We start from the raw sequence: 57,671 nt of genomic DNA, 5'->3' as shown, positions 1-57,671 counted from the left end.
TGCTGTCTCTGCATCATTCCACTTATCATTTATTTCGTCACCAATTTGCGCTAATTTCTTTTCGGCCATTGCCTGATATGCCTGATACTCCAAGTATAATGTTCTTTTGCCTTTGGTAAACTCGCGAACTGTACCAATAAACGTATTAACTGCTCCTGCTTCGGCACGGACCACTTTCTCTATACAATTATTTATTTGAATCGGCTTATTGGTAATCCAAAAATTGTTATCCATCTTAACACCTTCTTACGTATTCAGCTAGTTGTTCTATGTTTGCATCAAGATTATTTATATTAAACGTGGGGAACTTATTATTATTCAATAATTTTTCATCCCATGTTCCTATTGCAATTATATTGGATAAATCACTTAAATGCGAAAAATCCTGCTCATTTTTGACCAAAACAATTTTGGGATAGGAAGCATTTTTATAACCTTCTATCAAAAGTAAATCAATCGGAAGGTTACTATATAGCTGAATGAGCTTATCCAAATTCATTTTTACTTCGAATGTCAATTGGGTTGTATTCTCACCCTGTACACCACTGACCAATGACCCGGATTCAATATGCGTCGTACTATCGGTATTATCCACTACCTCTGGCTCACCACCGTGTCCATGATGCTTCAGTGTACCAACTTTCATCTCACTTGATGAAAAGTAACGGATTAAGCTGTTCATTACCGTCGTCTTCCCCGAATTTTTATAACCAACTATCTGACAAATTTTCATACGTTACCTCATTTTATATAAATGACATTTTCGAAAGTATTGTTGCTATTTTAACCTTCGCAGTTGATGTAAACAGTCACGCAACTTCTTCTTGATTTCCTTCCACCCTTTATAGGGTGAGTGCTAATCCAACGCTGCGAGAAAACACTCACTGTCCATGGGAGTCGCGTATTTTTTCCGCAGCTTAGATTTACTCCACGAACTCATGGACCATAACTACACATTAATCAGAAAACCTCTTCCAGTGGAGGCATAATACGTAGACTCCTATGGGACCAGCACGTATCCGAAGACCCCGGAAGAAGCGTTCTTTGCGTCACGAGGAGGTTAGGCCGTGCCCATGGAAAGCGAAGTATTCTGCCGGAACGATTCAAACAACTCCACCATCATCAGAACGAGTGAAAACGTCATAAAAGAAAATTTTCTAAAAAGTAAGTATACTTTCATTCTGCATAAGTACAACTATATAAAAAAAGGCCGATTCATTTCATATGAACCAACCTTGTAATTAAAAATCAATCTGGAACTCCAAGTGCAATCTTTGCATAACGTGACATTTTATCTTTTCCCCATGGCGGATTCCATACGATATTAACATTAATCTCTTTAACCTCAGGAATATCTGATAGTGCATGTTTAACATCTTGTTCAATATGTGCAGCCAATGGACAACCCATAGCTGTTAATGTCATCGTAACATCACAGATACCTTCATCATTTAAGTCCACATCATATATTAGCCCAAGATTAACAATGTCAATGCCTAGCTCAGGGTCAATTACATTCTCAAGTGCGCCCATCATATTTTCCTTCAGAGCTTCGTCCATAACTAATAACCTCCTTCATTATACTACCTTTATTTAAACATATTTTCGGTAATTTTTAAATGATATAACTCACACTAGAGATGTTTTATAAACCATTTTACAGTTTCGAGTATTGCATAGCGACTTACTTTATGACCAGCGTTTGTCTCTTTTAGAAACTGAATATTCTCCTGGTTGGTATAATACTGCTTTGCATCCTCAAAAAATGTATATGAATGATCAAATGGTACGACAGAATCATTTTCCCCATGCCAGAATAGCAAAGGGCGCTCCTTGAGTTTCTCTGCATGATTCGATAAATCATAATGCTGCAACTGTTCGTAGAGCTTATCAATCATTTCGTCTGTTACTGGTAAATCACCCATTTTTTTAAAGCTGTTTACGAGCGTTTTTGCATAAGTTGTTATTTTGGGTGATCCCATTAATACCCCAGCAGCTTTAACCCATGGAAATTGTGTCAAAGCAGCGGCCGTTGTAATTCCGCCCATACTGGTGCCGGCAATACCAAACCGATTATCCAAAATTAAGTTTTCTTCATCTAATCCATCTTTTATAACTTTTAATTCATTTACATTTTGCATAACGATATCCCAAAAGGAGATTTGCTTTTTAATTGAGGAAATCTCTGCCTCGCGTTCCCCATGATACATACTGTCAGGAAGAATAACGCGGTAACCTTCTTCTGCCAACAGGTAAGCCAAAGGAAGATTATGCTCTTTAGCACTGGTAAATCCGTGGAAATATGTAAGTGTTGGTAATGGTTCCTTTTCCTTTATTGAATCAACAATAACTAAACATGGTATGGATTTAATTTCTTGGTGAAATATCCCAATCATTATCAGGACCCTCTCATTTAATATTATTTCATATATTGAACATCATATTATTAAATTTGTGTAAAATGCAAGCAACAAGCAATATTATCCTTTACATATTAGGAAATGACTTATAAACTAAATTAATATGAGGTGAAAACTTATGAAAAATAAACGACACTTAATTGCATTAGATTTAGATGGAACGCTCCTGTCCGATGATAAAGAAATTAGTACCCGCAATCAGCAAACACTTCAACAAGCAAAAAATGATGGGCATATTATCGTTATAGCAACCGGCAGACCACACCGTGCAAGTATTAATTATTATCATGCGCTCGGCATGGATACACCAATGGTTAATTTTAATGGTGCATTAATCCACCATCCAACAGATCATAAGTGGGACGCATTGCATAGCCCGATGCCAATCAGAACAGCTCATAAAATCATTGATGCATGCCATGATTTGAATGTTAATAACCTTTTAGCTGAAGTTATGGATACTGTCTATCTTGATCAATACGATGAAAAAATTATCGACATTTTTCAAACAACACAACAGGATCCACCTTTTACAATTGGAAGTATTAAAAATGAACTGAAAGAAGATCCAACATCCTTGCTAATTCACCCAAAGGAAGAACATATTCATGAATTAAGAAGCCATTTGGATGATTATCATGCTGAACTTATCGAGCATCGTAAATGGGGTGCGCCTTGGAACATCATTGAAATTGTCCGAAAAGGAATGAATAAAGCAGTAGGACTTCAAAAAATTGCTCATTATTATCATATCCCACAAGAGCAAATTATTGCTTTTGGTGATGAAGATAATGACTTGGAAATGCTTGACTATGCAGGTATAGGTGTTGCAATGGGAAATGCAATAGATGAATTAAAATCCATTGCAGGACATGTAACGGCAACTAATGAACAAGATGGCATTGGCGTTTTTCTTGAGGATTATTTGAAGCTTCAGCCACAGAAGCCCTCTAAAAATTTCCTATAATATATAGTAAGAAATGAACCATACTAGTAGTGAGCGCATCAAAGCGCTCACTACTTTTTTCTTAGTTGACTTCCAGACAGATAAACACCATTCACAGTTTGCTGGTGAATGAACATGTTTTTCTAAGGAGGAATCACCGATGGGAAAACGTAACAAATCAAGGCGATTCAGTCAACACAGTGCTGATTCTGTTAAAAAACATGATGAACGATTTCCTTACCGATCACGATTCAGCGATGTTGAACGGAAGCGTGAGGAAGCGGACAGCCACACAGTAGGAGGGTTTTAGATGGAAAACAACCTATTTCAACAAGCTAAAACTGCCGTTAACCGCATAACCAATGCTCAAGGAGGAGCAGCAAACCAACAGGATAAACAGGCTGCACAAAACGCCATACAATCAGCCAAAGCCGAAAGTTCTCCTGAAGAGCAACAGCAATTACAGCAACTTGAGCAGAAATTACGTCAACACAATCAGTTAAGTTAACCTCCATTAAGAAAGGCGAAGATGACCGATTATCCATTTGGTGTCTGAGCAATGCAACAAATATGTGCGTTACTGATTTTCAAATCATTTTTCTGATGATGAGGGATTATAACGTGCAAATAAAACATCCTTACCATTTTAAAATATGGTAAGGGTGTTTTCCTTTTTTCCAAATAAAATTTCTGCTAAAATATAAACATGTAGGTACTAACTAGGGAGGTAATTATCAATGGGAGTAAGAGCTGAAGCTACGCCAAATCCAAATGCACTGAAATTTACAACGGACAATCTTATATTTCAGGGAGACAGCAGTATTTCTGTAATGCCTGGAGATACTAGCGAGCATGAAATTTTAAATGATATGATGCAGCTTGAAGGTGTCGATAATGTTTTTGGATATCAAAACTTCATTACAATCAATAAAATGTTTGATGCAGAATGGGATCAACTGGAAGCAAGGGTTAAAGAAGTATTTGAAAAACATGGCTATTAAAATTACATAGGCGATATGTAAAACACAGAGGTACAAATCATAACTGATTTGTACCTCTGATTTTATTATTGATGATATTACAGATTTCTTAAATCGACAGGAAAATAATTTTTATTTACTATTGTTCCATCTTCTTTTTTATCATATAGCGTAATAACCGGCATTACTTGTGCTTCTCTCACCTTTTGGGTAAGTTCTAGTTCCAGCTGAAAACTCCCCCATCCTTGCTCATTTTTTTCAAGTTTAACAGAAGTTTCCTTTACAATTTTCGTATCCCCCTGTTCAAATTTATAGAAAAAAGTATCATCTTTAGCTTTTGCTTCACCCGAAAGCTGAATCGTACTTCCCTTAATTTCCATGCCAACATTCCTGAATTGAACCGCTGCACTTTCATCAGCTTCTTCAGTCTTATCACCTTTTGATTCGGTGTTTGATTCTTCTTCACTATTCTTATTAGCTGATTTGGAATCTGCTCCATCTTCACTGCTGCATGCTACCAAAATAAGTGCACAGAATAGCATGATGATTAATTTTTTCATTTAAAATTACCCCTTATATTAACTCGTTTTAGTTATCACGTCTGAAGAAGCCAAATATTCCTGTTGTCTGAACGATATTTGTAAATGCATTCGGATCTACTTCACCGATTATTCGTTCCAAATCATATAATTCATACCGTGTTATAACAAGGTACATCATGTTTTTGTCTTCTTTCGTGTACGCTCCTTTAGCTGGAATTATCGTAATTCCACGCACCATTGTATCATGAATTGCTTTTTGCAGTTCATCAGCTTTATGTGTAATAATCATTGCTGTCAATTTCTCGTGACGAGTATGGATTGCATCAATTACACGTGTTGTGACATACAGTGTCAACAATGTATACAGTGCGTTCTCAGGTTCATAAAGGAACCCAGCCATTGCGATAATTATTGAGTTTAACACCAGAAAGTAAGTCCCAATTGGTCTGTCTTTCATACGGGATAAAACCATTGCTACAATATCCATACCACCTGTTGAAGCACCAAGCTTCAATGTGATTCCAACACCAGTTCCGGCTATAACCCCACCAAAAACCGCATTAAGTATAATATCTTCTGAAAACGTCACTATAGGCAAGAGTTCTAAAAATAGTGTAGTGAAGACAACAGAAATACCACTATAAACAGTAAAACCTTTACCGACCTTATGCCAGCCTAATATGGCAACTGGAATATTTAATATGAATAATAGAATACCTGTACTTATGCCGATTCCCAGAAAATCATTAAACACACTGGAAATAAGCTGCGCAGCACCTGTAAAGCCACTTGCATAAACATTTGCTCCTATTAAGAAGAAGTTTAGTGACATTGCATTCAGCATGGCACCGAATATAACAATAATAATTCGTCTTGCTTCAAATAAAAACATAGCTAACCTCCCTGCTGCTATCAGCCTCGATTAATTTTATCATTATTTTTACATTTCATACAAATATACTTTGACTATCTTTCTATATAGCTTTAAACTTAAATAGATACAAGTACTTAACAATAATGAGGTGATTGAAATGAGTATTAAAATTTTAGCAGACTCAGCATGTGATCTCTCAAACGAACATTATAACGAATATGACATCGAAATGGTATCACTAACGGTTCACTTAGATGAGAAAGAATATGCAGATGGTAAAGAAATAAAGCCTAAAACAATCTATGATGCAATGCGAGAAGGAAAAAGTCCCAAGACATCTCAAGTTTCTCCACAAACCTTTAAAACTATTTTCACATCGTACGCTGAATCAAACCAAACATTAATTTACCCTGCATTATCTTCCGAGTTATCTGGTACATATCAGACAGCAAAAATGATGGAAAAGGAAGTTAAGGAAACATACCCTGATGCATCAATTCACGTTATTGATACAAAATGTGTATCAATCGGACTTGGACTAATCGTCCTCCGTGCCGCCCAGCTTGCTAGCGAAAGCACAAGTGTTGATGAAATCATCGATACTATTACATATCATGCAAAACATATGGAACATATTTTTACTGTTGATGATTTGGAATACCTTTATCGCGGTGGTCGTGTAAGCAAAACAGCAGCATTTGTTGGTACGCTCCTAAAAATCAAACCAATTCTGCATGTCGAGAATGGAAAGCTTGTCCCTCTCGAAAAAATAAGAGGTTCAAAAAAATTATTGAACCGTATGCTTGAAATTATGGAGGAACGCGGAACTGACTTCACAAACCAAACGATTGGCATCAGTCATGGCGACGACTTGGAGACAGCAGAAAAATATGCTGAAATGTTTAAAGAAAAATTCGGCGCTCGCAATATTGTAATTGAAATGGTCGGTTCAGCTATCGGATCTCACGCAGGTCCAGGAACAATCGCAATTTTCTTCTTAAATAATAACTATAAATACTGATCCAAAAGTGGGTCGGTATTTTTTTATCTAAAGATATAACGTATTAGTAGTTAAATCAATTGCGAACTAATATCAGCTTTCGTGAATGCGAAGTACTACTATCGTTGATTTTTACTGCGGACAGCGCTCATGACCTCGGAAAGCGTCCGCCTGCAGGGGAAATCAACAGGCCTAGCACATTTACTAATCGGTTTTATTTTTGAAGATGAAATTGGATCACATAAGAAACCTTTTCCATTTTCCTGTAATACATTTGTAACATTATTCCCCTTCTGTCGTCTAACAAATTAAAGACGAAATAATAATTTATGAGGTGACTTAATGATGAAAAAGAAAATCTGGTGGATAATTGGTTCAAGTCTGGTTGTTATTATTGCAGTAGCATTTATTTTCTTTTCCAACACAATAACTGCTAATATTCCTTCCAAATCAAGCTATGCACCTACGTTTAAGGATTGGACCATTCATTTTACTAAAAAAATGAATCCCGATACCTTTACAAGCGAAACAGTAACAGTTGTGAACAACAGCAATGAGCAGGTTGACGTTTCATTTAAATGGAATCCAGATAATACGGTGTTGACACTAGAAGCACCAAATGACGGGTATAACATTGACCATACGTACATGATAACCGTTTCAGATGATGTTGAAACAATTGCAGGCAGCAAATTGGACAATACATTTACACACTCTTTCACTGCTGTAGCAGAAGTACCAAACATAAAAGACAATGAACAACTCATGACATTACTTAACGAACGGATGGAACAACGAAAAGAAATGACCGTACAGCAAAATGATAGCGCAACAGAAGAAAGTTCCAGTGGAGATGCAGCAATGGATACAGCAAGTAGTGGTGAAAAGGCCTCTACTACAAATGTTCAAGTTGGTGGTATTGATGAAGGGGATCTTATCAAAACAGATGGTGAGTTTGTGTATTTTGCCAGAGAATCTGATGTTGTAATAACCAGCGCTAATAAAGATAATAGTAACGTATTAAGCACAATTTCCCAGAAAAATTTTCGTCCATCTGAACTTTATTTATACAATGAAAAACTGATTGTGATTGGACACAAATCAAAACCAATTAGGGAACAGCAATCCGCCAAATCTAGTAGCATCGAAAGCTTTCCGAGCCACCGTATGCAAACTTCCGTATTGATTTACGATGTTTCAGATAAAGGTAATCCAAAACAGGTTCGTGAAGTATCATTCGAAGGTTCCCTTACAGCCTCCAGGCTAATGGATGGACACATGTATTTAATTGCAAATCAGCATCCTCCTTACCGTATTCTTGAAGAAGGTGCTAAAGATACTGAGATGCGGCCATTTATTAAAGATACAGCCATTAGTAATAAAGCTAAGCCATTAAGTTTTGATTCCATGTACTTTTTCCCTGAAAGTCAGGATGAGAATTTTCTGCTGTTAGGGTCAATTGACTTAGACAATATGGATAAAGAAATAACTATGGAATCCTACCTTGGCGCTTCCAATCAAATGTATATGTCTAAAAAACATATCTATATTGCAGTAAATAAATACAACTACCAGAAAAATGATGCAAGTACTAGTAACAGTACAGCTGATATTGCTATCGCCAGACCACCAGCAAATACAGAAATCAATCAATTTAAAATTGATAGCGGGAAAATAACCTATAACGCCTCAACCATTGTTAATGGTACGCTAATTAACCAGTTTGCCATGGACGAACGTAACGAAACATTTCGTGTTGCAACAACAAAGGGAGATATGTGGAATGAAAAAGAACCTTCTACCAATAACCTGTATACGTTCGATTTGCAAATGAACTCGATAGGAAAATTGGAAGGATTAGCCGAGGGTGAGCGAATCTACAGCGTTCGATTCATGGATGAAGTTGCATATATGGTAACATTTAAACAAGTTGATCCGCTTTTTGTTATCGATTTAAAGAATCCCGAAAAACCAACCGTTCTAGGCAAATTGAAAATACCAGGATTCAGCAACTACTTGCATCCATTAGATGATAACCATGTAATTGGTTTCGGTCAAAATACGAAGTTAGTTGAAACAGAGGATGGACGTGAACCGCGAGTCAGAATTAACGGACTGAAAATATCAGTATTTGATGTAACTGACCCAACAGATCCTAAGGAAAAATATAGTGAGATTATTGGCCAGGGACACTCCTACACGGAGCTCAACCATAACCATAATGCATTATATAAGCATCCTAAGAAAAACATTTTCGGATTTCCAGCAACACTGTTTGAGACGAAAACAGTTCATAAAGGGGATGCAACCTATGAAGAGCAATCACTGGTTTATGAAGGAGCCTTTCTATACAACATAACACCTGAAAATGGCATCAAGGTTAAAGATAGTATTACACATCAAGAGAATATGAAACAAATGCAACACCCAAAATGGGAATCTGAGGTCAAACGGATGGTATCAGTCGGCGACACATTGTACACATTCTCACTAGACCAAATGAAAGTTTATGATATGACAGAAGACAATGTAACTCAGACAGTTACATTGCCAGAACTGAAAGAAAGGTATTAACAATGATATTGGGGCTCCCTTTAATTTTAGGGAGCCCCTTTTTTGTTAACCTCCCCCCTATCTTCAGCAATATCGTTTAAATTTTCCTATTTTGTAGTTGATATAAAATGCAAAGTAATGTGGAAAGGATTAAATGCTAAGATACCGCTTCGGAAATACACTTCGCGCACCTAGGGCAACGCTTCAGCTTCCTGCGGGATCTCAGCTGTTGCTTTTCCCCCAGGAGTCTTCGTGGATTTCCTCCGCTGGAATTGCTTTTACCTTAATCCTCTTAGCCATGGGGAACACATCAAGCTCTAATCAAGAAAGTCCCTACTAGTGTAGGCAGAATACGCAGCCTTGAACAGCACGTTCCGAAGACCCCGGAAGAAGCGTTCTGTGCTTCGCAGTTAAGAAAGTATAAATTCTTTCTTACTGCATAAGTGCAACTAAGGCATTTGCCATTACGGCCTGGCAAATACCAAGTTTTCTAATGAGGAGGTTGAGGTCGTGCCCATGGAAAGCGAAGTATTCTGCCTAAACGAATTTAAGCACTCAACCATCATTAGACAAAAGAAAATCTTCACTACTTTGAATTTTATATCAACTACATACCGTTGATCCAAAGTCAAATCAAGTAGTGTAGCTTCAGCCTTTGATATTTCTTCAAGGTTTATGCTTTCATTTTACGCTGCAAAAGTTGAACAATAACATTAGAAATCACATAAAAATCAGCATACATTCTCCCCTGTTATTGAAGAACCCATTTTTTAACGGAATGAGGATTCGCTTCAATTGCTTGGCGGATCCTCTTTCCGTTATTCCTTGAAAACGCTCGTTTTAGGCTTAGGTTCGGATCCTCATTCCGCTATTTGTCATTTTCGCCCACGAATTCGGCTGATTTTCTGCTATTAGCGGAACGAGGATCCGTCTCACCCTTCCTAGAGCACCTTTTCGGCTATTTAACGGAACGAGGATCCGCTTCGATAGTTTGGCGGATCCTCAGTTGCAATACTTCATCCTATCCTGCCAGTTTAAGTACAAACATACCATAAAACAGAAAAACTCATTTATTAGTACTATTTTTACCGCCCGTAGCGACCCCGGACGGCGGGACGAGAGTTTATAGAGTAGAGATCATTCTGGCAGTTACTTCGCAGTTTATATCAAATATGTACCGTTGATCTAAGTCAACTCAAGTAGTGTATCTACAGCTTTTCTTATTCCTTCAAAGGTTATGCGTTCATATTCCGCTCGAAAGTTGAATTAATTAGCATTATATAAATACCTCCAGCATATATTTCTAATAGGACAACCTTAAGCGAATTTTTTTATGGAGGGTTTATATGAGTATGAGTATTTTTGAACTAATAACGATTTTTGAAACGGACCGAAATCAGCCACCCGATTCCATTAACGCCCTTTTGGATTTCTACCAGCAAAAATACATCCACAGTGAAATTGACATAAATGAGTATCGAAAAATATATTACTATTTGCATAGACAAGGCGCTATCTCAGCTCATGAATACGCCTGAACAAAACAATTAGTCCTCCAATAGAGGGCTCTTTTTTAGCAGTTAAAAACCATAAATTCTTTCTTACTGTATAAGTGTAACTAAGGCTTATCTATATTAAGGTTTGGCGATAAGCCACGTTTTCTAATGATTTAAATTATAACTTCCGGGGAATGGATAAAACATCAATAATCATTCCAGGAGGAGATAAAATGGTTAAACAAAACGAAAGGCAAACACCACCACCCCAACATCAATCCAAGCAACCTGGCATAGAGTCGAAAATGCACCCCGAGCCGGAATATATAAGTAAAGACTATAAACCAAGCAACAAATTAAAAGGCAAAACTGCCATTGTTACCGGTGGTGACAGCGGAATCGGCCGTGCAATCAGTATACATTATGCAAAAGAAGGTGCAGACGTCGCGATTGTCTATCTTAATGAACATGAAGATGCAAAAGAAACACAGCGATTAGTTGAACAGGAAAATCATAAATGCTTGCTGATTAATGGTGATATTGGTAACCAGCCATTTTGTGAAGCAGCAGTTACAGAAGTACTTGAGACGTTTCCGAAGATAGATATCCTTGTAAACAATGCAGCTGAACAACATCCGCAAGATACATTCTCGGACATCTCAAGTGACCAGCTTGAACGAACATTTCGAACGAATGTTTACGGAACGTTTTTTATGACGAAAGCAGCATTACAAAATATGCACGAGGGCAGTGTAATTATCAATACTTCATCGATCACAGCCTATCAAGGAAATGAAAATCTAATTGATTATTCAGCTACAAAAGGGGCCATTACTTCCTTTACACGCTCATTGTCACAATCATTGGTGGATAAAGGGATACGTGTAAACGCAGTAGCACCAGGACCAATTTGGACTCCGTTGATTCCTTCTACTTTCAGCGCTGAAAAAGTTGATACTTTTGGCGGGAGTACGCCGATGAAGCGCCCTGGAGAGCCAAAGGAATTAGCACCAGCATATGTTTATCTCGCAAGTAATGATGCAAGCTATGTGACAGGACAAGTAATTCATATAAATGGCGGGATGATTGTTAACGGGTAAAGGTAAGAGCCGTTTGACCGTTAAATCACACAGAACCTTTATTTCAATAAAACAGTGCTTTTACATGGACAAGCGGACACAGAAGCCCTTATTATACATATATCATGGTTATTTAAATGTATTTGTGTATAATAAGGTCCTTGGTGTCCGCAAACACCACCATTTTCGTGAATTTTTGCTAAATAAGGTCCCTGGTGTCCGCTCCTCAAATTTGCTATTTTAAAAATAATTTTCGTTATAGATGGTGACTGCGCATTTAGCAGCCATGGTGGTTTCTTATCTGCTAAAAATGACCATCAATTATGTACAAAATTGATGGTCATTACACTTACGCTTCAGTTTCTTCTCTTTTTTTCTGCTTACTGCTTAATAGGATGACACCTAAGACGAATAATAGAAAAATGCCTATAACTGTTCCAATGAATGTCCAATTTAGTCCTGTATTATTCTGTTCAATGTAAACTTCGGCGGTTTCACGGGCAAGACCAATCTTGAATTCACCTTTTTCATTTTCCCTGACAAGGTTATCACCAAGCAGCCCTTTTAACTGTATGTTGGAGTCAATTCCATCAATAGATATAGCTTGTGATTCTGTATCATTGTTAATGGCGATATAGACCGTTTCACCTTGATACGAGCGCTTCATCAGACTCATAGCACCGCTTGAATCCAATAGCTCATAATCCCCTTTTTGGAGTACAGGAAATTGTGAACGAAGTGCTGCTATCCTATTAATAAACTTTTTTAAATCTTCATTTCCACTGTTAAATTGGACCATCTGTTGGCTATCCGGAAATTCACCACCACTCATCGGAATTTCAGACCCTTGATAAATCATTGGCGTTCCTGGTGCAGTGTATAAGTAGGTTAAAGCTAACTTCCATGTCGTTAACGGGTTCCGGCCGTTTTTAAGCAGCTTTTGCGTAAACCGCTCCGTATATTTATTATCCAAATAGGTTAGATTCTCACTTTTGCCACTGTCTACCCAAGCATCATAAAGGGGTGAAACAGGCTCTCCCGCATTTGCAAAAGTTTCTGTCATGGGTTGATATAACGAATGATTCTCCACCATATCAATTTGGGTATCTTCTTTAATATTGCCTGTATAATCTTCGACGTTCAAAATGTCACCAAGCATGTAAAAGTTCGGGTTTTGCTCATTAATGTGAGCTGTTAATTCTTTCAAAAAGGATTTATTTGTATAATCAGCTGCATGAAATTTATACCCATCAATATTGGCTTCTTCAATCCAGTAATCTGCAGCATCTATCAGGAACTCTTGTACTTCCGGATTCGATTGGTCCAGTACAGCAGTCTTATCAAGCCACTGGTATGATTGAACATTATTATTCTCTTTCAGCCAGCCACTTTTACTTGGGTCCTCTGTCATGGAATGTGTCGATGAAACATAGTTTGTTACAAACTCCATTACTACTTTCATGTCAAGTTCATGAGCTTCTTTTACTAGTTCTTTTAGTTCTTCCATTGTACCAAACTGGTCATCAACTTTATAAAAGTCTTCAATCCAATAACCATGATACCCACCAGGTGCGTTTTCCATAATTGGCGACAAGACTATCGTGGTATACCCTGATTCTTTTAAAGAACCAAGTTTCGCAGTTACGCCTTGTAAATCTCCCCCATGATAAGCAAGGGGATCATCCAAATTAACCTGTTCACCTGCTGAAGGGTCACCGTTATTGAAGCGATCAACTAACAGATTATAAATAATCTCACTATGTATGGTTTCTTTTTCCGCCGCTTCTGCCGGGGTAGTTATCCCGAGCGAAAAAGAAATAATTATAAGTGTTACTAGCAAATGTTTCATCACTGTACTCCTTTTGGAAAACTTGGCTTATTGTTAAATGGATTCTTATGAAAGCGTATTTCACCTAACTGCTTAGTTGCATTTATGCAGTAAGAAAGGATTTATACTTTCTTATCTGCCAGAAAAATAATAGTTAATACCTTCCTATTATTAACCTTTTTCAAAAATAGTCAATAAATACTATAATATTGTCGAAAATCCTTCATATTTTAGAGAAATTCACTCCGAAAAGTCATAGGTTGTGGAAAATAAGTGAGATAGTTCTTCCTCTGGGTGTATATGCAATTTTGCGCTGTTTACTGCAATTGGCCCTTCGTTAAAACCGCCAGCGATCAATTGAAGTTTGTGTTGATAGTTGGCTATATCACCGACTGCGAACATACCTGGGATTGATGTCTCCATCTCACCATTTACTTTAATGGTGCCACCTTCCATATCCATCCCCCAGTCTGCAATAGGTCCAAGGTTAATTTCGAATCCATGATTTACGATTAATGCATCGATTTCTAGCTCTTCCACTTCGCTTGTTTGCAGGTTTTTAACGAATGCGCTTGTAATTTGTCCCTCATCCCCTACTAACTTATTGACGGAATAAGGAGTCTTAACATTTACCGATGAGTTCTTCATCTTCGTAATATTACTTTCAATTCCAGTAAAAGCTGTTTTGCGGTAAACCAATGTGACCTGATCTGCCACAGATTCCAGTTCATTTGCCCAGTCGACCGCGGAATTTCCTCCACCAGACAGGAGTACACGTTTTCCACGATAGCTTTCCAGGCGCTTTATCGAATAATCCAGGCTCTTTCCTTCAAATTGACGTGCATTCGGTAACTCCAATTTCGTTGATTTAAGCGTCCCAAAACCTGTTGCTACGATAATCGTTCGTGTATAGTGTTTTGCACCATTGTCACTTGTAAGGATAAACGTGCCGTCATAACGTTTTTCTGCATGTAAGCATTGTTCTCCTAAAACAATAGTCGGATTAAACGTCATCGCCTGTTCAATCAATTGATCGGTCAGCTTTTCACCGGAAATGTTCGCTATACCTCCAATATCCCTTATTACCTTTTCGGGATAAAAATAAGGAACTTTTCCACCTAAAAATGGCAGGTATTCAATTATTTTTGTTTTCATCTCACGCATGCCGCTATAAAAGGCAGTGAACAGGCCTACAGGTCCTCCGCCAATAATCGTAACGTCATAAATCTCGTGTTGTTCGGACATAAAAAAACCTCCCAGGCTTACTTGGTTTTAGCTAAAAGATATACAAAATAAGGTGTACTAAGGACAGCCACAACAACTCCAGCAGGTATTTCTGTTGGCGTTAACAGATTTTTGCCGATTGTATCTGAAACCATTAACAAAAGTGCACCAATTAAGGCGGAAATTGGAATAATGTATTGATGCAACGGCCCTATTATCCTACGCGCAATATGTGGTACAACTAGTCCCAGAAAGGCAATTGCACCACCAGCAGCAACACTGGCTCCAGCTAAAGCAACTGCTATTAGCAGTAGCAGACGTCTATCCCCTTCAACTTTAGACCCTAATCCGGCAGCCACATCATCACCCAGGTTTAAGACATTGAGTACGTTTGCCTTGTGGAGTGCATATGGAACGAGTATAAGAATCCATGGCAAGAGGGCTAACACAAATAACCAATTAGCGCTCCATATATCACCGGAAAGCCAAACAGTTGCCTGTCTGAAGTCCTGTGGGTTCATTTTCAGCTGAAATATAATTAACGCTGCACTGAATCCTGCATTAACACCTATCCCCACAAGTATCAGCCGTATTGGGTTAACACCATTTTTCCAGGCTAATGTATATACTAGAAATGCCGCAAATAAGGCTCCAACTAACGCAAATAGTGGCATTATAAAAATGGAAACCGTTGAATTTAATGAATCTTGTATAAAAAATATAAATAATACGACCGCAAGTCCTGCTCCCGTATTAATTCCTAGAATGCCAGGGTCAGCCAGGTCATTTTGGGTGACTCCCTGCAGAATTACACCAGATACCGCAAGTCCTGAGCCAATCAGTAATGCTAATATAATCCCTGGTAATCGAAAGTCAAACAGCACAAGACCTTGTCTCTGGGTCCCTTGCCCAATTATCGTCTTTACTACATCTAATGGCGCTATATTAATAACACCAGTACTAAGGCTGATAAAAAACATAGTGATAATTAATACAATTAATAACGCTATAATACCAATAAATCGACCTGTTTTCTTTTGATAAATCGGGTTCATTATTTTCCACCCCCACTACTGCCACGGGCTAGATATAAAAAGAATGGTACACCAATCAGTGAAGTTATCGCACCAACTGGCGTTTCATACGGAGCATTGATCAGCCGTGAGACGATGTCTGATAAAACCAGCAGAAGTGCACCAAATAATGCCGATGAAGGAATAATCCAGCGATAGTCCGTGCCCATAATAAATCGGGACATATGAGGGATGATCAGACCCATAAAACCAATGGCACCAGCTACAGACACCGCTGCTCCAGTTAAAATCAGTACGGTTAGTATGCCGAGCACTTTAATCACTATATTATTTTGTCCAAGTCCTACTGCAATATCTTCACCAAGGTTAAGTACTGTAATTGATTTCGCTATCATAAAAGCAATAAATATTCCGATAGCGCCGGATATCAGCAAAATCTGAATAGAGCTCCAGTTTGTTCCTGCAAGTCCCCCGGCAAGCCAAAAGCCTAATTGCTTTTCAAGTTGAAAATGAAGTGCAATTATAGTTGAAACCGAACTTAACAGTGTCCCAATTGCAACACCTGCCAACGCCAGTTTAACCGGGGTCAAGCCACCCGTTGAAAAAGAACCGACCATAAACACCAGCACAACTGCAATACCAGCACCAGCAAACGAAGCCATCGTTAAACCAAGGCTGGAAACACCTGGAATAAATGCCATTGTTAATACAAGAGCAAATGCAGCTCCATTGGTAACCCCCATGATTGAAGGTGAAGCTAACGGATTACGGGTCATACCCTGCATTACGGCACCTGATACAGCTAAAAATGCACCAACAAGTGCTGCAGCAACTGCTCGCGGAAGCCTCAATTCCTGAATGACCTGATGGGATGTTATATCTCTATCAAAGTTAATAACCGCCTGCCAAACAGTTGATAGATTTATTTCTACGGCCCCATAAGCAATTGATAGTCCCATTGCAAGTAATAATGCTATTATGGTTAAGATATTGATTATTATTTTTAAGAATGACGAATGCTGAATAGTAGATAACATGATTTTCTCCTGCAATTACAAATTATTTCCTAATGTAAAAGTATAAGCCTTCAATCTTCCCACTGCAATGACAAAAATTTAATTGACATTACAATTGAAAATGATTATCATTTACAATAGGAACTTATTATAACATAAGAGGAGACATACATATGTTTAAAACTAAAAAATTCCGGCTAATCGTGGCGTTTTTTGCATTGGTCTTGCTACTGCTCACTGCAGCATGTGGCAATGATAATTCAGATTCAAGCACAGATGGTGGCAATCAGGAGAGCGGTCAGAAATCCGAGGTAACGGTAGACAGTAAGATGGGTGAAGTTACCCTCCCAACTGATGCCGAACGGATTATTGCCCCCTATCATGAAGACACATTAATCGCACTTGGAGTTACTCCGGTAGCAAAATGGGCAATCGGACAAAGCATCCAGGATTACCTGGAATATGAACTAAAGGATCTTCCAAAAATCGAATGGAATCTTCCACTTGAACAGGTATTAAATCAGAACCCTGATCTAATCATACTGGAACATGGTATCGACAGTTATGAAGGATCATATGAAGATTATCAAAAAATCGCCCCAACTTATGTCATGAAAAAAGAAACCACAACAAGCTGGCGTAAGCAAATAGAAAAGTTTGGTAAAATTCTCGGCAAAGAAGATAAGGCCGATGAAGTCTTAAATCAATATAAAGAAAAGGTAGCAAAAGCAAAAGAAACATTAAGCGGTGCAATTGGTGACGAAACTGTTGCAGCGATTTGGGCAACAGGAAATCAGTTTTTTGTATTTGAAGAAGATCGCCATAGTGCAGAAGTACTTTATTCAGAATTAGGGATTAATTCACCAGAACTCATCAAGAATCTTGGAGAGGCCCAAACACAATGGAATCCACTTTCACTTGAGAAGCTTTCCGAATTAAAAGCTGATCACGTTTTCCTGCTTGCATCAGAAGGTGAACAAGGAATCGATACATTGAAAAACAGTGATGTCTGGCAAAGTACCCCAGCAGCTGAAAATGACAATGTATATATTTTGAATGACCCAAGTAACTGGACTAATAAAGGATTAATCGCTTCCGAAAAAACAATCGATGACCTGCTTAAAGCGCTAACGAAATAACTACTCACCAATACAATCGAATCTAACAAGCTAAAAGTGTCATTATTTATTAAATTAAATATGACACTTTTTTGCGTGGGTATTCGATTGTAGTGATGAACAGACACAGTTATATCGATATGATTGGGGAAATGTGACAGCTTGAGCCGGGATATTGTGAACTTGAGCCGACTTTGTGACAGCTTGAGCCAAAAAATTGTGAACTTGAGCCGATTTTGTTACAGCTTGAGCCAAAAAATTGTGAACTTGAGCCGATTTTGTTACAGCTTGAGCCAAATGGCTAAAAACCTACTAAAAAAGGACCTCTCCACATTGGAAAAGTCCTTTCTTGATCACTTATGGTAAAAATCCGAATCCCAGTCGTCCAAAGCCTAAAATTAATGTGAGAATAATTGCAATAGCCAGCTGAATCCACCAGCTTTTCGTTGCTTCTTCTCTTCCCATTTTCAAGCTGATCATTTCCATGGCAAAAATAGCCCATATTCCCGCAAGTCCTTTAAAGATAGCTTCTCCCATTTGCGGACCGCTGAAATATGCTGCGAGCAGCGTACCACCTGAATAAAGTATTAATAAATAGTCCAGACGCAGTATCATTTGTACTATTTTTGCACCTTTTGCCTTGCCTGATTTATGTAGTAAAACCACTACAACAAATAGAATAAATGCTAAGACCCATGCGGTAACGTGTAGATGTGTATTCATTTATGTCCCTCCTATGCATTAATACATAATAAAACTATCATATCATGTACCACAAAGAAATTCATTTGAAAATTATTTGAACATCCTAAACTAGAAGTAAAATAGATTAAAAACTGTTATACTATAATATGTAATCGAGATTTATAATCGGAGGGATAGTATGGTACAAAACAGTCAGCAAATAATTGATCAGACACAGGAGTACGGCGCTAAAAATTACCACCCGCTTCCTGTTGTCATATCAAAAGCGGAAGGCGTTTGGGTTGAAGATCCAGAAGGCAACCGCTATATGGATATGCTAAGTGCATATTCAGCAGTTAACCAGGGTCACCGGCACCCAAAAATCATTGATGCATTAAAAAAACAGGCAGACCAAGTGACACTAACCTCACGAGCTTTTCATAATGATCAGTTAGGTCCATGGTATGAAAAGATTTGCAAATTAACCAACAAAGAAATGACACTCCCAATGAATACTGGTGCTGAAGCTGTCGAGACAGCTATCAAAACAGCACGCCGCTGGGCTTATGATGTTAAAGATGTTCCTGAAGGCCAGGCAGAAATAATTGCATGTGAAGGTAACTTCCACGGGCGTACGATGGCAGCGATTTCGTTATCTTCCGATGCAGAAAACAAGCGGGGATTTGGCCCAATGCTTCCAGGAATAAAGGTCATTCCATATGGGGATATTGACGCTTTGAAGGAAGCTATTAATGAAAATACTGCAGGCTTCTTATTCGAGCCAATCCAAGGCGAAGCTGGAATTGTCATGCCACCAGAAGGATTCCTTAAGGAAGCATATGAAGTATGCTCAAAAAATAATGTACTATATATTGCTGATGAAATCCAAGCAGGTTTAGGTAGAACCGGGAAAATGTTTGCCTGCGACTGGGAGAATGTATCACCTGATATCCTCATTTTAGGAAAGGCTTTGGGTGGTGGTGTATTCCCTATCTCGTGTGTCGTTGCCAACAAAAACATTCTTGGCGTATTCAACCCGGGTTCACATGGCTCTACGTTTGGCGGTAATCCGCTTGCATGTGCAGTTTCAGTTGCATCTCTCGAAGTATTAGAGGAGGAGAAATTGGCTGACCGCTCATTGGAACTTGGTAATTACATGATGGATGAGCTTAAAACCATTGATAATCCGGTTATAAAAGAAGTACGAGGCAAAGGATTATTTATCGGTGTTGAATTGAATGAGGTGGCCCGCCCATACTGCGAGGCATTGAAAGAAAGAGGCCTTCTATGTAAAGAAACACACGAAAATGTAATCCGATTCGCGCCACCACTTATCATTGAAAAAGATGATTTGAAATGGGCAGTAAACCATATAAAAGATGTTTTAAAAGGCTAAAAATTAGAGGTGCTCCTATCGTAAGAGCACCTCTTTCCTATTCTCCGGAACCTCGCTCTGCTTTTCGCAAAGGCTGTTTTTCTTTATACGTAAGACTGCGCCAGAGCCATTCAAGCGGTCCAAAACGATATCTTGCCAGCCACCATCTACTGCAGATAATTTGCAAACTGAAGACAACTGCAACAATACCCATGGCAACGATTGGCCTTACTGAACCATATAACCCGAAGCCTATTCCATAAAACAATATAAAACAGATAATCGATTGTGTTATGTAATTTGTCAGGGACATCCTGCCCACATAGGTGAACGGTTTTATCAACTTTTTTCCAAAGCTGCTCCGTGCCAGCAATGTTATTGAAGATAAATAAAATAATGCAGATGCTGTTCCGCCAAGATTATCCTGGATGTAGGAGAACCAAACTGGATTTCCGTATAAATATGGACCCATTTTTAATGCTGCAAAAAATAGCAGGCTAATAAACCACACTGTCAGGATTGTTCCTTTGTGTTCGTCTGGCTTGTGCAGCCATCTTTTCCTCGCTATGAACATACCAAATAAAAATAAAGGCAATAATGTTGTTGATAAAAGTAACCACGATAATAATCCGTTTGAATAAAGCCAGTCATTAGCGTTCTGTGTCAATATTACAGCCAAATCACTGCTGCTGTAATTTTCTTTTACTAGATTAATTTTGGAAACATCATAGCCTCCCAATAATGCCCTTAAGTCATATAAAAAACTGGAGTAAAAGTACACACTCATCCCTAGTAACAATGAGCCCCAGATTAATAATGTTTTCTTAGCACGGTTTACAAATGCCACTAAAAATAAACCAACAACCCCGTACGATAACAAAATATCACCATGCCAAATTAAAAAGGCATGGACTAAACCAAAACAAATTAATATAAATAGTCTCCGAAATAAGAATGGATAGACGTCGATACTTTTTTCTACCAAACGTTCCTTCAAAACCTGAAAGCCAAAACCAAATAATATAGAGAAAAGTGTATAAAAGCTAGCCTGAAAGAAAATATCAATAAACACTTGAGTATTCTGATCGATAGCGGATGTCCACGCATCTTCCTCTCCGCCATACATAAAATACGGTGCAGAGAAAGCTCCAATGTTTACGACAAAAATTCCTAAAATTGCGAAACCCCGAGCAGCATCGATCCATGTTAAACGCTCAGATTCCTGCAATGGCGAAACACTATTCATAACACCACCAACCTTCCATTAATTTTTATCATATTATCATTCTATTACTACATCCATTGTTTCACAATTTCAATTAATAACATAAACTAACAATAAAGGAGGATTTACCATGCCCGCAACAGTTGGAGCAGTAAAAGTTTTAAACATGGGTTCCTCGAGCGTCTTTAACATTGGGGACGTTTATTCAATGTGTCCAGTCAGCACTGCAAAAACATATGCTGGTGGCGGATCCTTCAATACCGGTGACGGAACCGACATCATACTTGGAAGCTCAACTACGTATGTACGGGACAAAGATATTGCGGATCAAAATATAGATTCCTAATGGAGTGGTTACAATGATATTCACCATTCATCAATCAATAAACATTCATTTCCTCAAGATAGGTTCGATTTCCAATTCTTCGGTTGTACAAATCGGGAGCACTGGGTGTATTCAGGCGCAATCAGATGTTTACAATACTGGTGGATACACAGAAGCTGCGGAACCAGCAGAACCTGTTGGTGAACCTTCAATTATTCGGTTACAGCAGCCTGATCAATAGCACATCTTTGACTGTTATGCATATATTACTATAGGTCTTTGCCTAGTTGTAAGGAGGGAACTCTTATGAACGACTGGAACAGTTATATGTATAACATATTAAAACGCATGGAGGAACAAGATAGAAAGATCAAATCATTTGAATCAAGACTAGGTCAACTGGAACAAAAGGAAACTAATCCTCAAAATACTATAGAAAAAATTGAATATAACTTTGATCAGTTAAAAATAGAGAACCTCGATGGGACACTTCATATCGGTTTGTCCCCTAATGACTTAAAAGATATTGAAGACCTATCCCTTCCACAAGGAAAAAAACCATTCAAGGAAGAGTTACTATCTGATCTGAATTTATATTTAAACGAAAATGGACCAAACCTAATCAGGACCATTGCTGAGCAGAATAACTTTTCTACTGGTGATACAGACCCAAACATACTTATTCAGGACATGGTAAAGCAATTACCTGAACGAATAGCATTTTATGAAGAAGATTGCAAAAGGAATAACCAAGAATTCTCAGAGGATCAGAAGAAAAGGCATATCGCCCAACAAATTAAGAGTGAAATTCAGCATTCTCTTTATACTTACTTGGAAAGGAATGATCAAAGTCAATGAATATGGAAGTTCATAATTATGATCTGCAAGTCGGAAGTGTACAAATCGATGCAATCTCTGCATCATCTGTCTTTTTAGTCGGAGATAATGAGGAAATAATACTCTCTTCATTTTTCGATACACCACCAGAGGCAGCCATGATAGGTTCTATCGTTCCCTTATCAATATAAGGAATCATAAATATGCAAAAACGAACAGCATCCGTCAATCATATACTAGTTCACGGAATTACATTTAGTGGTATTTTTAACATTGGCGACACGGAAAGCGCACAGCCCAAGTCAAGAGGGATTGCAGTACAAAAAGAAGGTGCAACATTTATCGATGACGAAGGGTTGGATTTTAAAGATTTCTCATTGTTCCATCGTGAAGCAAATTGGCCAACAGTAAATGAATCGATTATTGTTAGAAAAAAAACAATTAACCATACCGATAAAATCCAAGTTGGCAATATATCTGCTCTCGGCGTATCTCAGGCATCAATATTACAAATTGGCAGTATTGAGGAAATATGTGCTGAAGCTAGAATAAAACACTTCCGACAGTATTTACCTGAGTAATCTTGACGTTCATTAAAAAGGGTCTCATGAAAGCGTACTTTGCTTTCTTTGAACCCCCTTATACTTTTGAGTTCACGCTTTAGTTACACTTATGCAGTATGAAACTTTCTTAACCACTGCGTAAAGTCCACACAATAACGCTTGGACTTCAATATGCTATCTTAATATAAATTAATTTACTCTGGAGGAGTTATCATGCCATCAATTGTTGGACCAATAAAAATTAATAGCGTGGGCGGTGGCGTCATAAATTTTGGTGATTCTTTTTATCTGGCACCAAAAAGCACTTCCAAGACAGCTACAGGGGCAGGATCACTTAACACTGGTGACTTCATATGTACCAATAGTGGTCTAAACTCTACAAATCCAGTCGATCCTGATGTGAACGATCAAAACGTAACCGCAAATGCTTAATAATATTAAATGAACTGTCTCCATTTACGGGCAGTTCTTTTTGCTATTGTCTTTTTACTGCATCTGGTTGAAGGTCCACCCAATCTGGTTAAAGCTCCTCCCTATCTGCAGTTTCCACAGAGAAGGTTTAAATCCCAAATTCTAAAAAAATCCCGATTTACCTAACAAAAAAAGCACCCCACTAACAAGAGGTGCTTCAAGTTTATTCAAATTCTGACTGATCAATGAATAATAATTGCAAAACATAAATAAGTAAAAATGCTGCCATTGCGAGCGAGCCCCAGCCAAGTGTTTTTTGCTCCACTTCCAGGTAGTTATTGCATATCTGACTATCTGCTCCGATATACAACAACGCCATTAGGCCAAACATTATAACAAAGAATATATAGATGATATTTCTGCCAGCTTTTCCAAGCTTCATCCAGCTATCACGGAGGGGAATGCCTGCCAAAAACGGTAAACTAATAAATTTGAAAACCTCTACCAACTGAACAGTAATTGCTTCATCCATTGAACGTGGGATCATCCAGTAACTCCAAATAATAATAAATAAGAGAATTCCAGGTACCCCATTACGATTCCATTTTTCAAAAAAACCCGGAAACTTCATCTGAAAAAATCGTGCCATTAGGAGCCCGGATGCTAACAGTAACGGCATTTGCATATGCATATGAATGATCATTATCGATTCCAGTAAATTAGCTACGGGGGGAAGAATCATAAAGACGAACAGCAGTAAACCATAAGTTGCCTGTTTCATCGTTTATTCCCCCTCTTCGCTGTTTAGAATATTTACAACAGTATCAGCAGCTTCATCAATTTTGGTGTAGTCCATCACTTGCTGCAAATGACCCGTTTTCCCAATAAAATAAAAGGCACTGTTATGTGTGAAATCCCCGTTACCATCAGGAATTACAATTACACCCAGTTTTTCCAGCAGTGAATCCAGTTCAGCCTGGTCATTAATCCTGGCCATGCGCCACGTCTCTCCATCGCTGCCGAAATAAGATCTGTATTTCGTTAATGTTGATGGGTCATCCCTTTCAGGATCAAAACTGATACTCAAGAAAACGATGTCCTCACCAATATATTTGCTTGGAATTTGCTCATAAACATCTGCCATGTTCATTTCCAGTTGTGGGCATACAGTTGTACAACTTGTATACATGAAAGTCAAAAACACATAGTTTCCTTTTGCAAATTCATCAAACGCATACGTTCGTTCATGACTATCTTCTAAAGTTACTGGTGGGAATTCAGGCTTATCCTGTAATATTTCGTATGTTCTAGCACTTTCTGCTGTGAAAGCACGGAATCCATCAGTTCCAATATAAAATAAACCAATTCCAAATAAGATTACGAGAATGATAGCTATTAAATTATGTCTGTCTTTGATCATAACCGATCACTTCCCAAGTTTATAGTTTATCCTTAGAGGTTGTTCAAAAAGTCCGGTAAAAATGACGCATCGAATTTCATCGCTAGCTTACTTTTCCGTTCCTTGGAAAAGAAAAGCCCTTTTCCTGCGTGCGATGTAGATTCGGGATAGCTTTCCTTGTGCTCATGTATTAAAAGCATACATTCCGCTACTCAAAGCTACGCTGCTTCGAACTTTCGACGCACAGGACGTGCTAGTGCAGGTGTTGCAACAGGATAAGGAATGCTACCCTGAAATACATCGCACGAAGAAAATTGTCCTATATTTTCGAGGACGTTGCGAAATTAGCCGACCGCGGCCATTTTTATCCTCCTTTTGGAACACGCACTATTAGTTTTACTTTAAAAAGATAGCCCTGATCAGGACTATCTTTTTAGTTTTGTTTCAACTACCATGTTCTGATTGGTGGTGATCCTGGTGGTCCATTTACCACAAAGTCTACAATTGGAACAACATATGCCATAGCAACAACCATAAGCATTAAGATGATCCAAATGCTCCACCGTTCTGTCCACATCGGTGTAGGAGACTCGCTTTCTTCAGTTTCACCAACAGGAAATTCTGTTTCTCCTTTTGGAGCGAAGAACATCATATTAAATACTGCGTAAACTTGAATAATTACACCTAAAAGCAGTAATGTTCCTCCGAATGCCATAACATACTCGTAAGGCACCCAGCTTAATGCTATTTCATGGTCTCCATAAGTAGTGAAAGATGTCCGTCTTGGGTCACCTAACAGTCCAACTAAATGCTGAGAACCTGACATGAAGATCATTCCAACTGTCCAAACGATTGTCTGTATTACACCAAGTCTATTCATTTGAGGTGTTAGCTTACGCTTGGATAAAAACGGTACAAGCCAATAAGTAATTCCAAAGAATGTTAGTACAACTGTTACGCCTACAGTTATATGAAAGTGTCCAACAACCCACATTGTGTTATGAATTACCTGGTTCATCTGGTTACTTGTATTAACAATACCACCAGCTCCTCCAGGGATAAAGGCAATCATTGCGATCATAGGAGCTAGGAAACGAACATCTCCCCACGGCAGTTTTGTAAACCAGCCTAATAACCCTTTACCTCCACGTTTTCTGCCAGCTCTTTCAAACATAGCGAATATGGCGAACGCAGTCATTAATGAAGGAAATGCGATTGATGTACTCATAAACACGTGTAAAAATTTAACTGATTCTGAAATTCCCGGGTCAATAATTTGATGGTGAAATCCACCAGGAATATTTAAAATAACTAATAATATTACTACAACTCGTGCAAGTTTATCACTGAATACTTTGCCGCCGATAATCTTTGGTATTGCTACATACCATGCGGAAATTGCTACAATATACCAAATATTTACCAATGTGTGCCCAAAACTCCAAAATAGTGTTCGGCTAACCATAACGTTAATTGTTTCTTTCCAGCCCAAAGACCAAGGAATTAGAGTGAACACTTCAATTGTGACACCAATACTTCCAAAGAACCAAAGTACGAATACAGCCATTGCGAAGAAAGCATACAGCGGGGTAACTTGACCGCGATGATTTTTTCTCCAGTGATTGTAATTGATGAATGCTCCAAAAGCACATGACCATATGCCTACTACTACAAATACTAATCCGATATAAAAGATAGGTGATGCAGCAAGTGGTGGATAAAAAGTATATAATACAGATGCCTCATTCATTACAATAGTTGCAACTACTAGCACCACTCCTAACAACATAAGACCGAGTCCTATCCAAGCCATTTTCCGTACTTTTGGAAGAAGCCCTTCTAATGTATGGGATAATACTGCATATAAATAGCCAATTGTGAAAGTAGCTGTAAAAACCAAAATTAATAAGATACCATGAGCTGTTAATACTTGATAATAGTTCAGCCATGTTGGCAATTCCAAAAGACCGGCCCTCTGAAGTCCTTGTACTAATCCTAAAACTCCGCCAATAAGCAATGTAATAAAGGCTACTGATAAGTATGATTTCGATATTTTTGCATCCAGAGGATTTACGCCTAATCCTTTATTCGCCTTCTCGCGAAACGTTTCTTTTACTGATTGTTCCATTTGACTTTACCTCCTTTACTTCACCGTGATTGTCGTGGACATAAGTTGGTGCCCAGCACCGCAATATTCATTACATAACACTAGATACTCGCCTGGCTCATCAAAGGTGTGTGTAATCTTCTGGATGTGACCTGGCATTACCATCGCGTTAATATTTGTTCCAGCAACCTGAAATCCATGAACAACATCTTTTGATGTCATCGTAAATGTCACCTCTGCTCCAGCTGGCACTTCAATCTCACTAGGGTTAAAGCCAAATGCTTGTAATGTCATGATAACTTCATATTCATTTTCTCCAACCTTATTTACACCAGGCTCATCAAATGGAGCTGTCTGATCTACTTGCTCAGGATCAATCGTATCCTTATTACTTGGTGGTCCCATACCTAAAGCAAATGTTTGATAACCAACTACTACCATAAATAAAATTAAAATTCCGGCACTTAATCCAAGCCAAATTTCTTCTAAACGATGCATATCATTTCCCTCCTATACTCTGGACATATATAACCAAAAGACTCCTACCCACATAACAACGATGACTCCTAATACAAATAACACGGAAACCATTGTACCTTTTAATGATTTTTCTTCTTTATTTTCGACTGGAGTACTCGTTTTTGCTGCTTCCATCACAAATCCCCCTCCTTGTTAACTATCTTTCTACTACATCTTATTTTTTTAAGGGGTGTTTTGAAGTGAACTAAATCACACACAAATGTGATTTTAGTTACAGGCAGAATTTCGATGAATATTTACGGGAAATTCCAATGAAATTAAAGAGCCAAACCCTTGATATAACAGGGTTTGGCTCTTTAAATATAATTATTATAATTTGTAACTGCTTCGACACATTTTCAGAAATTATATTTGTTATAAAACGTTAAAGTGATTCCTAAGCAAGGATTTATGTTTTACTAACTGCCAATAAAAGTTGCTTGGAAAAGAAATAAAGGTATGTCTCTTTTACTTGCTCATACCAAATATTTTCAATCGCATGTTTGTAGAGATCCATTTGTACTTCATATCTGCCCAACAGTTTATCTTCTAATCGCTCTGTTACTTCTTCGGTAATTGCATCAGTCTTATAGTCAAGAATAATCCATCCATCTTCTTTTGGTATAACACAGTCAATTACACCTTGCACCAATACTTGTTCATCCGTATCATTAGCCCAATTTGCATAGACTTTCTTTGCAGATAGCGAAATACTGAATGGTATTTCACGATAGATAACTGGGGAGTCCATCATTAACTGAGCAATTGGTGTCGTAAAAAATTGTTCAACAGCATTACTATCAATCACTTCTGCTTCCTGCTTTGTCAGGATTTCCCTTTCAGCCAATTGTTCTATAAATTCTTCTATTTCAGACGTGTTCATTGGCCGTGTCATTGGTATATGTTGCATGACGGTATGCATTGCGGTACCACGTTCTGCTGCTGTGACCGGTTTTTGTTTTTGCATGAAAGCTGGTCGCTTAACGATCGGTGCATGAAACGTTTGAATGAGCTGATCACCACTGTATTCATCCTTAATCTCACGCTGCCGTTTAATTTCTGTTACTGTTTGTTTAGCACGGTATGTTGCAGCTTCAAGATATGGATAGGTGTAGGAAAGACGATCGTTAACTGCTTCATCCAGTTCATTGTCATCTAAATCCAGCTGCTGCCACTTCACAATATTTTCCTTACGTTTTAGGTCAGTTTCCGTAACTGTTTCGTCCAAATTAGTTAGAGAACTGCCGTGAATAATCGAAACATTCCATTCTGACGGGTCAATTTGGATTTCCTTCAATACTGCATCGTCAATATCCATCGTTCGCAGTACATCATTCTGTCTGTGGCGAATTAAAGCAGGACCAACCCAATCAAGGTACGTTTTCGATTCGATCCTGTAATGTGCTGGAAGAATCCATTCGGAATGATCAATCATTTTTTCCCATTTCTGCTGTTTTTTCTCAAACGACGCAACATTACCGACCATCACTAATTTCTCTTTCGCACGTGTTAATGCAACATATAATACACGCATTTCTTCGGCCAGAAGCTCCCGCAGCTTTTCTTTCTGCAATGCATAGTGAAACAGTGTCGGATACGTTATCCGTTTGACCGGATCAATATATTTACTGGCAAATCCGAGATCTTTATGCAATAAATAACGTCGCTTCAAATCCATAAAATTAAATTGTTTATCCATGGCACCCAGAATAACCGCTGGGAACTCCAGCCCTTTACTTTTATGAATGGTCATAATTCTAACAACATCCTCTTGCTCACTTAACGCACGAGCTGCCCCAAGATCATCACCACGCTCCTCCATCCGTTCAATAAAGCGCAGGAAGCGGAATAATCCGCGGAATGATGTTGACTCATACCCTCTTGCACGATCATACAACGCTCTAAGATTCGCTTGACGCTGCCGTCCTCCAGGCATACCGCCAACAAAGTCATAATACCCTGTTTCCCGGTATATCTGCCAAATCAATTCAGATAAAGCACCCTGCCTTGATGCAAGCCGATAACGCTCAAGCCGCTCCAGGAAATTACTCACTTTGATTGCTGTATCACCTGAATTCTGCCTGTCGAATGCCTTTAATGCATCATAGTACGTTCCTTTTCGATCTGCTAATCGAACGAGAGACAGCTCCTCTTCATCCAACCCGACAATAGGTGACTTAAGTACAGAAGCAAGCGGGATGTCCTGTCTCGGATTATCAATTACCTTAAGCAGGCTTAACATAATTTTTACTTCAATGGCATCAAAATAACCTGTTGAAAGTTCAGCATATACTGGTACTCCTTGTTTTTTTAATTCGTCAACAATCGTTGGGGCCCATGTCATCGAACGCATTAAAATAACAACATCACGATACTGCAGATCCCGCTGTGTATCTGTTGTTTTATCATAAACTTGTAAGGGATTGTTTTCTTTCTGTCCAATCCAGCCTTTAATTTTTTCAGCATATGCACGTGCCTCAAGCTGTGCCTTTTCCAGATCCTGATAGTCCTCTTCTTCTTGTGAAATATCCTCTCTTTCCTCTGGTACCTCACGATCAATAATCATCAGTTCTGGCTGTGGTTCAGTATGTGGTAATGTATCATACATTTTATTTGCATAAATCAGCTCAGCATCCTCATCATAGGCAATTTCCCCTAATTCTTCGTCAAGGATTTGTCTGAAAATATAGTTGGCACCAATCAGGACATGTTCACGGCTGCGGAAATTACTTGCCAAATCGATTCGTCTGGCGGGAATCCCTTCATCAGCAAAACGTTTGTATTTCTGGATAAATAACGATGGTTCTGCATGCCGAAAGCGGTAGATACTCTGCTTCACATCTCCAACCATAAACCTGTTCCCTGGTCCTGTCTGATCGCTAATTAGGGTTAAGATTGTTTCCTGGACAAGGTTTGTATCCTGATACTCATCTATTAATAACTCACTGAACTGTTTTTGCAAATTGACGGCTACTCCTGACGGTAAAACATTATCCGCAGTTGAAGAATCGTCAATTAACAATTGCAGACAGTAATGTTCCAAGTCAGAAAAGTCAACGATAGCTCGTTCTCGCTTTTGTTCTGTAAACCGTGTTTTAAATTGTTTCACAATCTCCGTCAATTGTCTGATGACCGGAGCCAGTTCCTGCATATCTGCAATATGGCCTGCCAAATCACGGCTAAACCAGCCATCTTTCATCTCATTCCAGCGTTTCTTATAGCTATCACGCAATTTTTTCACTTTATCTTTTTTTGCATCATCACAATCGACTTTCTTCCCTGATAGTTTTGCAAAAGAACTCGCCGCCATATGTGCTTGCAAATCGTTCCAGGAATTAAGATGTGCCAATGCTATTTGTAAATTTTCCGCGTCTGAATCAATTGCATCCGCATAATGGTATGGACCATCACTTTCCCTCGTTAATTCCATTGCAAGATTTATCTCTTGCTGCATTGCTTCAAGCTGGTTTTTAGCTTCCCTTTTTATGATTGATAGCCACGGCAGTTCATCTTCATTCCAATCATCCGGAATATCATAGACGTCTGCAATTTGGTCAAGCCACATATCAGGCCATGGATTTTGTGCAGCAAATGTATATAAATCAAGCACTAGACTTTCCACATCTGCATCACTTCGATCACTGGAAAAACGGTCTACTACGGCAAAAAATCTCTTTTGATCTTCGCCTTCTTTTCCGTACCACTCTTCAAATAAATCATCAATTACTTCCTGCTTAATTAAATCTGCTTCCATATCATTTGCGATACGAAAAGCGGGATCAATATCCAGTAAATAAGCATATTGTTTAACCGTATCAAGGCAAAACGAGTGCAAGGTCGATATGGATGCACGCTGCAGAAGTGATAATTGCTTTTTAAGATGTGGTGAGCTTGGGTCTGCTGCCAATGCTTCTTCCAGTGCCAGTCCAACCCTGTTCCGCATTTCCTGAGCTGCCGCATTGGTAAACGTTACAACAAGCAGCGAATCAATATCTACAGGGTCATCCTTTTTAATTAACTTTTGAATTATCCGCTCGACAAGGACAGCTGTTTTCCCCGAACCCGCGGCCGCGGCCACGAGTACATCACTACCATCCGTATAGATTGCCTGTTCCTGTTCCTTTGTCCAACTAGCCATTACATTTCCTCCTTATGACGGAGTCTATCCAGTATTTCGTCATCCTTTAAGTCTGTTAGCTTCCGATAATTATTTTCCTCAAGAATCGGATCAAATTGACAGACCGATAAGAATGGGCAATACGTGCAAGCCGTGTTCTGTTTATGCTGGAATGGATTTAAATGTACGCCACCAGACGTCATATCAATCCCTGCCTGCATCATGAGGTGATGAATATGCTGCTGCAAACTCGAAAACGTCTCATTGTCAGCAACCTTGGAGCTGCTGTAAAAACCACCATTCTTCTTCATTCCTGCCGGTATCACCTGACTTGTTCCTGACTCAAGTGATGTATCCATCATTTTTACAATCTGCTCGTCTGACAGCAGTAATCCTTGCATTTTATACTTTTTGAATATTTCTTTTTCAATTTCATCATCAGCCATTTTCAGCTTGCCTGAAATCATTGGATTGTGCACATGGAAGTAGAGAACCCCAGCTGGTGTTGCTTTTGCCCCGAGCCAATCTTCTGAATGGGACAGCACAACGTCAAGGTAGGTCAGCATCTGTAAAGCAAGACCATAATAAACCTCTACCAAATTTAATCCTTTTGCACTTGATTTGTAATCAATAATCCGCAAAAACAAATCGTCATTATGGAGCGCCTTATCAACCCGGTCAATTCGTCCGCGCAGCATTAGTTCGAACCCATTGTCCAACTGCATCGTGACAGGTGGCAATGCCTGATTATCGTCAAACCCAAAGCCAAGCTCCAGACCAACTGGGGAAAAATCGGTTTGTCGTGATTGTTCACTTAGAATATATGTTGCTCGTGTGATAACTTCCTGCAGTTTTTGCTGGATATATTTATACCGATTTGAGCTATGCAGAATCTGATGCTGTAAAATCGGTGCAAGATTGTCTACCGCTTTTTGCGCATAGCCTGCACTGTCATTTTTGGATAACTGGGAAAAGTCCTTCCCCTCAGCTTGAATCCATTCGGTTATTTTTTTCAGTGCCTCGTGGAATAGCTGACCAATATCAGGCGCATCCAATTTATATGTTTTTCGCTCATCCAATTTCAAACTATATTTGGCAAAATGCTGATAAGAGCAGCGATAGTATGATTCCAGTCTCGATACACTTGCTTTCACCTGTTTCGGATAGAGCTGTTCAGTTGTTTCTTTTGTTAAATTAATCGGACGATTCTGGTAGTATAAACTTTGTAAAATCGTATAGGTTGTACTATATTTCGGATGGTTTTTAATATACCAGTTCAGTACATGCCACCAAACAGGTTTAACAGGATATCCTTTTCGGCTTCGAGCCAACTGTGCTGTTAGTGCTGCTCTCGTTTTAACGGGAGTCGTGATAAACCGATCCGCATCTGTTAGCTCATCCGGATCCTGCAGTAATAAGTGGCTGCTGCACGAAGGGAATAAATCCTCCATCCGCTTGATTAGCTGTGATGGCATTTTTGATTTACCCTCTTCATCACTTAATGGGTAACTTAGCCATAAATAGTTGGTTGCAGATGTGAATGCAACATACATATAGAACCAATCATCAAGCAATTGCCGTTTACTGCTTTCAGCAAGTTGGATTCCGTGTCCCGCTAATAACTCCCGTTCCTGTTCGTTAATCATACCCTCTGCTGCTGGTTTCATTGGCCAAACACCATCATTCACACCAAGTAAAAAGGAGCACTTCATACCACTGATTCTTGACCGATCAATGGTACCGACGATGACATGGTCCATACTTGGGGGCACATGAGAAAAAGTTAATGAATCGAATCCTGCCTCAAGCGTCGTACGGAAAGTATCCAGGTTCATCGTTTCGTTTCCAGCCAATTCGACCATCTCATCAAACAACTGGATGACAGCATCCCACACTTGCTCCTGCTCGCGGGCCTTTTCAATTTGACCTTCTGCATCATACATTTCCCGCACCTGCTCCAGCCGTTGTGGTACCCCCAATTGTTCTATTAGCAGATAGACTGTTTCGCATAATCCGCTAATCGTATCTGCCTTTCTTATTTTTTTGTCAAATTTCTGCAATGCCTGCACTACTTGATTTCTATACGCATTGATTCGTTTTTGGGTTTCTTTTTCCGTGTCCGTTTGTGCTGATTGATCAAACCCGCGAAAGCGCTGAAAAATCCACTGTTTATCGCCTATCCATCGTTCCCGCGAGCGAATTCCATATTCAAGTACATAGTTCTCCAGTTCATCAATGGCATCATTCGTAAGTGGATACTTCTTGTCAGTGGATGGAATAAATCCAGTTTTCAGAACCCGAAAAATAGCATCATATCGCCAATTTCCTTCTACAATGTCCAGGACAGAACGGATAAACTCAATCAAGGAATGATTCAACATTGTCCGTTTTTCATCAATAAAAACCGGAATATCATAATCACTAAAAATAGTATCTATTAAATCATGATACATATCTGACTGGCGAATAAACACAGCCATATCCTGGAAACGGTAGTCTTCTTCACGTACCAGACGCAATATTTCCTGGGCTGCACCCTCCACCTCTGCACGGGGATGTACTGCCTCAGCAATTTGTAATGGAACTTTACCGTTATATTCAGGCGCAGGACGTACATCAAAATTTTGTTCTAAGTGGGCAAAATAAGGCCGTTCCTTAAATCTGCCATTCGCTGGATCAAGTACAACTGTTTCATCTACGTTAATACTATTTTCCGAAGCAATTGTTTTTAGTGTCTGGTATGTTTCTTTCGTTTGGTAAAACAAGTCCAGTTCAGATAGTTCTTCCTCTTCTGGATTATCGATCGTTAATGCAATGGTCACTGATTTACACTTTTTCATCAATGCTTCAACAACAAGGAGCTCTTTTGGCGAAAATCGATGGAATCCATCCAAGTAAATCTCAGCATCCTCAAGTAATGTGGCATCCTTAACTTTTTCTGCAAGCAACTGCAACTGATCCTCACTATCTATATATTTACCTTGTAAAGCATGTACCAGATTTTCATATATGTACGATAAATCATTTAATTTATCCGATAATGCAGCTTCACCAGATTCTTTATGAACAAACTGATTCATCTGTTCAATTTGCATGTATAGCATTTCAGGAGTAATACGATAACGTTTAAATTCGGTAATCATTTTTTCCAGTTGCTGCAGGAATCCTTGTTTTTCTAAAGCCTTTTGAAATACATTCCACTCTGATTCTTTCTCTTCAATAATCTTTCGGAGCATCATTTGAATACCGATAGAGCTAATAAACTGCCTTGTACCACCACCTGTCTGCTGCAGGACCCTCCATGCCAGACGTGAAAAACTGGTAACCTGTCCACGAATACTTCCATGTATATCCTGGCCATTAAACAAGGCATACTCTTGTTGAAAAGTCATTTGATCCGGTACGATATAAAATATTGGCCTGCCTTGTGGATTATCAATCAGTTTTTCTTTAATCTCATCCAATGATCTGCCACTTTTACCAGTACCAGATCTGCCTAATAAAAATCTGATCCCCATATTTTTCCCCCCTTATTGAAATTCCTTACTAAAAATTTGTTGTTGTTTGATATAAACTGCATCAGATTTATTTCCGTTTCGGGCAGTCGTGAACCTTGTGCAACGCTTAAACTGCTGCTACGAAGGACAGGACGTGACTGACCGGTTTTAGCCGGTGCCCCGCAGTAGTCTTCGGGGATTTTCGTCGCTTTTTTTGTCTTACTTCATCCTAAAAATTAACAAATCTATATTGTGAAGATAAAAAATGTTTTTAAACTATTTAAACCAGCAGTTGGAATATGCGAGACTCCTGTGGGACCGCAAGCCTAAGAGACCCCGCAGTGAGCGTTCTCGGCGAGCGAGGCGGACTAAGTACGCCACGTCCTGTGGCAACGTCTGCACTAGCACGTCCTATGCGTCGGAGGCTCATGGTGAGCCCTAGGTGCGCGAGTATAATCCAACTGCGTGGTCAGAGTGCACTTACAAAAAGTGCTTCAATATAAAAAACCTCTATCTCTTATTTTATCAGAGACAAAGGCTTAATTATAGCTAATTGCCGAAGCTTAATTGCATTTGGGAAAATGGCCAATACGTTATATCTACTTTCCCGACAAGTTTATTAACCGATACAAAACCAAATGTACGGCTGTCTAAACTGGATTCACGATTGTCCCCCATTACAAACAAGTTTCCGTTTGGTACTTTCGTCTCCCCAGTCTTTTCCTCCAGGGTAAAGTCATTTGTATATGGTTTTATCTCATCCATCTTCTTCAATGATTCCAAAAAGTTTTCTTTAACATACTTTCCGTTTATAAAAAGCTTATCATCCTTGTATTCTATTTCATCTCCAGGAAGCCCAATTACCCGCTTCACATAATCATCTTTTTTGCTTGCATGGAACACAATAACATCAAAACGATTAACATCCTTCAAATCATATACCACTTTATTTACCATTAACAGGTTTCCATCATAAAGAGTTGGTTCCATCGATTCACCGTCAACAACGTAGCTTGCAAATAAAAACGACCGAAAAAGAAACGCCAATACTATTGCTAATAAAACAATAGGAATAATTCTGCGTAAATATTTTCTTCTCATTCAAATTTCCTCCAGGGTATTTTCTTTGCGGTTAGCTGAAGCACCAAATACCGTGAATGGACGCTTCTGCTTTTCTCTTTGGCAGTTAAGAAAGTATAACTACTTTCTTACTGCATAAGTGCAACTAAGGCTTTCGCCATTAAAGCTTGGCGATAAGCCAAGCTTTCTAATCTAGCATACCCCGTTCAGATAATTTTTAACCTAATCTCTTTCGGATATTTCTTTAATTAATGCTTTTCGTTGTAAACGGCGCTCAATATATTTACCGATAAGCCAAAATGATGCAATGCATATCCCAACAACAATCGTTTTTACTGGTTCTTTTGCAAATTCAAATATGCTTGACCCCACATAAGCTATTGAAAATATCATAACAGATTTACCAAGCAATACTGCTAATATAAATTGTTGGATACTTATATTGGATAACCCAGATACAACATTAATCACCGACGATGGCGAAAAAGGAAAACACATTAGCAGAAACAAGGGCCCGAAGCCTCGTCGTTCAACCCAGCCAGTCACCTTATGTACTTGTTTATTGTTACGGATTGCTTTAAAAAGCCGCTTATCACCAAGTCTTCGTATAATTAGAAAAACCAAAATAGCACCAACTGATGACCCAGCCCATGACAGCAAAAAACCCTCCAGTAACCCGTACGCCGCTGCATTCGCAAACACAAAAACAACTAACGGTAAAAATGGCAGAAAGGCCTCGATGAAAGGTAACATAATCCCTGGCAGCGGCCCTAAACTCTCATATTCATTTAGTAGCTGCATGATATAGTCATCTAACTTGTCTTCCTGAAGTAATACTTTAAAATTAGCTATGAAATATAACAGATCCATTAATGAAGTCTCCCCTAATCATCTATCAACACAATACAATATTCACCTTAATGCAAGTTTATCTACTTTTATTTTAATTTAAACCTCATTATCTGGAAAGCAGAAATAAATTTTTTGCCTCTTTCTTTTCACCTGCAGATTTTTTAGTGTATTTTTTATTCATTTTATCATATAATGATTATAGAACAAATGTTCGATTAATGGAGGGTTATCATGCGCTATCTTAATGAAGAAGAATTACAGTTAGCTTCGCGCTTTCTATTCCTTTCGATGGCAATGGTTGTTATTCAACAGGATATTCAACACATCCAGCAAGGGGCTTTTAAAATTAAAGAACCTTATGTTGAGCTTTTGGAAAAAATGAATTCAGAAGCAGCAAAGGAACGAAGGAAATTACGAAAATTGATGGAAGACGGGAAAATACAAGTAGTGACACTAAATAAGAACGACTCATTTTCCTCGTTTTTATTTATTAGCAAAGGTCGGGAAGAAAAGCGTAATTATTTTAATCCTGCTATTCGTAAAAAAGTGGAACTAATTGTTCAGGAACTTATGCAAAAGGCTCTGCCACCACATCAGCATTCTGTCTCTGCAAATACTTAAGGCGATTATCCAATAGGTAGCGATATTGTGCAGTCCGATGTACCTGATTGAGCACCGTTCCGTGAGATACTTCCAGAAGAATAGATTTGCCATTATTGAATACTACTTTGGTAAACCGGTCCGGCCCTTTTAAAACCTGATCAATGTGAGAATGGGCAATCCATGAACACTTTGGATTTGTTGGTGCAATTGTAGGGAAGAAATACATGCCACTGGCAGGATCAACCGAAATGGGAGCTTTGTGTGTGATACCACAAATGTCACGAGTACCGTCTTGGCGGCCTCGGAGGCTAGACCCAAAGAACTTGCAGGCATAATCGATGACTTTACTTGGAGAATATTGAACAAAATACTCTTCCTGTTCTTCTAGAACAGTTGTATTGATATTTCCGTTTTCATCGTGTTTTGCTATAATTGCCATGGTAAGAGGAGTTACTTCGTACGATGGAAAATAAACATCATTTAACATATTATATCTTTCATCCTTTCATAATTAAATGAAAAGAAAGAGGCTTATCTATAATTTACCAAATTTCGATTAAAAAGTGTATTAAAAATTTAAATTTTCAACAAATTCCTAACAAAGTTCACAATTTAGACATAATTAATCTGTTGAATCTAATAAATTGTCGTTATTGCTAGTATTTTTGTCAGTTGTTTGTTCTTTTTCCTCACTTTGGTCCAGTTGTGCATGGAAATCTGGGTTTAAAATGGTAAAAGTAGCTAACTCAGGTGTCGTGTCATTATTTTTTTTCATCACTAACAAATCCTTTTATTTTTAGTATTCCAGGATTTGAGGTCAAATATACTAGCAAAAGTTTAAGTCCCTTAACAGAGAAAAGAGATGCCCCGAGTATCCGGAACACCTCTTTTCTTTATAAATTCTACTGTTCTACTTTATCACGCAAATTCTTTCGCAAAATTTTGCCTGTCGTATTCTTCGGTAGTTCATCCAAAAATTCTATTTTAGATGGTACTTTATATTTTGCTAAATGCCCTTTGCAAAAATCTAATAAAACATCTTTATTTAACGAAGGGTCTTTTGTGACAACAAAGGAAAGTACTGATTCACCAGTCTCAGGATGAGGTGTACCAATTACTGCTGCTTCAGCTATACTTGGATGCTGATAAAGCACTTCTTCCACTTCTCGAGGATAAACATTGTACCCGCCAACAAGGATCATATCTTTTTTCCGATCAACAATATAAAAATATCCTTCATCATCCATTCGAGCCATATCTCCAGTATGAAGCCAGCCATCTCTTAAAGCTACAGCTGTTTCTTCTTCCAGTTTATAGTATCCTTTCATCACATTAGGCCCACGAACAGCTAATTCACCGACATCACCAGTCTCAACTTCCTCACCAAATTCATCAACGACTTTGTTTTCGACATTACTAATACTTTTACCAATAGAGCCTGGTTTTCTTGGTTGGTCCAATGGATTAAAGCAAGTAACTGGTGATGCCTCAGACAGCCCATATCCTTCAGAAACTTTTGCATTAAACGCTTCTTCAAACTGGCCAAGTAAAGCAACAGGCATCGCTGCGCCACCGGAGATACATAGACGGATTCCAGTAAATGCTGATGTATTGCCTTCTGCACTTTGCAGCAAGTAATTATACATTGTTGGTACACCTGCAAAAATTGTTGCTTTGTGATCAATTACTATCTTAAATACTTCCTGAGGCGAGAATTTTGGCATAATCAATACAGTCCCACCATTCATTAATGGTGCATTCAACGATACGGTTAGGCAAAATACATGGAACATCGGCAACGCTGCAATAATACGATCCTCACCAGTAATTGCTAGATAATCAGCAGTATCCTTTGCATTCGAATAAATATTTTTATGAGATAACATCGCACCCTTTGGTTTACCAGTAGTTCCTGACGTATACAAAATAATTGCTGTATCATCGTCACTCATTTGTGGGGCATCAAATTCCAGACTGCCTTCCTGTACAAGCTGAGTAAACGATTTCAATTTAGCCGATAATGGGCTGTCTTCTAATGGAATATCTGCACCACTTTCACATGATATATAATGCTTCACACTTGGAAGCTGATCAGCGATAGCTTCAAATTTCTCAAGAAGCACATCCATAGTAATGACAGCTTTTACATCACCATTTTTCAGTATGTAACTCATCTCAGGTGCTGTATATAGTGGATTAATTGGAACGACGACCGCCCCCATACGAAGTGCACCATAAAGTGCAATAATATAATATGGGCTGTTTCCAACTACCAGAGCAATATGGTCTCCCTTTTTATACCCCATTTGTTTTAAACGTGAAGCAAATTTTATAACAGATCCTTCCAGATCCATATAACTTGTCTCGTTATCCTGAAATACATATGCAATTTTATGCGGATTCTCCTTAGCTGTTATGGATAATTGTTCTGTTAAGTTCACTTTATATCCCCCCTTACATTAATGGTATGAATGAATAATCATTCATTTTTATAGTAAAATTCATATTAATTATAAAATACAGAAAACGACAAATCAAGTGAAAGCGTTTGCTGTTTTGCTAAAAAACGGCCCACTTGTACCTCTTTTCTAGTTCTAATGATAGTTAAGTGCTTAGTTCATTCCGGCAGAATACTTCGCTTTCCATGGGCACGAACTCATTAGAAGGAGGATGAAGTATTGCAACTCGGAATGAGGATCCGCCAAACAGATGAAGTGGATCCGCATTCTGTTAAAAAATGGATTCTTCAACAAGAAATGTTTCTAATGTTATTAGCATTTTCTTTCCCAAAGGATAAAGTGAGAAAAACCAAGCGCAGGATACACGTAGAGTCTTGCGGGAACAGCGAGGATGATGAGATTCCGCAGCGTTTTTTATGAGGAGGCTCAGTGCGAGCCCGCGGAAAGCGTAATGCATTTCCGTAGCGGTTGTCATAGTACACAATTACAACAAAAAATGACCATCAGCATACAAAATTGATGGTCACTCTACGTTTAAATTAAGTAATGGAACCCGATATTCAATAAGTCAATCCTATTAATATAACAGGTTAATAAAGTCTTCTTTTGAAATTTTACCAAGGTAATGTGGTACGTCAACATCTTTTAATGCCTCTTCAATTGCTTCCCGCTCATGGCGAACACCAACCAGTTCATCTTCAATATCACGTACTTCACCAAGTCCAAAGAAGTCTCCGTAAATCTTGCAGTTTTCAATCGTTCCATTCTTCACATCCAAACGAACGTCGACAAGTCCTGCATCAAATTTATGTGATTCCTGTATGTTGAATTTAGGAGATTTACCATAGTTCCAGTCCCATTTCTGATAGCGTTCCTCTGAAATTTTATGGACGTTTTCCCAATCTTGTTCCGTTAACTCATAGCGTGGCACATCTTTTACATCCTCCACGTCGAATACGTAACGTAAAATCATCTCTTTAAATTCGTCCATGGTGATTTCTTCTTCCAGGAACTCAGAAATATTTGCAACACGGCTGCGAATAGATTTAATTCCTTTAGATTGAATTTTTTCCATTTTAACATTTAACGCAGAAACGACATTTTCAATTTCTGAGTTGAACATTAATGTTCCATGACTAAACATGCGTCCCTTTGTCGAGAACATTGCATTACCGGAAATTTTACGTCCATCTGCAGCAAGATCATTTCTACCTTGTAATTCTGCTGGTACACCTAATTTATTCAAGGCCTCTACCATTGGCTGGGTGAACTTTGCAAAGTTTTGGAAGCTTTCCCCATCGTCTTTTGTAATAAAACTAAAGTTTAAATTACCCTCATCATGATAAACAGCCCCGCCGCCGGACAGACGGCGAACAACTTTAATACCGTTCTCATCCACATAGTTCGTGTTAATTTCTTCAATTGAATTCTGGTTTCTGCCTATAATAATGGAAGGATTATTAATATAAAATAGCAAATATGTATCTTGCTCTCCGAAGTTTTGTAAAACATATTCTTCCAAAGCCAAATTTATGGTTGGATCTGTAATACCTTTATTGTCGATAAATTTCATCAATATCAGCCTCCCTATATAATGTATCCAATCATAAGTTTAATAGAAAAGGCTGACACAATCAAAACTAACGACTTTTCTCCCAGACAAAACCTTCCTTCGCGAGTTGAATTTTACCTGTAAAATAGTTGCCTGCTTCTTTTACCAAATCATAATTATCACCGAATTGTGGTAAATGACTAAGCAATAATACCTGTACATGTGCTTCCTCTGCGATCATAGCACCGTCTTTACTATTCATATGTCCTGCACTGGAACCATCCTGACCCTCATAGAAATTACAATCTGTTATCAAAAGATCAGCGTTATTAGCAAACTCGAACCATTCTTGTTTAATGGATGTATCAGCTGTATAAACAATTACACTTTCACCATCGGTAATTCGCATTCCATAGCATGGAACAGGGTGATTGGTTTTCAGGAAGGTGATGGATATCGGACCTATCTCCAAAGTTTCACCTGGATCATAAGCAATTCCTTCCGTATTTTTATGTGTTAATGATTCAAACCCTCTCAAATCTTCCGAATGACCATATATTGGCAAAATTTCATTCCGATTCTGTACAAATGAGTCCACTAACCATGCATACTGCAATACACCAATATCAGCAATGTGGTCGTTGTGATAATGGGATAAAACAACTGCATCAATATCCATTATGTGCTTATAATTCTGCACTTTGGATAAAACACCACTTCCAGCATCAATTAATAATGAAAAATCATCCTTTTCAATTAAATAACCTGAAGTCGCTTCATTTGGCGCAGGATAGCCACCCCAGCAGCCTATTACCGTTAATTTCATAGACATTCACCTCATTTTATAATTTTGTTGTAACACAGTATTGACTTTTCGCATACTGTTGTATTACAATATATTTATCAACTTAAAGGAGGATACACATGATAAACGTCGTTGAGTTTTTCAGGAATTTACCAAAGAAAAAGTGTCATCAGTGCGGGCAGGCCATGCATGAGAAAGCTGATTGCTATGGTAACCTATGTGACGAATGTGATCATCCTGCTAGATAGTAACTAGTATAAACCCAAAACATATAATTAATGTACTATAACAGAGATTCCTTCCAGTTAACAGCTATGCAAATAGCTGTTATTTTTTTGGCAGATAAGAAAGCATAAATACTTTCTTACTGTTTAGTGTAACTGACGCTTTTGCCACACTTGTTTTCTGAAAAATATTTCATTTCCGCTTTTTTTATTTTATAATTAGTTAGAGAGACGAAATAAGTATTTAGGAAAGGGGTATAGTTATGACAACCAAAAACAAACGCTGGACACGTTCAGAGGTTCCAACTGAGCAAACGTGGAACCTGACAGATTTATTTGCTACAGAGGAAGATTGGGAAAAAGAACTAACCGCCATACAAGCAAATGTTAGTGATGTTACACAATATAAAGGAAGACTGAATAATGCCCAGAATTTATTAAACTGTCTAGTAGCATTGGAAAACTTTGAAAAACGTCTCATTCGCATGGGAACTTATGCTAATCTTAGAGCAAGTGCTGACGGGACAGACCCTAAAAATCAAGGCGATATGTCCAGGGTCTCCGCTGTAATGGCAACTTTGGGTGCTAAATTAACGTTTATTGAATCCGAGCTACTGGAGTATTCAATGGGTGTCATTGAACAGTTTATTGCCAATGAACCAGAATTAGAAACCTACCGGAAAATGCTTGAAGATATTATGGAAAAAAAGCCATTTACACTTGCACCGGAGATTGAAGAAACACTTGCGGCGCTTGGCGAAGTACATAGCTCCCCATATATGATCTATCAGCGGAGCAAATCATCTGATATGACATTTGAACCGATTGAAGATCACAACGGAGAAGAGTTGCCAATGTCATTCGCGCTTTATGAAGACCGTTATGAATTATCATCTGATAAGGACATTCGCAGAAAAGCTTATGACTCCTTCATCAAAACATTAAATCAATATAAGAACACATATGCGGCTACATATGCCACTGAAGTCACCAAGGAGGTTACGATGTCCCGCTTACGTTCCTATAATTCCGTAACAGAAATGCTGCTTCAATCACAACAGGTAACACAAGACATGTATCATAATCAGTTAGATGTAATACAAAAAGAGCTAGCACCACACATGCGCCGATTCGCAAAGCTTAAACAGGATAAACTAGGCTTGGATGAGATGCATTTTTCCGATTTAAAAGCACCGCTCGACCCTGAATTCAATCCAGAAACAACTTATGAGGAAGCAACATCAACTATTCTTGAAGCACTTCAGGTAATGGGGCCAGAATACAGCGAAATTATGAAGCAAGGGGTTAACAATCGCTGGGTGGATTTAGCTGATAATGTCGGCAAGTCAACCGGAGCATTTTGTGCAAGTCCATATGGTGTCCACCCCTACATCCTGATCACCTGGACAAATAACATGCGCGGAGCCTTTATACTTGCACATGAACTGGGACATGCTGGCCATTTCTATCTAGCTGGTAAAAACCAATCACTTTTCAATACACGACCATCAACCTATTTCGTCGAGGCTCCTTCGACGATAAATGAACTATTGCTAGCTGACCACTTAATCAAAAAAACTGATAACAAACGAATGAAGCGATGGGTTATCACACAATTATTAGGGACATATTATCATAATTTCGTCACCCATTTACTAGAGGGAGAATTCCAGCGCCGTATTTATGATTTAGCTGAAGAAGGCACCCCCTTAACTGCAAACGTACTGTCCGAGCAAAAGAAAGAAGCCTTGGAGAATTTCTGGGGTGAGGCAGTAACATTGGATGAAGGTGCTGGTCTGACATGGATGCGCCAGCCACATTATTATATGGGCTTATATCCATACACATATTCAGCTGGATTAACAGTATCTACTGCAGTCGTACAAATGATTCAAAAAGAAGGTCAGCCAGCAGTTGATCGCTGGTTATCCGTACTTAAAGCTGGCGGATCCATGAAGCCACAGGATCTGATTGAAAAAGCAGGTCTTGACATGTCCAAACCAGACGCAATCAAAGGAGCAGTAGCATACGTCGGTGAACTTGTCGATGAATTAGAGAAAAGTTACGAATAACGAAAGTGTGCCCCAACGCAATTGAGCTTTGGGGCACCTTTTTATTTCAGTAGGAAGATTTTCAGCGGCAGCAGAAAATCAACCCCCTGCCGTACCTCAAATCCTGCTGAAAACTGAATTATATGGCATGAATACTGAATCAAGTGGTGTGAATACTCAATTACGCTCCACGAAAACTGAATTATTGCTAAAACTGCTGAACAAAGACTGAATTATCCGCATGAAGACTGAATCCGCCCACAGCACAACCTCTCACAAATTCACAGCAGAAAATCAACCCCCTGCCGTACCTCAAATCCTGCTGAAAACTGAATTATATGGCATGAATACTGAATCAAGTGGTGTGAATACTCAATTACGCTCCACGAAAACTGAATAATTGCTAAAACTGCTGAACAAAGACTGAATTATCCGCATGAAGACTGAATCCGCCCACAGCACAACCTCTCACAAATTCACAGCAAAAAATCAACCCCATCATCATATAAAAAACTGGCACCAGGCGATTATCCATCGCTTTGATGCCAGTCAGTCCAATCATCCACGCAAATATTCAAGTACATCAGCAACTGCTTGCTCACCTTGCCCAATACAGTCAGGAACACCGATTCCTTCGTATGAACTACCTGCCAAAAATAGACCAGGCAGCTCACGACTTGCTTTTTCTCGTACTTTAGCAATTCGCTCTTTATGCCCAACAGTATATTGTGGCATTGCATTTTGCCAGCGTGTAATAACACTGAATTCCGGCTTTTGTGTAATGTTCATCGTTTTGTTCAGGTCGTTCAATACGATTTCGGTAATCTCTTCGTCTGAGAGATCCACTACCGATTGATCAGTCGGCCGTCCAACATAACAACGTAATAATGCTTTGCCCTCTGGTGTAGACTGTGGCCATTTCTTATGAGTCCACGTACATGCGGTAATCCGAAAATCACTATTTCTGGAAACAACGAACCCTGTTCCATCAATATCCTTTTTAATTGCTGATTGATCAAATGCTAATGCAACGTTGGCTACCGATGTTGCTGGAATGTTATGAAATTCATTAAACATGTCATACTGACTAAACATTTTTGGCAATGTATAATGTGGTGTTGCCATTACAATCGCGTCGGCAATAGATACTTCACCATTGCTTAACAGCAAATGATAGCCATGGCCTTTTTTTTCAACATGGTCTACTGCTGTGTTCTTTGAAACAACGCTATCATCAAGGGTATTCTCAAGCGTATTAATCATAGATTCAAATCCGTTTATAAAGGAGAAGAACATACCTGGTTTCTTACCAGTTGACTTTTTCTTTTTTGGTGTTGTTTTTTGCAACCCTTTAATCAGGCTTTTATGTTCTTGCTCAAGCTGGTAAAAGTTCGGGAACGTCGCCTTTAAACTCATATCATCAATATTTCCGGCATAAATACCAGACAATAGTGGTTCAATCAGATTCTCTACCAATTCATTACCAAATCGACGACGGAAAAAGCCACCTAATGACTGGTCGCTTCCTTTTTTGCTTTTTGGAATCACAAAATCAAATCCGGCACGCAGTTTTCCTTTTGGTGAAAAGATTCCTGAAAATAAAAAAGGACGTAATTGTACCGGGATCCCCATAAATGCCCCTTTAGGCATTTTATGTAACTTATTGTTCACTAAAATATACGACTGACCGATACCATTACGAACAAGTTGATCGATCATGCCCAATTCTTCTGCTAATTTTACAGCAGGCTGTTTGCGTGACAAAAAGGAGTCAGGACCACGTTCAATCGTATATCCGTCCTGTCTCACTGTTTTGATCTTGCCACCAAGTCGGTCACTTGCCTCAACAAGCTTGACCTCGTATGGTAAATTATTTTCTTTGATTTCTTTTTGTAAATAGTAAGCAGCGGTTAACCCAGTTATCCCGCCGCCTACTATTACAATTTTTTTTGTTTCGTTCATCGTACTTCACTCTTTGCTGTTTTTAACACGACATCAGATAAAGTAGCAATAAAATCAGGATGAACATTTGGCATTTCAGGGCGATAATATTTTGCGCCTAATTCATCACATACAACCTTACATTCATAATCATTGTCGTATAGAACTTCCAGGTGGTCTGCAATAAAACCTACTGGAGCATATACAAATGAACGATAACCCTTTTGTTCGTAAAGGTCACGTGTTAAATCCTGTACATCAGGGCCAAGCCATGGATCAGGTGTATTCCCTTCACTTTGCCAGCCAATCGCATAATCTTTTATTCCTGTTTTTTCAGAAATTAGCTTTGCAGTTTCTTTTAATTGATCAGGATATGGATCGCCAGTTTGCAGGATTTTTTCCGGCAAACTGTGAGCTGAAACGACTAATACTGCCTTTTCTCGTTCTTCAGCAGACATTTCATCATAAACTGCATTAATTTGATTTGACCAGTGCTCGATAAATCCAGGTTCATCATACCAACTCTCAACTGATTCTATGTTAATTCCGTATTTCTCTGCTTCATCATTTGCTCGAGTATTATAAGATTTCACACTGAATGTTGAATAATGAGGCGCCAATACTAGTGAAACAGCTTCTTTAATCCCATCTTCAGCCATCTGTTGAACAGCATCTTCAATAAATGGTGCAATATGCTTTAAACCAATATATACACTGTATTCAACTTCATCCTGGGAAGCATTCAGATTAACCTCTAAAGCTTTTGCCTGTTCCTGCGTAATTTTTGCTAACGGTGAAATACCACCAATTGCTTTATAACGGTCCTTTAAGTCTTGCAGTGCTTCTTCAGAAGGCTTTCTCCCGTGTCTGATGTGCGTATAGTACGGCAAAATATCTTCCTCTTTATTCGGTGTACCATATGCCATTACGAGTAGTCCCATTTTCTTTTTTTCCATTGTTAAACACCTCTTCTATCCTTTTATTATCGTTGTGAATAGGAATGAATTAGCTCGGTTAATTTTCTAAGTGTTTCTGGGTTAATATCTGGTGTTACACCATGACCCAAGTTGAAAACATGGCCTTCTTGCATGATTGCTTCATCTAAGATGCCCTTTGTTTTTGATTCAATTGTTTGCCAATCTGAAAGCAGAACGGCAGGATCAAGATTGCCTTGCATTACCTTTGTAACACCCATTTCCCTTGCTTCGGTAATCGATGTGCGCCAGTCCAAGCCAATAACATCTACTGGTAAGTCATTCCATTCCATCAATAGGTGTCTTGCACCTACACCAAAAATAATTAATGGCACATTTTCCTCTTGCAAGGCTGTAAAAATACGATTCATGACTGGTTTTATATATACACGGTAATCAGCAGCATTTAATGCTCCTACCCATGAATCAAAAATTTGTATGGCTTTTGCTCCTGCTTCAACTTGTGCCTTAACATAAGTAATCGTCATATCTGCTAGTTTGTCCATTAATGCAAACCACACCTCTGGCTGACGATACATAAAGGCTTTTGTTTTTGCATAGTTTTTAGATGGTCCACCCTCAATCATATAACTTGCCAATGTGAAAGGTGCACCACTAAATCCGATAAGTGGAACTTCCAGTTGCTCTTCACTTAATAAACGAATGGTATCCAGTACATAAGGAACATCAGTTTTAGGGTTAATCGCACCTAAATTCTCCACATCCTGGAAGCTCTTTACCGGATTGTGAATTACTGGCCCGATTCCCGATTTAATCTCTACTTCGACTCCAAGTGCAGGTAATGGTGACATGATATCCTTATATAGAATCGCTGCATCTGTTCCATAATGTTCAACAGGCAGTCGTGTCACATACGCACATAATTCTGGCTGATGCGTAATTTCAAATAACGAATACTTCTCCTTTAATTCCCGATATTCTTTTTGGGAACGCCCAGCCTGTCGCATAAACCATGTCGGGATATAATCCGTTTTTTCTCCTCTGTACGCTTTTAAAATTGTATCATTGATTTTTTTTGACATTATCTTCATCCTTTTAAACTGCCATTTTACCTACTTAAGGCCTACTACCTACTATTTACTATAGCTTTTTCCCATCCAACTGTATAGCAAACTACAGGGATTGTCACCAATTTGTCTAAATTATATCGACAACGTGATGGTGTTTGATTTTTGCCCTTCCAGTTTTGTTAAAGGATCATACGGAACGACATAATAGCTGGTGGCTTTAAAAATACTTATATTATCGACAGTAAATTTGCTCCCTTCAACTTTCGCAATTCGTTCATCAACGCCTTCTTTTTCCCGATAAACATGATAAACAACCCGCTTGTCTTTAGCCGGGGTCCACTGCAGCTTTCCTTTAAATAATGAAAATCCACCAATGGAATAGTCCCCATTCAATACCACTTTTTCAGGTAATTCAATCGGCTTTGGTAAATCCTTAACATTGTCAGGCTTTTCAAAAGCAGTGGTGAGTGATTGCTGTTTATCCAACTCAGAAAGTATTTCTTTCGTAAGCTTTGTCGGGAATTCACTTCCACCGGTTAAATAGTGCTCTTTATCCGATGTATCATACCCCATCCAAAGTGCACTTACATATTGTGGGGTATATCCCACAAACCACGCATCCTTCACTTTATTAGCAACATGCGGGTGCTGGGTTGAACCGGTTTTTCCAGCTAATGCCTTTGAATATTCACCAGCACTTGCTGTCCCCTCATTAACTGCTTCCGTTAATATCGATGTCATATTCCAGGCAACCTGTGGGCTGAATACTTCGGCAGTAGTTGCCTTTCCTTCATAAATAAGTTCATTTTGTTTGTCATAGATTCGATCAATTGCAAATGAATCAATAGTTTTCCCATCACTGGCGAACGTCCTGTAACTTTCAGCCATTTTCAACGGAGTTAAGCCTTCTGACAACCCACCAAGTGCAATAGCAAGACCTTCATCAGGAATTGAAATATTCATTTTAGTTAAGTAGTCTTTGGCATTCTGGACACCCAATTCATTCAAAAGCCAAACTGCTGAAGCATTTTTCGATTCCACTAAAGCTTCGAAAATTGATACAGCACCCTCATAATTATCGTCATAGTTCGTAGCAGTATATCCATTAATTTCCACTTTTTGATCACGTATTAGTGTATATGGCTGATATGCTTCCTGCATCATAGCTGGTCCATATACTGCAATTGGTTTCATCGTGGAACCAGGCTGCCGGGTGACAGTCACACGATTCAAATTGCCTAATTGGTAATCCCTGCCACCAATAGCAGCAACGATTTCCCCCGAATCCTGTTCCATCATGACGAAAGCGCCTTGAACACCTTTCGTATTTCCTGGGAAATAGTCCCCATTTTTAAATTTTCGATAGGCAATTTGTTGAGCCTTTTCGTTCATATTTACAACAATTCGATATCCGCCGCGTTTTAACTCCTTATTCGACAATTTATATTCCTCTTTAGCTTCCTGCAAAACTAAATCAATATAACTATCAGTCCAAGGATTTAGTTTCTTTTTTTTCATTTCCAGTCCTAATGTCTTGCCTTGAGCACTAATACGTTTCTCAGTCGAAATTTTGCCTGTATCATCCATCGCTTTTAAGACAACATTTCTTCGTTCTTTTGCTTTCTCTGGGTGATCAACTGGCGAATAGCCATTGGGTGCTTTAGCTAGTCCGGCCAAAAGCGCACCTTCCGTGACATTAAGATCCTTGACTGACTTCGAAAAGAACGTTTGTGAAGCAGCCTCAATGCCATATAAACCTTGTCCAAAATAAATTTCATTTAAGTATAGCTCTAAGATCTTATCTTTAGAATATTTACGTTCCAGATGTATAGCTGCCATCACTTCTTTGGTTTTTCGCATCCAGGTTTTATCATTATGCAAAAACAAATTCTTTGCTAATTGCTGCGTGATGGTACTTGCACCTTCCACCTTCGCCATAGCTATAATATCACGATAGACCGCTCGCACTACCGATTGAAAGTCGACACCCCCATGATCATAGAAGCGTCTGTCCTCGACAGCTACAAAAGCTTCTTTCACATGGTTCGGGACTTCTTCCAGCCTAACCGGGATTCGATTTTCATTATATAATTTGCCGATTATTTGCCCATCACTTGTTTCAATTGTTGTCGTTGCATCCAGTACTAAATCCTCTTCATCAACAACAAGGTTTCCACCAAATAAAATAGCTGTATATCCTATGATTGCAATAATTATAATAAAAACGGACGAAAGCAACAGCCATTTCATTTTCTTTCTTATAGAGCTTTTGGATTTACGCATTTATTCACCTCTATATTTATTGCACACACCTTATATTATACGACAGAATTCGCCATTAAAAAAGGAATAATACTTACTGTTACTTGATAATTATTTTAATTGAGTATGTAAGCCGAAATTAGGGTATGTTAAAATGGTGAGAAAGAAAGGAGTATACTATGAATGCATATATGACCAATGGTACGTTCGATTTCCTGGAAAAACTTAGAGACGATTATCCAGCTATTAATTTTTACTATATGAGCGGAGACTCTAGCACGTTAGTTTATTATGAAGCTAGCAGTAAAAGCATTTTCTCAGCGGGGAGATCCTACGAGAAGATAATCGAAAATGGTGACCTGCAGGAAAGTGGCTTTGTTGTTATGAACAATATTCCGGTTACCGAGGAAGGCACAGCATTATTCGAAGACCGGTTCAAGCAACGGCAGCAGAATGTGGAATCAATGCCTGGTTTCCAAGCATTTCGCTTGCTTAAGCCGAAAAAAGGCAATACTTATGTTGTCCTAACGCAATGGGCATCAGAGGATGACTTTGAAAACTGGAAAAACTCAGACCAATTTAAAAAAGCCCATAAAGACGGCGGAACAAAACCACCTGCATATTTTGCAGACAGACCTTTCATAACAAGCTATCGGATGATAAACCTAGATGACTGAGCAATACTGGGCACCACGCAAGAGGAACGCTGCGAGACACAACGGTGGGAGCCTGATTGGTAGCATTTATTGAGGCACCCTAACGACACAGCTGGTTTAAATGGTTTTATCCAACACATATATATTTGCTATTTTTTAGGATATAGTAGGTACAACCCAGCTGACGAAATACACGGATACTCCAGCGTGTCACCGGCTAAAATAGCTCACGTTTGTTAGCTGTGCTTATACGGTCAAAATGTATTATCGCTAAAAAAGCTAGCTGGGGTAACCACCCTAGCTAGCTTCTTCGTTTCCGTCTACTGCATACTCATTGAAAAACGCTCTGAATATTTCTTCTGATTGCGATCCATTTACGCGATCTACTTCTTTCCCATCTTCAAAGTGAACCAATGTTGGAGTACTTTGGATACTGTAGTTATTCCATGCAGCTTCAAATTCCAGTACATTTAATTTCTTCATATCAACACCCATTTCCTCTGCCAGAGGAGCAAGTATTGGTGTAGTTCGCTTACAATGCGGACATGTTGGGTCATAGAAATACACGGTTACATCTTCACCGTTATCCAGCTTTTCCTCCAATTTATCCGGGGTAATCTGATTTTGATAATCAGGGTTATCAAGCTGATCAATCGTTGCCTGATGCAAGTTGTCTTTCCCGTATGGATTTTCATTATCACCCATAGCCTGGTCATTTTTATAATCTATTACAAAGTATAGTGCAATAAATAAAACTAATATCGAAGCCAAAATAATCAGCATTTTCTTCTGCATTTATTACTTCCTCCTAACTTGTTTGATAATTATTATATGTAGAACAAAAATCACAATAAACGCAATTCCAGCTAGAAAAGGAATCGTAACAAATCCAAAATAGTTTACGTATTGCGTATTACATGGAACTGCTCCACAAGATCCACCAGCTTCTTGCAATGCTGGCATTTTTTGAATTAAATAATGATAAATTGAAACTAGTACGCCAACTCCACTCAATATCAAACCTGGCAATGCAACTGCTATATCTTTTTTGATAGCTGCAACACCATAGATAATCACTAACGGGTACATTAATATTCGCTGTATCCAGCATAATTCGCATGGAATATACCCCATTACTTCGGAGAAAAACAGGCTACCCAATAGTGCAAGAAGTGCCTGAGCCCAAACAAGCATTAACAATGTTTCATTTGATTTTGTATTATCCATGGTCATGCACTCCTTTTTCTATTTACATAAGAATTATACAAGACTCTATTATAAAAAATCAAAAAAGAGGATTACATAATACTAATCCTCTTGTTTAACTATGTCATTTTTGTGAACATATACTGCTGCTTGCGTACGGTCATGAACATCAAGCTTAGACAGTATATTACTAACATGTGTTTTCACCGTTTTAATCCCAATAAAAAGTTTATCACCGATTTCCTGATTCGTTAAACCATCACCGATACACAATAACACTTCAAGTTCTCGTTCAGTCAGCTCATCATGTGCTTTCTTTTGCTCTGTCCGGAAGCTTGTCATCATTTTACCGGCAACTTTTGGCTCAATTACATTCTCGCCAGCTCCAGCCTTTTTAACTGCATCTGCAATTTCGGATGCTGAAGAAGTTTTTAAGATGTAACTGAATGCGCCGGCCTCGATTGCTGGAAACACCTGTTTATCATCATAGTAGCTTGTTAGAATAATAATTTTGCATCCTGGCAGCTCTTTCATCACTCTTTTCGTTGCTTCAATCCCTGACCCATTTTCCATCATCAGGTCCATCAGCACAACATCTGGTTTTGTTTTTAAAATCAACTCTGCTCCGTCATTGCCACTGGAAGCTTGACCAACAACTTCAATGTCTCTTTCCGTCTGCAAATAGGCAACAATTCCTTTTCGCACAATTTCATGATCATCTATCACTACAACACGAATCATCAATTTCTCCTCCTAATTAACAAGGTATGCGAATATCCAAGTATGTCCCTTCCCCTTTAATTGAACGGATCGTGAACGTTCCACCAAGTTCCTCGCTTCGCTCTTTCATCGTTTTTAATCCATATGAGGTTTTCCGGTCCGTATCTTCTTCGACATTAAATCCTTCTCCATTATCACTAATATGCAAAAATAGCTCGTTTGATCTAATGAAAGCTTCGATTTTAGCTTCTGATGCAGCAGCATGACGAAGCGTATTAGATAATGATTCCTGGATAATACGGAATACATGCTCTTCCGTAGTTTCGGACAAGTCGATGTCTTCATCAATCGCTACCGCAAAATTCATATTCGTTTTTTGTTTCAATTCATCTATTAACTTTTTCACACCAATTGGTAAAGGGTCTCCAGATAAATGAACAGGTCGCAGATGCAATAAAAGTGCACGCATTTCCGTCTGTGCCTTTAATGCACTGTCGGCAACATCTCTTAGTTGTGTCCTTGCTACATCAGCGTCAATATCCAGCTGCTTCAGAGCCGCTTCAGACATCATTGTTATCGCAAATAACTGTTGACTTACCGCATCGTGTAAGTCGCGAGCTAACCGCTGCCGTTCTTCAATGACTGCAGCCTTATGTGACGACTTGGCAAAATCGGCTTTTTCGTCAGCCATTCGCCGTAATGACTTCACCTGGTTCTGCAGTTTTTCGCCAAGTTCATTCATTTCATTACTTATTCTGGTAACCTCGTCACTTTCATTAAAATAAACACGTGATTGATAGTTTCCATTGGCAAATTGGGTAATCAATACAGATAAATAATCCAAGCGTTCTTTTATCTCGCCACTCGATTTAAACCCGGCATAAACGGAAATAATTAACCCCACTAAAATATATAACAAAATAAAAACAAAAACACTCAATGCCGATAACCATTCTGGCCCAACCAAAACATGTATCGACAGCAATACAGACAATAGAACAACGGTTGTTAGAAATACCGCATATAAGTGGGAACGAATGTACATATAACGGATACTGCTAAGCTTTTTCATCATTTATTCGTCCCCCTCAAACTGTAACAACTCGAACGGATCCGGCCTTTAAATCTATCATAATATCTAACTTTCGTACCGCTGAGTTGTAATCAACCGTTTCGTGCATAAGACTTCTGTTTATCCCTTCCGCTTTTCTCCCAACTACTTCAATCTCCCCTGCCTTCACAGTTGCATCAACCCGAAACTCAATATTCTCAGGTATCAGAATATGAACATCGCCAGCCAATGAGTTTATGGTAATCGGAATTTCTTTTTCAGGAATAAATGCTTTGGAAAAATCAAGATAAAAATCTCCGGCCATACTTTTAAGATTCATTGGCTCTACTTTCCAGTTCGGCTGATTATACTCATGTTCGCCAATTGAGAAAAAACTGCTGTCATAGCTTCCTTTCACTTTATTTTTTTTTGCCCATTTCTCCGATTTGCTACTGACCTTGTTTCGGTTCCTCGAATTACCAATAAAAGAAAATCCTATATAAACAATCAGCAGTGGCCACAGTTTATAAACATCATTAAAGGTAAATTCAATCAATTCAAAGCGGTCAAGCAGTAACAATGAACCAAAAATAAAGAAAAATGATCCAAATACCCAGCTTCCTCCATTATACCTTATTTTATCAAGCATCCACTTTACACCAAATATAATAAAGAGAATTGGATAAATATAAATCCAAGCATTATTAATATTAAAATCAATAATTCCTATATTAGCCAAAACTAGCGCTGCACCTACTAAAATAAGTGTTATTGCTATAAAAGACCTAAAAAAATTACCTCTCAATTATCACACCTCTTTCCCCATTTGATAGCTAAGTATTGTTTTATTTCTTAAATTGTATACTCCGATTAAAACAATTATCGTACCACTCACAATGATGATTGTCCGAATATCAACATTTACAGCAATTAGTAATGATGTTACCACATATGAAATGGGGACAAGACCAGTAGCTGCTGTTACGAGAAAACTCATCATTCTGCCAAGCATCTTTTTTTCTGTTGTTTGTTGAAGCATTGTAAATAGCGGAATATTTATCAACTGTGTTAAAAAAGCCATAATCATAACGGTTCCAACCGTTAAATACAGATGATCTGAAATACCTGTAATTGTATAAATTATACCTAGTAAAATGAGACTTATAATTAGTACCAGTCCGGGTTTTTTCAGTTTTTTAGCTGCCAGGTAAATTGCACCAACCAGAGCCCCCGTACCCATCGCTGTTTGAACCATTGCAAGGCTGACCGCATCACCATTAAAAACATCTTTTACGATAATTGGCATCCCTATCGAAAATGGGCCCGAAAAGAAAAAATTAATAAAGACTGCTACACTAACGATCGAAATGATAAGGTTATTTTGGCGTGCATACCGAAAGCCTTCTACTAAATCCTGCAGAGGGGTTGCTTTTTCCAAATCACTTTCGTCTTTTGATACTTTTATAAAAAGAACTGCAATGGAAGAAAACAAAAGCATTCCAAATGCTACCAAAAACACACCTTCAAACCCTAATAATGCAATCATGCTGCCACCAAGAGCAGGTCCCAGGATCGGGCTTATCTGCATCGTCATTTGCATAAACGAATTGCCGCGCTGCAACTGATCATTTTCCAGTATTGTTGGTGTTAAGGAATTAAGTGCAGGGTAACTGAATGCATCTGATATCCCGAATAGTCCCGCAAGCACAATCAAATGATAAGCATTCACAACATCAGTCCATATCAAGAAAATCAATATCAAAATCAAAACTGCTCGTGAAATATCAGACAAAAACAAGATTGTTCGTTTATTAAATCGATCAGCAACTATTCCCCCCACAACAAGCAATAACAAACGCGGAATCGCTGCTGCAAAGAATAGCATCCCAAAGAAAAAACGATTGTCACTCAGCGATAACATTAGCCATTCAGCACCAATCAAATAAACAAAATATCCTGGTGATGAAAATATTGCTGCTATAAATAAAAACAAAAAATTACGGTTTTTAAATAATGGAATTTTTTCCTGTGTAACCTGATTGTGTGAAACAGCGTCCATTTCAAAAGCTCCCTCCGTTTTTACCTACTTCTATTTTACAAAGTAATATCTCGGAAGGTAATGGTCTCTGGAATGTTTTTGCCTCCGTCTTAAGACTGAACCTTAGATTTGTGCTTGTTTAACAGCTCATATAAATAAATTAATCCCACTAAAAAAATAAATCCAAAAATAAACCCGGCAAGAACATCCGTTAAATAATGTACATTTATTATATACCTGCTTATCCCGATTAGAAAGATAAGCAACGCAAACAGAATTTGGACCACAATATTAGCTTTAGCAGAAGAAATGTTCCTGGCAATAAAGTAAGAAAGCAGACCGTAACAGACCATCGATATCATCGCATGCCCAGACGGAAAACTGTACCCCTCTGCATTTGCCGCCACCAGGATACTTGGTCGCTCCCTCTCAACAAGACCCTTAATAAGTATGTTCAATCCATGACTAGTCAATGTTCCCAGTCCAAAGACAAGGCCTGGAAGCCAATCCCGAAACGCCCACCATAATACGAATGTAAAAATAATAGTAAATGGTACTAAAAACTCTTCCGATCCCAGTTCAGTTGTCCACCGAAAAAATGTATAAACATTAGTATCAGCAAGATTCTCAACAAGTTCACGGGTCCAGCGATCAGTATAAAGGAATTGTCCACTAACGATTCGCCAAATCCAAAAACCTATTGTTATTAGCACGATAGTAAATAAAAATAATATAATATAATTTCGTTTGTTCAACACGTCCATACCTCCTAACACTATAATACCCCATTTAATGTTTTAAAAAAACGGAGCAGGGAAAAGTATTTATATAGATAAAAAAATCATATGAAAGGTTGCGATATGCTATGAATAAAGAATTACAAAACTTGATTGATGGCCTAAATGAAGACTTGGCAAATGAATATGGAGCAGCCATCCAATATACGTATAGTGCTTCGGTTGTTTCCGGGTTGTATTGTTCTGCATTAAAACCATTT

The 57,671-nt window shown here is 38.6% G+C and carries 59 protein-coding genes (2 of these 59 only partly in view); 22 read left to right on the top strand and 37 right to left on the bottom strand.

Annotated elements, in window-relative coordinates; all coding sequences use genetic code 11:
* From ACTWQM_RS06220 to ACTWQM_RS06205, 4 genes are all read right to left on the bottom strand, one after another.
* Positions 1-234: the 5' portion of a molybdenum cofactor biosynthesis protein MoaE gene (locus ACTWQM_RS06220; RefSeq protein WP_443257316.1), read on the bottom strand. It extends 231 nt beyond the left edge of the window; the window shows 234 of its 465 coding nt (coding positions 1-234); the start codon lies at positions 232-234; its stop codon lies off the left edge, out of view.
* A gap of 1 nt (position 235) precedes the next feature.
* Complete coding sequence (gene mobB / locus ACTWQM_RS06215) at positions 236-733, bottom strand: molybdopterin-guanine dinucleotide biosynthesis protein B (RefSeq protein WP_443257315.1); 498 nt, start codon at positions 731-733, stop codon at positions 236-238.
* A gap of 515 nt (positions 734-1,248) precedes the next feature.
* Positions 1,249-1,560, bottom strand: coding sequence for a metal-sulfur cluster assembly factor (locus tag ACTWQM_RS06210; RefSeq protein WP_209478912.1), 312 nt, complete (start codon positions 1,558-1,560; stop codon positions 1,249-1,251).
* A 74-nt stretch (positions 1,561-1,634) separates the two neighbouring features.
* Positions 1,635-2,396, bottom strand: coding sequence for an alpha/beta fold hydrolase (locus ACTWQM_RS06205; RefSeq protein WP_443257314.1), 762 nt, complete (start codon positions 2,394-2,396; stop codon positions 1,635-1,637).
* A gap of 142 nt (positions 2,397-2,538) precedes the next feature.
* Between ACTWQM_RS06205 and ACTWQM_RS06200 the strand changes: the two genes are divergently transcribed.
* From ACTWQM_RS06200 to ACTWQM_RS06185, 4 genes are all read left to right on the top strand, one after another.
* Positions 2,539-3,387, top strand: a complete 849-nt coding sequence (locus tag ACTWQM_RS06200; RefSeq protein WP_443257313.1) for a Cof-type HAD-IIB family hydrolase — start codon at positions 2,539-2,541, stop codon at positions 3,385-3,387.
* Between the two features lie 139 nt (positions 3,388-3,526).
* Positions 3,527-3,676, top strand: a complete 150-nt coding sequence (locus ACTWQM_RS06195) for a hypothetical protein (protein WP_175476774.1) — start codon at positions 3,527-3,529, stop codon at positions 3,674-3,676.
* On the top strand, positions 3,677-3,874 hold the full coding sequence (locus tag ACTWQM_RS06190; RefSeq protein WP_443257312.1) for a DUF3813 family protein: 198 nt from the start codon (positions 3,677-3,679) through the stop codon (positions 3,872-3,874).
* A 229-nt stretch (positions 3,875-4,103) separates the two neighbouring features.
* A complete protein-coding gene (locus ACTWQM_RS06185; protein ID WP_443257311.1) occupies positions 4,104-4,367 on the top strand; it encodes a NifU N-terminal domain-containing protein in 264 nt (87 codons plus the stop codon).
* 77 nt (positions 4,368-4,444) lie between these two features.
* On the opposite strand, the gene ACTWQM_RS06180 is transcribed toward ACTWQM_RS06185, so the two are convergent.
* Positions 4,445-4,906: a hypothetical protein gene (locus ACTWQM_RS06180; protein ID WP_443257310.1), complete on the bottom strand. Its 462-nt coding sequence runs from the start codon at positions 4,904-4,906 to the stop codon at positions 4,445-4,447.
* A gap of 28 nt (positions 4,907-4,934) precedes the next feature.
* Positions 4,935-5,780, bottom strand: a complete 846-nt coding sequence (locus tag ACTWQM_RS06175) for a YitT family protein (RefSeq protein ID WP_443257309.1) — start codon at positions 5,778-5,780, stop codon at positions 4,935-4,937.
* Between the two features lie 139 nt (positions 5,781-5,919).
* Here ACTWQM_RS06175 and ACTWQM_RS06170 point away from each other — a divergent pair, with 139 nt between their 5' ends.
* The 4 genes from ACTWQM_RS06170 to ACTWQM_RS06155 all read left to right on the top strand — a co-directional run bounded on the left by ACTWQM_RS06170 (position 5,920) and on the right by ACTWQM_RS06155 (position 11,911).
* Positions 5,920-6,783 carry a DegV family protein gene (locus ACTWQM_RS06170; protein ID WP_443257308.1) on the top strand — a complete coding sequence of 288 codons (864 nt, stop codon included), beginning with the start codon at positions 5,920-5,922 and terminating at the stop codon, positions 6,781-6,783.
* Positions 6,784-7,104: 321 nt separating this feature from the next.
* Positions 7,105-9,336: a beta-propeller domain-containing protein gene (locus ACTWQM_RS06165; RefSeq protein WP_443257307.1), complete on the top strand. Its 2,232-nt coding sequence runs from the start codon at positions 7,105-7,107 to the stop codon at positions 9,334-9,336.
* 1,325 nt (positions 9,337-10,661) lie between these two features.
* The gene (gene yppF / locus ACTWQM_RS06160; RefSeq protein WP_342453589.1) at positions 10,662-10,853 is read left to right on the top strand and encodes a YppF family protein; all 192 of its coding nucleotides are present in this window, start codon (positions 10,662-10,664) and stop codon (positions 10,851-10,853) included.
* A gap of 191 nt (positions 10,854-11,044) precedes the next feature.
* Positions 11,045-11,911 (top strand): SDR family oxidoreductase, encoded by an 867-nt coding sequence (locus tag ACTWQM_RS06155; protein WP_443257306.1) that lies wholly within the window; start codon positions 11,045-11,047, stop codon positions 11,909-11,911.
* 328 nt (positions 11,912-12,239) lie between these two features.
* Here ACTWQM_RS06155 and ACTWQM_RS06150 read toward each other — a convergent pair whose 3' ends face one another.
* The 4 genes from ACTWQM_RS06150 to ACTWQM_RS06135 all read right to left on the bottom strand — a co-directional run bounded on the left by ACTWQM_RS06150 (position 12,240) and on the right by ACTWQM_RS06135 (position 17,013).
* On the bottom strand, positions 12,240-13,739 hold the full coding sequence (locus ACTWQM_RS06150) for an alpha-amylase family glycosyl hydrolase (protein WP_443257305.1): 1,500 nt from the start codon (positions 13,737-13,739) through the stop codon (positions 12,240-12,242).
* A gap of 219 nt (positions 13,740-13,958) precedes the next feature.
* Positions 13,959-14,963 (bottom strand): NAD(P)/FAD-dependent oxidoreductase, encoded by a 1,005-nt coding sequence (locus ACTWQM_RS06145; RefSeq protein WP_443257304.1) that lies wholly within the window; start codon positions 14,961-14,963, stop codon positions 13,959-13,961.
* Positions 14,964-14,980: 17 nt separating this feature from the next.
* The gene (locus ACTWQM_RS06140) at positions 14,981-15,997 is read right to left on the bottom strand and encodes a FecCD family ABC transporter permease (protein ID WP_443257303.1); all 1,017 of its coding nucleotides are present in this window, start codon (positions 15,995-15,997) and stop codon (positions 14,981-14,983) included.
* Positions 15,997-17,013 carry a FecCD family ABC transporter permease gene (locus tag ACTWQM_RS06135; protein WP_443257302.1) on the bottom strand — a complete coding sequence of 339 codons (1,017 nt, stop codon included), beginning with the start codon at positions 17,011-17,013 and terminating at the stop codon, positions 15,997-15,999. The genes ACTWQM_RS06140 and ACTWQM_RS06135 overlap by 1 nt, the downstream gene beginning before the upstream one ends.
* Before the next feature lie 152 nt (positions 17,014-17,165).
* Here ACTWQM_RS06135 and ACTWQM_RS06130 point away from each other — a divergent pair, with 152 nt between their 5' ends.
* The gene (locus tag ACTWQM_RS06130; protein ID WP_443257301.1) at positions 17,166-18,131 is read left to right on the top strand and encodes an iron-hydroxamate ABC transporter substrate-binding protein; all 966 of its coding nucleotides are present in this window, start codon (positions 17,166-17,168) and stop codon (positions 18,129-18,131) included.
* A 336-nt stretch (positions 18,132-18,467) separates the two neighbouring features.
* Here ACTWQM_RS06130 and ACTWQM_RS06125 read toward each other — a convergent pair whose 3' ends face one another.
* Positions 18,468-18,833: a YisL family protein gene (locus ACTWQM_RS06125; protein WP_443257300.1), complete on the bottom strand. Its 366-nt coding sequence runs from the start codon at positions 18,831-18,833 to the stop codon at positions 18,468-18,470.
* Positions 18,834-18,993: 160 nt separating this feature from the next.
* Here ACTWQM_RS06125 and ACTWQM_RS06120 point away from each other — a divergent pair, with 160 nt between their 5' ends.
* Positions 18,994-20,190 carry an ornithine--oxo-acid transaminase gene (locus ACTWQM_RS06120; RefSeq protein ID WP_443257299.1) on the top strand — a complete coding sequence of 399 codons (1,197 nt, stop codon included), beginning with the start codon at positions 18,994-18,996 and terminating at the stop codon, positions 20,188-20,190.
* Between the two features lie 37 nt (positions 20,191-20,227).
* On the opposite strand, the gene ACTWQM_RS06115 is transcribed toward ACTWQM_RS06120, so the two are convergent.
* Complete coding sequence (locus ACTWQM_RS06115; protein WP_443257298.1) at positions 20,228-21,415, bottom strand: DUF418 domain-containing protein; 1,188 nt, start codon at positions 21,413-21,415, stop codon at positions 20,228-20,230.
* A 109-nt stretch (positions 21,416-21,524) separates the two neighbouring features.
* Here ACTWQM_RS06115 and ACTWQM_RS06110 point away from each other — a divergent pair, with 109 nt between their 5' ends.
* From ACTWQM_RS06110 to ACTWQM_RS06085, 6 genes are all read left to right on the top strand, one after another.
* Positions 21,525-21,740, top strand: coding sequence for a spore germination protein (locus ACTWQM_RS06110; RefSeq protein WP_443257297.1), 216 nt, complete (start codon positions 21,525-21,527; stop codon positions 21,738-21,740).
* A 13-nt stretch (positions 21,741-21,753) separates the two neighbouring features.
* Positions 21,754-21,960, top strand: coding sequence for a spore germination protein GerPB (locus ACTWQM_RS06105; protein ID WP_443257296.1), 207 nt, complete (start codon positions 21,754-21,756; stop codon positions 21,958-21,960).
* 65 nt (positions 21,961-22,025) lie between these two features.
* Positions 22,026-22,577 (top strand): spore germination protein GerPC, encoded by a 552-nt coding sequence (gene gerPC, locus ACTWQM_RS06100; protein ID WP_443257295.1) that lies wholly within the window; start codon positions 22,026-22,028, stop codon positions 22,575-22,577.
* Entirely contained in the window at positions 22,574-22,747 is a 174-nt protein-coding gene (locus ACTWQM_RS06095) for a spore gernimation protein GerPD (protein ID WP_443257294.1), read from the top strand. The genes gerPC and ACTWQM_RS06095 overlap by 4 nt, the downstream gene beginning before the upstream one ends.
* 12 nt (positions 22,748-22,759) lie before the next feature.
* Positions 22,760-23,137 (top strand): spore germination protein GerPE, encoded by a 378-nt coding sequence (locus ACTWQM_RS06090; RefSeq protein WP_443257293.1) that lies wholly within the window; start codon positions 22,760-22,762, stop codon positions 23,135-23,137.
* Between the two features lie 195 nt (positions 23,138-23,332).
* Positions 23,333-23,551: a spore germination protein gene (locus tag ACTWQM_RS06085; protein ID WP_443257292.1), complete on the top strand. Its 219-nt coding sequence runs from the start codon at positions 23,333-23,335 to the stop codon at positions 23,549-23,551.
* A gap of 202 nt (positions 23,552-23,753) precedes the next feature.
* Here the strand turns inward: ACTWQM_RS06085 and ACTWQM_RS06080 are convergent, their stop codons facing one another.
* From ACTWQM_RS06080 to ACTWQM_RS06040, 9 genes are all read right to left on the bottom strand, one after another.
* The gene (locus ACTWQM_RS06080) at positions 23,754-24,311 is read right to left on the bottom strand and encodes a hypothetical protein (RefSeq protein WP_443257291.1); all 558 of its coding nucleotides are present in this window, start codon (positions 24,309-24,311) and stop codon (positions 23,754-23,756) included.
* 3 nt (positions 24,312-24,314) lie between these two features.
* Entirely contained in the window at positions 24,315-24,950 is a 636-nt protein-coding gene (locus tag ACTWQM_RS06075) for an SCO family protein (protein ID WP_443257290.1), read from the bottom strand.
* 427 nt (positions 24,951-25,377) lie between these two features.
* Positions 25,378-27,057: a cbb3-type cytochrome c oxidase subunit I gene (locus tag ACTWQM_RS06070; protein WP_443257289.1), complete on the bottom strand. Its 1,680-nt coding sequence runs from the start codon at positions 27,055-27,057 to the stop codon at positions 25,378-25,380.
* A 15-nt stretch (positions 27,058-27,072) separates the two neighbouring features.
* Positions 27,073-27,534, bottom strand: a complete 462-nt coding sequence (locus ACTWQM_RS06065) for a cytochrome c oxidase subunit II (protein ID WP_443257288.1) — start codon at positions 27,532-27,534, stop codon at positions 27,073-27,075.
* Positions 27,535-27,546: 12 nt separating this feature from the next.
* Complete coding sequence (locus ACTWQM_RS06060; protein WP_092493631.1) at positions 27,547-27,690, bottom strand: cytochrome c oxidase subunit 2A; 144 nt, start codon at positions 27,688-27,690, stop codon at positions 27,547-27,549.
* Between the two features lie 274 nt (positions 27,691-27,964).
* Positions 27,965-31,693, bottom strand: a complete 3,729-nt coding sequence (gene addA / locus ACTWQM_RS06055; protein ID WP_443257287.1) for a helicase-exonuclease AddAB subunit AddA — start codon at positions 31,691-31,693, stop codon at positions 27,965-27,967.
* Positions 31,693-35,190 (bottom strand): helicase-exonuclease AddAB subunit AddB, encoded by a 3,498-nt coding sequence (gene addB / locus ACTWQM_RS06050; protein WP_443257286.1) that lies wholly within the window; start codon positions 35,188-35,190, stop codon positions 31,693-31,695. The genes addA and addB overlap by 1 nt, the downstream gene beginning before the upstream one ends.
* Before the next feature lie 528 nt (positions 35,191-35,718).
* Positions 35,719-36,270 carry a signal peptidase I gene (gene lepB, locus ACTWQM_RS06045; RefSeq protein ID WP_443257285.1) on the bottom strand — a complete coding sequence of 184 codons (552 nt, stop codon included), beginning with the start codon at positions 36,268-36,270 and terminating at the stop codon, positions 35,719-35,721.
* 201 nt (positions 36,271-36,471) lie between these two features.
* Positions 36,472-37,119: a TVP38/TMEM64 family protein gene (locus ACTWQM_RS06040; RefSeq protein WP_443257284.1), complete on the bottom strand. Its 648-nt coding sequence runs from the start codon at positions 37,117-37,119 to the stop codon at positions 36,472-36,474.
* 213 nt (positions 37,120-37,332) lie between these two features.
* On the opposite strand from ACTWQM_RS06040, the gene ACTWQM_RS06035 reads away from it, so the two are divergent.
* On the top strand, positions 37,333-37,722 hold the full coding sequence (locus ACTWQM_RS06035; protein ID WP_443257283.1) for a hypothetical protein: 390 nt from the start codon (positions 37,333-37,335) through the stop codon (positions 37,720-37,722).
* Here ACTWQM_RS06035 and ACTWQM_RS06030 read toward each other — a convergent pair.
* The 3 genes from ACTWQM_RS06030 to ACTWQM_RS06020 form a co-directional block, all read right to left on the bottom strand.
* The gene (locus tag ACTWQM_RS06030; protein ID WP_443257282.1) at positions 37,670-38,191 is read right to left on the bottom strand and encodes a competence protein ComK; all 522 of its coding nucleotides are present in this window, start codon (positions 38,189-38,191) and stop codon (positions 37,670-37,672) included. The genes ACTWQM_RS06035 and ACTWQM_RS06030 overlap by 53 nt on opposite strands.
* Positions 38,192-38,326: 135 nt before the next feature.
* Complete coding sequence (locus tag ACTWQM_RS06025) at positions 38,327-38,479, bottom strand: hypothetical protein (protein WP_443257281.1); 153 nt, start codon at positions 38,477-38,479, stop codon at positions 38,327-38,329.
* 127 nt (positions 38,480-38,606) lie between these two features.
* Positions 38,607-40,145, bottom strand: coding sequence for a fatty acid--CoA ligase family protein (locus tag ACTWQM_RS06020; RefSeq protein WP_443257280.1), 1,539 nt, complete (start codon positions 40,143-40,145; stop codon positions 38,607-38,609).
* Between the two features lie 237 nt (positions 40,146-40,382).
* Between ACTWQM_RS06020 and ACTWQM_RS06015 the strand changes: the two genes are divergently transcribed.
* Positions 40,383-40,583: a hypothetical protein gene (locus tag ACTWQM_RS06015; protein WP_443257279.1), complete on the top strand. Its 201-nt coding sequence runs from the start codon at positions 40,383-40,385 to the stop codon at positions 40,581-40,583.
* Positions 40,584-40,740: 157 nt separating this feature from the next.
* Here the strand turns inward: ACTWQM_RS06015 and ACTWQM_RS06010 are convergent, their stop codons facing one another.
* Both ACTWQM_RS06010 and ACTWQM_RS06005 read right to left on the bottom strand, forming a co-directional pair.
* Positions 40,741-41,736 carry a lipoate--protein ligase gene (locus ACTWQM_RS06010; RefSeq protein WP_443257278.1) on the bottom strand — a complete coding sequence of 332 codons (996 nt, stop codon included), beginning with the start codon at positions 41,734-41,736 and terminating at the stop codon, positions 40,741-40,743.
* A 67-nt stretch (positions 41,737-41,803) separates the two neighbouring features.
* The gene (locus tag ACTWQM_RS06005; RefSeq protein WP_443257277.1) at positions 41,804-42,541 is read right to left on the bottom strand and encodes an MBL fold metallo-hydrolase; all 738 of its coding nucleotides are present in this window, start codon (positions 42,539-42,541) and stop codon (positions 41,804-41,806) included.
* A gap of 98 nt (positions 42,542-42,639) precedes the next feature.
* Here ACTWQM_RS06005 and yhfH point away from each other — a divergent pair, with 98 nt between their 5' ends.
* Positions 42,640-42,768, top strand: coding sequence for a protein YhfH (gene yhfH, locus ACTWQM_RS06000; protein WP_092493621.1), 129 nt, complete (start codon positions 42,640-42,642; stop codon positions 42,766-42,768).
* Between the two features lie 239 nt (positions 42,769-43,007).
* The gene (pepF, locus tag ACTWQM_RS05995) at positions 43,008-44,816 is read left to right on the top strand and encodes an oligoendopeptidase F (protein WP_443257276.1); all 1,809 of its coding nucleotides are present in this window, start codon (positions 43,008-43,010) and stop codon (positions 44,814-44,816) included.
* Positions 44,817-45,353: 537 nt separating this feature from the next.
* Here the strand turns inward: pepF and hemY are convergent.
* From hemY to ACTWQM_RS05975, 4 genes are all read right to left on the bottom strand, one after another.
* Positions 45,354-46,757: a protoporphyrinogen oxidase gene (gene hemY, locus ACTWQM_RS05990; protein WP_443257275.1), complete on the bottom strand. Its 1,404-nt coding sequence runs from the start codon at positions 46,755-46,757 to the stop codon at positions 45,354-45,356.
* Positions 46,754-47,692 (bottom strand): ferrochelatase, encoded by a 939-nt coding sequence (hemH, locus tag ACTWQM_RS05985; RefSeq protein ID WP_443257274.1) that lies wholly within the window; start codon positions 47,690-47,692, stop codon positions 46,754-46,756. Before hemH ends, hemY begins: the two co-directional genes overlap by 4 nt.
* Positions 47,693-47,718: 26 nt before the next feature.
* Positions 47,719-48,753 (bottom strand): uroporphyrinogen decarboxylase, encoded by a 1,035-nt coding sequence (gene hemE, locus ACTWQM_RS05980; protein ID WP_443257273.1) that lies wholly within the window; start codon positions 48,751-48,753, stop codon positions 47,719-47,721.
* A gap of 120 nt (positions 48,754-48,873) precedes the next feature.
* Positions 48,874-51,024, bottom strand: a complete 2,151-nt coding sequence (locus ACTWQM_RS05975; RefSeq protein ID WP_443257272.1) for a transglycosylase domain-containing protein — start codon at positions 51,022-51,024, stop codon at positions 48,874-48,876.
* Positions 51,025-51,182: 158 nt separating this feature from the next.
* Between ACTWQM_RS05975 and ACTWQM_RS05970 the strand changes: the two genes are divergently transcribed.
* Positions 51,183-51,680: an antibiotic biosynthesis monooxygenase family protein gene (locus ACTWQM_RS05970; RefSeq protein ID WP_443257271.1), complete on the top strand. Its 498-nt coding sequence runs from the start codon at positions 51,183-51,185 to the stop codon at positions 51,678-51,680.
* Positions 51,681-51,956: 276 nt separating this feature from the next.
* Here ACTWQM_RS05970 and ACTWQM_RS05965 read toward each other — a convergent pair whose 3' ends face one another.
* The 7 genes from ACTWQM_RS05965 to ACTWQM_RS05935 all read right to left on the bottom strand — a co-directional run bounded on the left by ACTWQM_RS05965 (position 51,957) and on the right by ACTWQM_RS05935 (position 57,432).
* A complete protein-coding gene (locus ACTWQM_RS05965) occupies positions 51,957-52,454 on the bottom strand; it encodes a thioredoxin family protein (RefSeq protein ID WP_443257270.1) in 498 nt (165 codons plus the stop codon).
* A 3-nt stretch (positions 52,455-52,457) separates the two neighbouring features.
* A complete protein-coding gene (locus tag ACTWQM_RS05960; protein ID WP_443257269.1) occupies positions 52,458-52,886 on the bottom strand; it encodes a disulfide oxidoreductase in 429 nt (142 codons plus the stop codon).
* An 81-nt stretch (positions 52,887-52,967) separates the two neighbouring features.
* The gene (locus tag ACTWQM_RS05955) at positions 52,968-53,606 is read right to left on the bottom strand and encodes a response regulator transcription factor (protein WP_443257268.1); all 639 of its coding nucleotides are present in this window, start codon (positions 53,604-53,606) and stop codon (positions 52,968-52,970) included.
* A gap of 16 nt (positions 53,607-53,622) precedes the next feature.
* Positions 53,623-54,660 carry a histidine kinase gene (locus ACTWQM_RS05950; RefSeq protein ID WP_443257267.1) on the bottom strand — a complete coding sequence of 346 codons (1,038 nt, stop codon included), beginning with the start codon at positions 54,658-54,660 and terminating at the stop codon, positions 53,623-53,625.
* Between the two features lie 13 nt (positions 54,661-54,673).
* On the bottom strand, positions 54,674-55,441 hold the full coding sequence (gene liaF, locus ACTWQM_RS05945) for a cell wall-active antibiotics response protein LiaF (RefSeq protein ID WP_443257266.1): 768 nt from the start codon (positions 55,439-55,441) through the stop codon (positions 54,674-54,676).
* 3 nt (positions 55,442-55,444) lie between these two features.
* A complete protein-coding gene (locus tag ACTWQM_RS05940) occupies positions 55,445-56,695 on the bottom strand; it encodes an MFS transporter (RefSeq protein ID WP_443257265.1) in 1,251 nt (416 codons plus the stop codon).
* 89 nt (positions 56,696-56,784) lie between these two features.
* Positions 56,785-57,432, bottom strand: a complete 648-nt coding sequence (locus tag ACTWQM_RS05935) for a phosphatase PAP2 family protein (RefSeq protein WP_443257264.1) — start codon at positions 57,430-57,432, stop codon at positions 56,785-56,787.
* Between the two features lie 107 nt (positions 57,433-57,539).
* Between ACTWQM_RS05935 and ACTWQM_RS05930 the strand changes: the two genes are divergently transcribed.
* Positions 57,540-57,671, top strand: partial view of a ferritin-like domain-containing protein gene (locus ACTWQM_RS05930; RefSeq protein WP_443257263.1) — the start only. The gene runs 306 nt beyond the window's last position; 132 of the gene's 438 nt are visible here — the first part of the coding sequence; its start codon is at positions 57,540-57,542; its stop codon lies off the right edge, out of view.

The sequence above is a fragment of the Virgibacillus sp. L01 genome, from assembly GCF_052246775.1.
In the GTDB taxonomy this organism is placed as follows: domain Bacteria; phylum Bacillota; class Bacilli; order Bacillales; family Amphibacillaceae; genus Lentibacillus.
The sequence above is the reverse complement of the archived record's forward strand: the minus strand, read 5'-3'. Positions and strand labels throughout refer to the sequence as shown.

Bases quoted from the DNA above. Each gene is read 5' to 3' on its own strand.
- mobB (WP_443257315.1), bottom strand. From the start codon at position 733: ATGAAAATTTGTCAGATAGTTGGTTATAAAAATTCGGGGAAGACGACG.
- ACTWQM_RS06210 (WP_209478912.1), bottom strand. From the start codon at position 1,560: ATGGACGAAGCTCTGAAGGAAAATATGATGGGCGCACTTGAGAATGTA.
- ACTWQM_RS06205 (WP_443257314.1), bottom strand. From the start codon at position 2,396: ATGATTGGGATATTTCACCAAGAAATTAAATCCATACCATGTTTAGTT.
- ACTWQM_RS06200 (WP_443257313.1), top strand. From the start codon at position 2,539: ATGAAAAATAAACGACACTTAATTGCATTAGATTTAGATGGAACGCTC.
- ACTWQM_RS06195 (WP_175476774.1), top strand. From the start codon at position 3,527: ATGGGAAAACGTAACAAATCAAGGCGATTCAGTCAACACAGTGCTGAT.
- ACTWQM_RS06190 (WP_443257312.1), top strand. From the start codon at position 3,677: ATGGAAAACAACCTATTTCAACAAGCTAAAACTGCCGTTAACCGCATA.
- ACTWQM_RS06185 (WP_443257311.1), top strand. From the start codon at position 4,104: ATGGGAGTAAGAGCTGAAGCTACGCCAAATCCAAATGCACTGAAATTT.
- ACTWQM_RS06180 (WP_443257310.1), bottom strand. From the start codon at position 4,906: ATGAAAAAATTAATCATCATGCTATTCTGTGCACTTATTTTGGTAGCA.
- ACTWQM_RS06175 (WP_443257309.1), bottom strand. From the start codon at position 5,780: ATGTTTTTATTTGAAGCAAGACGAATTATTATTGTTATATTCGGTGCC.
- ACTWQM_RS06170 (WP_443257308.1), top strand. From the start codon at position 5,920: ATGAGTATTAAAATTTTAGCAGACTCAGCATGTGATCTCTCAAACGAA.
- ACTWQM_RS06165 (WP_443257307.1), top strand. From the start codon at position 7,105: ATGATGAAAAAGAAAATCTGGTGGATAATTGGTTCAAGTCTGGTTGTT.
- yppF (WP_342453589.1), top strand. From the start codon at position 10,662: ATGAGTATGAGTATTTTTGAACTAATAACGATTTTTGAAACGGACCGA.
- ACTWQM_RS06155 (WP_443257306.1), top strand. From the start codon at position 11,045: ATGGTTAAACAAAACGAAAGGCAAACACCACCACCCCAACATCAATCC.
- ACTWQM_RS06150 (WP_443257305.1), bottom strand. From the start codon at position 13,739: ATGAAACATTTGCTAGTAACACTTATAATTATTTCTTTTTCGCTCGGG.
- ACTWQM_RS06145 (WP_443257304.1), bottom strand. From the start codon at position 14,963: ATGTCCGAACAACACGAGATTTATGACGTTACGATTATTGGCGGAGGA.
- ACTWQM_RS06140 (WP_443257303.1), bottom strand. From the start codon at position 15,997: ATGAACCCGATTTATCAAAAGAAAACAGGTCGATTTATTGGTATTATA.
- ACTWQM_RS06135 (WP_443257302.1), bottom strand. From the start codon at position 17,013: ATGTTATCTACTATTCAGCATTCGTCATTCTTAAAAATAATAATCAAT.
- ACTWQM_RS06130 (WP_443257301.1), top strand. From the start codon at position 17,166: ATGTTTAAAACTAAAAAATTCCGGCTAATCGTGGCGTTTTTTGCATTG.
- ACTWQM_RS06125 (WP_443257300.1), bottom strand. From the start codon at position 18,833: ATGAATACACATCTACACGTTACCGCATGGGTCTTAGCATTTATTCTA.
- ACTWQM_RS06120 (WP_443257299.1), top strand. From the start codon at position 18,994: ATGGTACAAAACAGTCAGCAAATAATTGATCAGACACAGGAGTACGGC.
- ACTWQM_RS06115 (WP_443257298.1), bottom strand. From the start codon at position 21,415: ATGAATAGTGTTTCGCCATTGCAGGAATCTGAGCGTTTAACATGGATC.
- ACTWQM_RS06110 (WP_443257297.1), top strand. From the start codon at position 21,525: ATGCCCGCAACAGTTGGAGCAGTAAAAGTTTTAAACATGGGTTCCTCG.
- ACTWQM_RS06105 (WP_443257296.1), top strand. From the start codon at position 21,754: ATGATATTCACCATTCATCAATCAATAAACATTCATTTCCTCAAGATA.
- gerPC (WP_443257295.1), top strand. From the start codon at position 22,026: ATGAACGACTGGAACAGTTATATGTATAACATATTAAAACGCATGGAG.
- ACTWQM_RS06095 (WP_443257294.1), top strand. From the start codon at position 22,574: ATGAATATGGAAGTTCATAATTATGATCTGCAAGTCGGAAGTGTACAA.
- ACTWQM_RS06090 (WP_443257293.1), top strand. From the start codon at position 22,760: ATGCAAAAACGAACAGCATCCGTCAATCATATACTAGTTCACGGAATT.
- ACTWQM_RS06085 (WP_443257292.1), top strand. From the start codon at position 23,333: ATGCCATCAATTGTTGGACCAATAAAAATTAATAGCGTGGGCGGTGGC.
- ACTWQM_RS06080 (WP_443257291.1), bottom strand. From the start codon at position 24,311: ATGAAACAGGCAACTTATGGTTTACTGCTGTTCGTCTTTATGATTCTT.
- ACTWQM_RS06075 (WP_443257290.1), bottom strand. From the start codon at position 24,950: ATGATCAAAGACAGACATAATTTAATAGCTATCATTCTCGTAATCTTA.
- ACTWQM_RS06070 (WP_443257289.1), bottom strand. From the start codon at position 27,057: ATGGAACAATCAGTAAAAGAAACGTTTCGCGAGAAGGCGAATAAAGGA.
- ACTWQM_RS06065 (WP_443257288.1), bottom strand. From the start codon at position 27,534: ATGCATCGTTTAGAAGAAATTTGGCTTGGATTAAGTGCCGGAATTTTA.
- ACTWQM_RS06060 (WP_092493631.1), bottom strand. From the start codon at position 27,690: ATGGAAGCAGCAAAAACGAGTACTCCAGTCGAAAATAAAGAAGAAAAA.
- addA (WP_443257287.1), bottom strand. From the start codon at position 31,693: ATGGCTAGTTGGACAAAGGAACAGGAACAGGCAATCTATACGGATGGT.
- addB (WP_443257286.1), bottom strand. From the start codon at position 35,190: ATGGGGATCAGATTTTTATTAGGCAGATCTGGTACTGGTAAAAGTGGC.
- lepB (WP_443257285.1), bottom strand. From the start codon at position 36,270: ATGAGAAGAAAATATTTACGCAGAATTATTCCTATTGTTTTATTAGCA.
- ACTWQM_RS06040 (WP_443257284.1), bottom strand. From the start codon at position 37,119: ATGGATCTGTTATATTTCATAGCTAATTTTAAAGTATTACTTCAGGAA.
- ACTWQM_RS06035 (WP_443257283.1), top strand. From the start codon at position 37,333: ATGCGCTATCTTAATGAAGAAGAATTACAGTTAGCTTCGCGCTTTCTA.
- ACTWQM_RS06030 (WP_443257282.1), bottom strand. From the start codon at position 38,191: ATGTTAAATGATGTTTATTTTCCATCGTACGAAGTAACTCCTCTTACC.
- ACTWQM_RS06025 (WP_443257281.1), bottom strand. From the start codon at position 38,479: ATGAAAAAAAATAATGACACGACACCTGAGTTAGCTACTTTTACCATT.
- ACTWQM_RS06010 (WP_443257278.1), bottom strand. From the start codon at position 41,736: ATGAAATTTATCGACAATAAAGGTATTACAGATCCAACCATAAATTTG.
- ACTWQM_RS06005 (WP_443257277.1), bottom strand. From the start codon at position 42,541: ATGAAATTAACGGTAATAGGCTGCTGGGGTGGCTATCCTGCGCCAAAT.
- yhfH (WP_092493621.1), top strand. From the start codon at position 42,640: ATGATAAACGTCGTTGAGTTTTTCAGGAATTTACCAAAGAAAAAGTGT.
- pepF (WP_443257276.1), top strand. From the start codon at position 43,008: ATGACAACCAAAAACAAACGCTGGACACGTTCAGAGGTTCCAACTGAG.
- hemY (WP_443257275.1), bottom strand. From the start codon at position 46,757: ATGAACGAAACAAAAAAAATTGTAATAGTAGGCGGCGGGATAACTGGG.
- hemH (WP_443257274.1), bottom strand. From the start codon at position 47,692: ATGGAAAAAAAGAAAATGGGACTACTCGTAATGGCATATGGTACACCG.
- hemE (WP_443257273.1), bottom strand. From the start codon at position 48,753: ATGTCAAAAAAAATCAATGATACAATTTTAAAAGCGTACAGAGGAGAA.
- ACTWQM_RS05975 (WP_443257272.1), bottom strand. From the start codon at position 51,024: ATGCGTAAATCCAAAAGCTCTATAAGAAAGAAAATGAAATGGCTGTTG.
- ACTWQM_RS05970 (WP_443257271.1), top strand. From the start codon at position 51,183: ATGAATGCATATATGACCAATGGTACGTTCGATTTCCTGGAAAAACTT.
- ACTWQM_RS05965 (WP_443257270.1), bottom strand. From the start codon at position 52,454: ATGCAGAAGAAAATGCTGATTATTTTGGCTTCGATATTAGTTTTATTT.
- ACTWQM_RS05960 (WP_443257269.1), bottom strand. From the start codon at position 52,886: ATGGATAATACAAAATCAAATGAAACATTGTTAATGCTTGTTTGGGCT.
- ACTWQM_RS05955 (WP_443257268.1), bottom strand. From the start codon at position 53,606: ATGATTCGTGTTGTAGTGATAGATGATCATGAAATTGTGCGAAAAGGA.
- ACTWQM_RS05950 (WP_443257267.1), bottom strand. From the start codon at position 54,660: ATGATGAAAAAGCTTAGCAGTATCCGTTATATGTACATTCGTTCCCAC.
- ACTWQM_RS05940 (WP_443257265.1), bottom strand. From the start codon at position 56,695: ATGGACGCTGTTTCACACAATCAGGTTACACAGGAAAAAATTCCATTA.